This window comes from Pseudomonas sp. JS425, assembly GCF_018223845.1.
GTDB lineage: Bacteria > Pseudomonadota > Gammaproteobacteria > Pseudomonadales > Pseudomonadaceae > Aquipseudomonas > Aquipseudomonas asiatica.
Genome location: NZ_CP073661.1, coordinates 1393474 through 1450038 on the forward strand (window position 1 = coordinate 1393474; position 56565 = coordinate 1450038).

Below are 56565 nucleotides of genomic sequence, written 5' to 3' on the forward strand. Positions count from 1 at the left end.
GTCGTGCGAGCAGGCGGCAAGGCCGACGCTCAGGGCCAGCAGGGCGGGAATCATGACGTAGTTGCGCATAGTGTTCATCCTTTGATCGTGTGCGAAGACCGAGGTGGGCAGGGCAGGGCTCACTGAGCGCTGCGCAGGCCTTCCTCACGTACGTCCTGAACGCCCTGGCGGGCATCCTGCACGGCCTTCTGGGCCTTGGCCGCCTGGGCCTTGCGTTCGGCGAGGCGGGCGTCCCATTCGGCCTGTTCGGCCAGGCGCCTGGCGTCGTCGTACTTCTTGTCATGCATGGCGATCTCGGCCTGCTTGAACTTGTCCTGGGCCGCTTTCATTTCCACGGCGGCGAACTCGGTGCCGCCAGCGCTGACGGCCGAGTTCACGGCGGACTGGGTGACTGCATACTGCTCGGTGGGCGGGTTGCCCGCACAGCCGGCCAGGACCAGGCTGCTGCCCAAGGCCAGCGCTGCCAGCTTGAACCCGCGCACATGAGTGGATGAGGGTTTGTAGATGCGGGTGTTCTTGGTGGTCAGTTCCATTGGATCACTCCTGTTTACGACGTTGTCCGTAGCAGTCCATCGCTCGTTCCCTGACACGTGCACGCGCTTCAGCTCAACGGTGCACAACGGCAGGTGTGCAGGGTTTTAGCGTGATGGCTATTGGCTGTGACTGACGCGTTTTTCGGATAGTTCAGAAAAAATCATCTTGAGCGGATAACTATTTCTGACTAATCGGTCAGTGCGATTCGCCTGGAACTTTCGCGGGGCGTAGCGGTATTCCGGGCCTTTGCCAGGCCCGGAGCGGGGGCGGCCGGTTACTTCTCGCTGTCGGCTGCTGGGTTGCTCAGGGCGTGCAGATGCTGTCGCGACAGTGACAGAAAGCGCGGAGTAGGGCCGATGTCCTCGTACAGCGGGTCGCCTTCCTCGTCGGTGGCAATGACCTGGCGGCCTTGCACATAGGGGAAGCTGGCTTCCAGTTCCTCGAGGGCTGCCGCGACGAGCTCACCGAGCAGTTCCTCGGCGGTGCGCTTGGGGTACATGTCGATCAGCGCGGCCAGGCGCGCTTCGGACTCAAGGTCCAGATGCAGGACATGGCCCGTGGGGCTGAGGGTGCCGGCGGCATTCTGTTCCCAGTGCTGGGCGAGTTCACGGATTTTCATGCTGACCTCTGTTGACGCCTGAAAGGGCTGCAATGCATGGGAGTGTCGTGCTTTCACTTTAGTTTGCTTTGGCCGATCACGGCTTGCCATCGGCGCCTGGCTGTGGGCACTCTTGGAGCGAATACCGAGCCCCCCTGTGGGAGCGGGTTCACCCGCGAACACCGGCGCAGCCGGTGCCAGGCACCGCGCTGGATGCTTCGCGGGTGAACCCGCTCCCACAGGGGATCGCGTAAGGGCTGAAAAAGGGATGCAATGCGCCAGAGCCGCGCCGGAGAGAGGGCCAATGACCGATATCGATGTGCGTTTGCGTGAAGATGTCCATGTGTTGGGTGAACTGCTTGGCGATACCATTCGCCTGCAGCATGGCGAGGCGTTCCTGCAGAAGATCGAAGACATCCGTCACAGTGCCAAGGCCGACCGCCGTAGCGCCGGCGAGCAACTGAGCTCGACCCTGGCGGACCTGGCCGATGAAGACTTGCTGCCCGTGGCCAGGGCCTTCAACCAGTTCCTCAACCTGGCCAACATGGCCGAGCAGTACCAGTTGATCCGCCGCCGCGACGCCGACCACCCCGAGCCGTTCGAGGCCCGGGTGCTGCCCGAGTTGCTGGCGCGCCTGAAGCAGGCCGGGCACAGCAATGATGCCCTGGCCCGGCAATTGGCCAAGCTCGACATCCAGCTGGTGCTCACTGCGCACCCCACCGAAGTGGCCCGCCGCACCCTGATCCAGAAGTACGACGCCATCGCCGGCCAACTGGCTGCCCAGGACCACCGCGACCTGACCCCGGGGGAGCGCCAGCAGGTGCGCGAGCGCCTTCGCCGGCTGATCGCCGAGGCCTGGCACACCGAAGAAATCCGCCGCACCCGACCGACGCCGGTAGATGAAGCCAAGTGGGGCTTTGCGGTAATCGAGCATTCGCTGTGGCACGCCATTCCCAGCCACTTGCGCAAGGTCGACAAGGCCCTGCTGGAGGCTACCGGCCTGCGCCTGCCGCTGGAAGCGGCGCCGATCCGCTTCGCCTCGTGGATGGGCGGTGACCGTGATGGCAACCCCAACGTGACCGCAGCGGTCACCCGCGAAGTCCTGCTGCTGGCGCGCTGGATGGCTGCCGACCTGTTCCTGCGCGACATCGATGCGCTGGCTTCCGAGTTGTCCATGCAGCAGGCGGACGATGCGCTGCGTGAGCAGGTCGGCGACAGTGCCGAACCCTACCGCTCCCTGCTCAAGCAACTGCGCGATCGCCTGCGAGCAACGCGCGCGTGGGCGCATTCGGCATTGACCAGCAGCCAGCCGGCCAGCGCCGAGGTGCTGGTGGACAACCGCGACCTGATCGCGCCGCTGGAGCTGTGCTACCAGTCCCTGCACGCCTGCGGCATGGGTGTGATCGCCGAAGGCCCGTTGCTCGACTGCCTGCGCCGCGCCGTGACCTTTGGCCTGTTCCTGGGCCGCCTGGACGTGCGCCAGGACGCCGCTCGCCACCGTGATGCGTTGAGCGAGATTACCGACTACCTGGGCTTGGGGCGTTATGCCGACTGGGATGAAGAGCAGCGCATCGAGTTCCTCCAGGCCGAGCTGAAAAACCGCCGGCCACTGCTGCCCGCGCACTTCAAGCCGCAGGCCGATACCGCCGAGGTACTGGCCACCTGCCGGGAAATTGCCGCTGCGCCGGCCGCCTCGCTGGGCTCTTACGTCATCTCGATGGCCGGTGCTGCCTCGGATGTGCTGGCGGTGCAGTTGCTGCTCAAGGAGGCCGGCCTGACTCGGCCCATGCGCGTGGTGCCGCTGTTCGAGACCCTGGCCGACCTCGACAATGCCGGCCCGGTGATGCAGCGCCTGCTCGGCCTGCCAGGCTACCGTGCGAACCTGCGCGGCCCGCAGGAAGTGATGATCGGCTATTCCGACTCGGCCAAGGACGCTGGTACCACGGCTGCGGCCTGGGCGCAGTACCGGGCCCAGGAAAACCTGGTGCGTATCTGCGCCGAGCACCAGGTCGAATTGCTGCTGTTCCACGGCCGTGGCGGCACGGTAGGCCGCGGCGGCGGCCCGGCCCACGCAGCGATCCTGTCGCAGCCACCAGGGTCGGTGGCGGGGCGCTTCCGCACCACCGAGCAGGGCGAGATGATCCGCTTCAAGTTCGGTTTGCCGGGCATCGCCGAGCAGAACCTGAACCTGTATCTGGCTGCGGTGCTGGAGGCCACCTTGTTGCCACCGCCACCACCGCAGCCGGCCTGGCGCGAGGTGATGGACCAACTGGCCGCCGATGGCGTCAAGGCCTACCGCGGCGTGGTGCGGGAGAACCCCGATTTTGTAGAGTATTTCCGCCAGTCCACCCCGGAGCAGGAACTGGGGCGCCTGCCGCTGGGCAGCCGACCGGCCAAGCGCCGCGCCGGTGGCATCGAAAGCCTGCGGGCCATCCCGTGGATTTTCGGCTGGACCCAGACCCGCCTGATGCTGCCAGCCTGGCTTGGTTGGGAAACGGCATTGAACAATGCACTGGCGCGTGGCCAGGGTGAACTGCTGGCGCAGATGCGCGAGCAATGGCCGTTCTTCCGCACCCGCATCGACATGCTCGAGATGGTGCTGGCCAAGGCCGATGCGCAGATCGCCGAGGCCTACGACGAACGTCTAGTGCAACCTCACCTGCTGCCTTTGGGTGCGCACCTGCGCGACCTATTGTCGCAGTCGTGCCAGGTGGTACTGGGCCTTACCGGGCAGCCGGTGCTACTGGCGCACAGCCCCGAGACGCTGGAATTCATCAGCCTGCGCAATACCTACCTGGACCCGTTGCACCGCCTGCAGGCCGAGTTGCTGGCCCGCTCGCGCAGCCGCGAAGCCGCTCTGGACAGCCCGTTGGAGCAGGCCTTGCTGGTGACTGTGGCGGGTATCGCAGCCGGCCTGCGCAATACCGGCTGAAGGTAGGCCCGGGGCGCACAGGGCAGGTGCCGTGCGGGGGATGCAAGTGGGCGAAGAGGGTGGTTGCGCCGGGCGCAACCGCCTGCCAGGCCAGCCGTAGGTGGCGCAATCCTGCAACTTTGGGACGCTTGTCTGGCTGCCGGGCGCTGTGTATCTTGAGCAGCCTTCTGACCGATTTATGGTCATACCCGATTTTCCGGACTTGGCCCTGGTTGCCGAATCCATTGAATTTCATAACAAAATTTGAGGAGCACGAGATGCGCGTAATTCTGCTGGGAGCTCCCGGGGCCGGTAAAGGTACTCAGGCAAAGTTCATCACCGAAAAGTTCGGTATCCCCCAGATTTCCACCGGTGACATGCTGCGTGCCGCCGTCAAGGCTGGTACCCCGCTGGGCCTGGAACTGAAGAAAGTCATGGATGCCGGCCAGCTGGTCTCCGACGAGTTGATCATCAGCTTGGTCAAGGAGCGCATCGCCCAGCCTGATTGCGCCAAGGGCTGCCTGTTCGACGGCTTCCCACGCACCATCCCGCAAGCCGAAGCCATGGTCGCTGCCGGTGTCGACATCGACGCCGTGGTCGAAATCGCCGTGGACGACGAAGAAATCGTCGGCCGCATGGCTGGCCGCCGCGTGCACCTGGCTTCGGGCCGCACCTACCACATTCAGTACAACCCGCCGAAAGTGGAAGGCAAGGACGACGAGACGGGTGAAGACCTGATCCAGCGTGATGACGACAAGGAAGAGACCGTTCGCCATCGCCTGTCGGTTTACCACAGCCAGACCAAGCCGCTGGTGGACTTCTACCAGAAGCTGTCGGCCGCCAATGCCGGCAAGCCGAAGTACAGCCACATCGAAGGCGTCGGCTCGGTCGAAGCCATCACCGCCAAGGTCCTGGCAGCCCTGAGCTGATCCAGCACCCGACGCACCTCGACAACGGCCCGCTTGCGGGCCGTTGTCGTTTGTGGGTCGCGCTCCCACAGAGACCGCGTCAAAGGGCCGTACAGCTGCCCCTTCGGGACACAACGCCGCCGCTGCTCTATACTGCCGCTCTTTTCCCCCTTGTACCTGGATACCCGTTCGATGACCACCCTCCTGGCCCTGGATACCGCCACCGAAGCCTGTTCCGTCGCACTGCTGCATGACGGCAAGGTAACCAGCCATTACGAGGTGATCCCGCGCATGCATGCCCAGAAGCTGCTGCCGATGATCAAGCAGCTGCTGGCCGAGTCCGGCGTGACGCTGAATGCGCTGGATGCCATCGCCTTTGGCCGTGGCCCGGGCGCTTTCACCGGCGTGCGCATTGCCATCGGGGTGGTCCAGGGCCTGGCCTTCGCACTGGAACGCCCGGTTTTGCCGGTGTCCAACCTGGCCGCACTGGCCCAGGGCGCGCTGCGCGAACACGGTGTACAGCAAGTGGCGGCCGCCATTGACGCGCGCATGGATGAAGTGTATTGGGGCTGCTATCAGGCCGCCGAAGGTGAAATGCGCCTGGTCGGCCAGGAGGCAGTGCTGCCGCCCGAGCAGGTGGCGCTGCCGGCGGGCAGCGCTGGCGAGTGGTTCGGTGCCGGTACCGGTTGGGGCTATGCCGAGCGCCTGGCGGTGCAGGTGGCCGCCAGCAATGCCAGTGCCTTGCCCAACGCCCTGGACATCCTTAGCCTGGCCAGCTTTGCCTGGGCACGCGGCGAGGCGATCGTTGCCGAACAGGCGCAACCGGTCTACCTGCGCGATAATGTAGCGACACCCAAGAAGCGCTGAGTGTTGTTCGTCGGTTATCGCCGATGACACTAAAACCTTTTGCGCGATCTGTGGTCCAGTTATCACTCGAGCATTAGCGATGGAACCCTGATGCTGCTAAATTGCCATCATTGGTTCTGAGTGCTCATGCCATGCGTATCGACGGTTTCTCATCGCAGTCCTATCCGATCAAGCGCACCCCGCGCAAGGCAGCGGTACGTGACGAGGCCATCGATGATGCCGAGGTGATCGAGGAGGTCGAAACTGCCTCTCAGGAAGCCACCGCCCGCCGTCGCAGCGATGGCCTGCCAGCCCGCCAGCAGGACATGATTTTCCCCCGCGCCCGTGACCGCCGCACCGCTACCGCATTGGCCAGCTACCTGAGCACTGCCGGTTTTACCGACTGGGACATGGAAGTACTGGGGCTCGACCTGTACATTTAGTGGATGAGTCCATCACCACTGCCTTATTTTCTCGGTTGCCCGTCATGGAGCGAAAACGCCTGGCGCGACTACCTGTATCCCGCCGACGCCAACAGCGGTGAAATGCTCGGCTACTACAGCCAGGTGTTCAACGCCGTCGAGGGCAATACCACTTTCTACGCACGTCCCGCACCCGGCACCATTGCGCGCTGGGCGCAGATCATGCCCGAACACTTTCGCTTCACTGCCAAGTTCCCCCGGGACATCAGCCATGAAGGCGACCTGCGTGATCAGCTGGAACCGGCCTTTGACTTCACCCGCCTGATGGCCCCGCTGGGCCAGCGCGTAGCGCCGTACTGGCTACAGTTGCCGGCCCAGTTCAGCCCCGCACGGCTGGGCGAGCTTTGCCACTTCCTTGACGAAGTCGGAGTGCCGGTGGCCGTGGAGGTGCGCAACCAGGCTTTCTTCGCCAAGGGTGAAGAAGAGCGGTTGCTAAACCGCCTGCTGCATGAGCGTGGCGTGGAACGTATCTGCCTGGACCCGCGCGCCTTGTTCAGCTGCACCTCTCGTGAACCTGCCGTGCTGCATGCGCAGGCGAAGAAGCCCAAGGTACCGCCACGCCCGGCAGCCTTCAGCCAGCACCCGCAGGTGCGCTTCATCGGCCACCCGCAGCTGGAGGCCAACGAGGCCTTTCTTACCCCCTGGGTGGACAAGGTCGCCGCCTGGATCGAGGAAGGCCGCAACCCCTACATCTTCCTGCATACCTCGGACAATCGCCTGGCCGCGGCACTGGCCCAGCGCTTTCATCAACGCCTGATGCAGCGCCTGCCGGGCCTTGCCGCGTTGCCGGAATTGCCGCGCACCCCCGAGGTCGAACAATTGGGGCTACTCTGACCTTCCCCTGACTGCCGGAGGTTGAACCATGGATGTGCAAACCCTGCGAGCCGAAGCCTTCAAGGCCCTGCACGAGCGCGACAGCGCCTTCGTCATCCCCAACCCGTGGGATGCCGGCTCGGCCAAGTTGCTGGCCAGCCTGGGCTTCGAGGCGCTGGCCACCACCAGTGCAGGCCTGGCTTTCAGCCTGGGCCGTCCGGACGCCGAAGGCGCCTTGAGCCTGGACGATACCCTTGATAATGCCGGGGAGATCGTCGATGCCACCCCGCTGCCGGTGGCTGCCGACTTGGAGAACGGCTTTGGTGACCTGCCCGAAGATTGTGCCCAGACCATCCTGCGCGCTGCCGAGGGTGGCCTGGTAGGCGGTTCCATCGAAGATGCCAGTGGCCGCAGTGAAGCGCCCATCTACGACTTCGGGCTGGCCGTGGAGCGCATTCGTGCAGCTGTGCAGGCAGCGCGTAGCCTGTCGTTCCCGTTCACCCTGTGCGCCCGGGCAGAGAACCTGCTGCACGGGCGCATGGACCTGGACGACACCATCCGGCGCTTGCAGGCCTATGCCGAGGCCGGTGCTGATGTGCTCTACGCGCCAGGGCTGCGTACTGTCGAGGAAATCCGCGCGGTGGTGCAGGCCGTCGCGCCACGGCCGGTGAATGTGCTGATGGGCATGGCGGGCGTGCCGCTGAGCGTCAACCAGTTGCAGGACCTGGGTGTACGCCGCATCAGCGTCGGCTCGTCGCTTGCCCGTGCCGCGTTGGGGGCCTTCCACCGTGCCGCGCTGGAGATTCGCGATGAGGGCACCTTCGGCTATGGGGAGCAGGCGCTGCCGTTCGCACAACTCAACGACCTGTTCCGCCGCTGATGAGGGCCGTGCTGGCGTTGCTGGCCAGCCTGTCGCTGCTTGCGGGGCTGGCCTGGCACCTGGGTTGGCGGCTGCCCGCCGCGTGGAACCCGTGGGCGCCGCTGGACGTGCGTCAGCCCCCCAACCTGCTGACCCCATACAAGTTGTCCCGCCTTCGCGATGACCCGACGCTGTGTCGCCTGGCACTTCAAACCAGCCAACTGCGCTACCGGGCACAAGCCGACAGTTCGGCTACTGCCAACTGCCCATTGCGGAATGTATGGCGTATCGACGGTGGTCAGGCGCGGCTCGGCGGCAGCTTCCTGGCCAGTTGTCCGTTGGCAGTGGCGTATGCACTGTTCGAAAACCATGGCCTGCAGCCTGTGGCGCAACGGGTGTTGGGGCAGTCGGTGGCTCAGGTCGACCACCTGGGCAGTTTTGCCTGCCGCAATGTCTACCACCGCAAGCAGGGCCGGCTGAGCCAGCACGCCACGGCCGATGCCCTGGACATCAGTGGCTTTCGCCTGCGAGACGGCCAGCGCATCGTCCTTGCGCGGGACTGGCAGGCGGGCGGGCAGAAAGCGGAATTCCTTCGTCAGGTGCAGCGGGCGGCTTGTGACAGCTTCAGCACGGTACTTGGGCCGGACTACAACGCTGCACACCACAACCACTTTCATGTGGACATGGGCCGCTGGCAGATCTGTCGCTGAGCCTGGGCGCGTTCAGGCGTGGGCGCGCACGTTGTTAAGCACCACCGGGCGTGCCCAGTGAATGTCGAACTCCAGGTCGTTCTGTTGCTTGGCCAGGGTGGTGTCATCGAACGGTTCGGGCGCCGGGTCCAGCAGGTTGGTCTCGAACTCGGCGATCGGCAGGAACAGCGAGCGCGGAACAGGGCCGGGGCCGGGCTCGGCAATCGGGTGACCTTGGCTCATCACCACCGGGCGTAGCCAGCTGTTGCTGATATCGAGCTGGCGCTGCTGCTCGATCAGCTCGACTGCGCTGAACGGTTCGGGGGCGGGCGGCAGCAGGTTGGCTTCGAGTTCTGCCTTGGGCAGGAACAGTGGCTCGGGCGGTGCCACGATGGTGTCATGCACCGGGCAGGCACGCTGGGCGTCGATCAGGGCTAGCGCCCGGGCGCCGCCGATCGGCTCGCCACTGCTCTGGTCGTATTGCACGAACGACTGGCTGACGCTGTCTACGGGCTCTTCCTGCTGCTCGGCCATGGCCCGGGCAAAGAAATCCTGCCACAGGTGGCTGACGCCCCCGAGTGCCTGAGTGTTGTGCTGACTGTAGTTGCCGACAGGCGACAGGTAGGTCAAGCCGATGGGAAGAGTATCTGACATGGCAGTCGCGCGCGTTGTGCTCTGGCAGAATAGCGGGATATTGCCTGTATCGGCCGAAGTAGCCGATACATTAAGGGCTGGGTTTAATTTCTAGGTGTGAATGATGGAAGAGCAGGGCACAGGTATCCGGGTCGAGGCGCTGTCGGCTGAATTCGAGGCGCAAGCCGCTGCGTGGGCACAGCGCCTGGAGTTGCCGCTGCAGGACGATGCTGCCGGGTTTGCCGTACAGGTGGGCGTCGATGGCTTGCAGATCCAGCAATTGGGCCCGCAGGCACCGGGGCCGGTGCGGGTGGACTTTGTCGAAGGCCAGGCCGCGCACCGGCGCCTGTTCGGTGGTGGCAACGGGCAGATGATCGCCAAGGCGGTGGGCATTGCCCAGGGCGTGCGTCCGCAGGTGCTGGATGCCACTGCCGGGCTGGGCAAGGACGCGTTCGTGCTGGCCAGCCTGGGCTGCCAGATGACCCTGATCGAACGCCAGCCGCTGATTGCCGCGCTGCTGGAGGACGGCCTGGCGCGGGCCCGTGCGGATGAAGAGGTGGGGCCGATCGTGGGGCGCATGCGCCTGCTGACCGGCAACGCCATCGAGCGCATGCGCGCCTGGGAAGGCGAGGCGCCCCAGGTGATCTACCTCGACCCGATGTTCCCGCACCGGGACAAGAGTGCGCTGGTGAAGAAGGAAATGCGTGTGTTCCGCCCATTGGTCGGTGATGACCTGGATGCCCCGGCCCTGCTCGAAGCCGCCCTGGCGCTGGCCAGCCACCGGGTGGTGGTGAAGCGGCCGCGCAAGGCGCCGATCATTGACGGGCCCAAGCCGAGCCACAGCCTGGAGGGCAAGTCGAGCCGGTATGACATTTACCCGAAGAAGGCGCTGAAGGCCTGATTTGGCTATGCCTGTTCGGGCCTCTTCGCGGGTAAACCCGCTCCCACAGGTGCTGTACAAACTTCAAGATCACATCGACCCTGTGGGAGCGGGTTTACCCGCGAAGAGGCCCGCACAGGCAGCCTGATATCAGGGCTGGAATGCCCGCAAGAACACCCCAACCACCTCGCGCACATGCGCCTCGGCCTCATCCCCCTCCAGCGGCCCCGCGCACCCCAGCAGCAACCGGTAATCCGGTGCGCCCTTGACCAGGCAGAAGAAGTGCTCCGCCGCACGCAGGGGGTTGTCGATACGCAACAGGCCGCGCTCATGCGCCCCTCGCAACAGTGCCTCCATCCCCGCCAGCACGCGCTTGGGCCCGGCTTCGTAGAAGTACTCGCCAAAGCTCGGGTCCAGGCTGCCCTGGGCCATGATCAAGCGGCTGAGCTTGACTGCCTCATCGCTGCTGATCAGCGCCTGGAAACCACGGGCAATAGTCAGCAGCACCTCTTCCACCGGCACCCCCTCGGGGTACTCGAACAGCATGTCGGGCAACTGGATCTGGCAGGTTGCCATTACCGCCGAGCCGAAAAGCGTCTGCTTGTCGGTGAAGTGGCTGTATACGGTGAGCTTTGAAACACCTGCCGCCGCAGCGACCGCATCCATGCTGGTGTTGGCGTAGCCGAGGCTGAGGAAAAGGGCTTTGGCTGCTTCGAGAATTGCCTCGCGTTTGGCCAGGTCCTTGGGCCGGCCCGGGCCGATGGGTGCGTCGTTGGACATTGTGGTCTGCATCTGGTTGAAGAATCGCTCATCTTAACGGGTCAGGCGCCAGCCTTCGAGTTGAACCGTTCTGGCGTGTCAGGCGAACAGGGCTTCGGCCATATCCTGCAAAAACCAATGCATCCTACCTTCCCGGCGCCGGTTGCCTGACTTAATATACTCCCCAGTACAAATATTGAATGTACCCATCGCGAAAGGATTCATCATGTTGCGCCCTGCCTTGTTCATTGCTCTGTCTGCCGCTGCCGCGATGTTGCTGGCGGCGTGCGGCCAGGAAGCCGCCCCACCGGCTGCGCCGCGCCCGGCGCTGGTGGTGCAGCCGCAGCCGGCCGAAGCCGCTGCCGACAGTTACCCCGGCGAAGTGCGTGCACGCTTCGAGCCGGAACTGGCTTTCCGCATAGGCGGCAAGGTCAGCAAGCGCCTGGTCGAGGAGGGGCAGCGGGTAAAGGCCGAACAGCCGCTGGCCGAACTGGACCCGCAGGATGTGCGCCTGCAACTGGAGGCCAACCGTGCCCAGCTGGCAGCCGCCGAGGCCAACCTGTCGCTGGTGCGCGCCGAGCGCGATCGCTACCAGAAGCTGCTGGACCGGCAAATGGTCAGCCATTCCCAGTTCGATAACGCCGAAAATCTCTACCGTGCCGGCCTGGCCCGGCTGAAACAGGCCAAGGCCGAGTTCGACGTGGCTGGTAACCAGGCTGAATATGCTGTGCTGCGCGCCCCGCAGGCCGGGGTGATCGCCAAGCGCCAGGTGGAAGTGGGCCAGGTGGTCGGCGCAGGGCAGACCGTGTTCACCCTGGCCGCAGATGGCGAGCGGGAAGTCGCCATCGGCCTGCCGGAGCAGCAGTTCGCCCGCTTTGCCGTGGGCCAGCCGGTGAGCGTGGAGCTATGGTCGCACCCGCAGGAGCGCTTCCAGGGGCGTATCCGCGAGCTGTCACCGGCTGCCGACCCACGTTCGCGCACTTTCGCTGCCCGCATCGCCTTTACCTCGGCCGACACCCCGGCGGAGCTGGGCCAGAGCGCCCGGGTGTTCATCGCCCACGAAGGGCTGATCCCGTTGGCGGTGCCCCTGTCGGCAGTCACAGCGGAAAACGGCCAGGCCTACGTCTGGCGGGTCAACAAGGACAGCCGCCTGGAGCGGGCAGTGGTGCGCCTGGGGCCCTACGGCGCCGACAGCGTACCCGTGCTTGAAGGCCTCGCCCCCGGCGACTGGGTTGTCGCCGCGGGTGGCCATGTATTGCGCGAGGGCCAGGAGATACGCCCCGTGGACCGTACCAACCGCGTAGTGAACCTGACGGCCAAGGAGTAAGTCCCGATGGGTTTCAACCTTTCTGCCTGGGCGCTGCGCAACCGCCAGATCGTCCTGTTCCTGATGATCCTGCTGGCGGCCATTGGCGCCATGTCCTACACCAAGCTCGGCCAGAGTGAGGACCCGCCGTTCACCTTCAAGGCCATGGTCATTCGTACCCTGTGGCCCGGTGCCACCGCTGAGGAAGTGTCGCGTCAGGTCACCGAGCGCATCGAAAAAAAGCTGATGGAAACCGGCGAGTACGAGCGGATCGTCTCGTTCTCCCGCCCGGGCGAATCGCAGGTCACCTTCATGGCCCGCGACTCGCTGCATTCCAGGGACATCCCCGAGCTGTGGTACCAGATCCGCAAGAAGGTCGCGGACATCCGCCACACCTTGCCGCCGGAGATCCAGGGCCCGTTCTTCAATGACGAGTTCGGCACCACCTTCGGCAATATCTATGCACTGACCGGTGAGGGCTTCGACTACGCGGTGCTCAAGGACTATGCCGACCGTATCCAGATCCAGTTGCAGCGGGTCAAGGACGTGGGCAAGGTCGAGCTGATCGGGCTGCAGGACGAGAAAATCTGGATCGAGCTATCCAACGTCAAGCTGGCCACCCTCGGCGTGCCGCTGGAGGCCGTGCAGCAGGCCCTGCAGGAGCAGAATGCGGTCAGCACCGCCGGTTTCTTCGAAACGCCCAGCGAGCGCCTGCAACTGCGGGTGAGCGGGCGCTTCGACAGCGTCGAGCAGATCCGCCAGTTCCCCATCCGCATAGCTGAACGCACCTTCCGTATCGGCGATGTGGCCGAGGTGCACCGCGGCTTCAACGACCCGCCCGCACCGCGCATGCGTTTCATGGGCGAGGATGCCATTGGCCTGGCGGTTTCGATGAAGGACGGCGGCGACATCCTGGTGCTGGGCAAGGCATTGGAAAGCGAGTTCGAGCGCCTGGCACGCAGCCTGCCGGCCGGCATGGAACTGCGCAAGGTCTCGGACCAGCCGGCGGCGGTCAAGGCCGGCGTGGGCGAGTTTGTCCAGGTGCTGGTCGAGGCGCTGGTCATCGTGCTGTTGGTAAGTTTCTTCTCGTTGGGCTTGCGCACGGGGCTGGTGGTGGCGCTGGCCATCCCGTTGGTGCTGGCCATGACCTTCGCCGCCATGCACTACTTCGGTATCGGCCTGCACAAGATCTCCCTCGGCGCGCTGGTGCTGGCCTTGGGCTTGTTGGTCGATGATGCGATCATTGCCGTGGAGATGATGGCGATCAAGATGGAGCAGGGCTACGACCGCCTCAAGGCGGCCAGCTACGCCTGGAGCAGCACCGCGTTCCCGATGCTCACCGGCACCCTGATCACGGCGGCGGGTTTCCTGCCCATTGCCACGGCGGCCTCCAGTACGGGCGAATACACCCGTTCGATTTTCCAGGTGGTGACCATCGCCTTGCTGACCTCCTGGGTCGCCGCCGTGGTATTCGTGCCTTACCTGGGCGAGCGCCTGCTGCCGGACCTGGCCAAGCTGCATGCCTCCCGTCATGGCAAGGACGGCCACGCGCCAGACCCTTACGCCACACCGTTCTACCAGCGTGTACGGCGTGTGGTGGAGTGGTGCGTGCGGCGGCGCAAGACGGTGATCCTGCTGACCATTGCCGCCTTTGTAGGAAGTATCCTGCTGTTCCGTTTCGTGCCCCAGCAGTTCTTCCCGGCCTCAGGGCGCCCGGAGTTGATGGTCGACCTGAAACTGGCCGAGGGTGCCTCGCTGGCCAACACCGCCGAGCGGGTCAAGCAACTGGAGGCGTTGCTCAAGCAGCAGGAAGGTATCGACAATTATGTGGCCTACGTGGGCACCGGTTCGCCGCGTTTCTACCTGCCACTGGACCAGCAGCTGCCGGCGGCCAGCTTCGCCCAGTTCGTGGTACTGGCTAAGTCGATGGAGGACCGCGAGCGCCTGCGCAGCTGGCTGATCAGCACCATGGACCAGCAGTTCCCCGACCTGCGTGCCCGGGTCACCCGCCTGGAAAATGGCCCGCCCGTGGGGTACCCAGTGCAGTTCCGGGTGACTGGCGAGCACATCGAGAAGGCCCGTGCGCTGGCCCGTGAAGTGGCCGACAAGGTGCGCCAGAACCCGCATGTGGTGAATGTGCACCTGGACTGGGAAGAGCCGAGCAAGGCGGTGTTCCTCGAAATCGACCAGGACCGCGCCCGCGCCTTGGGCGTGAGCACCGCTCACCTGTCGAGCTTCCTGCAAAGCTCGCTGACCGGCACCACGGTCAGCCAGTATCGCGAGGACAACGAGTTGATCGAGATCCTGCTGCGCGGCACTCGGCAGGAACGCAGCGAGCTGGGCAACCTCGGCAGCCTGGCACTGCCGACCGACAATGGCCAGAGCGTGGCGTTGTCGCAGGTCGCGACTCTGGAGTACGGCTTCGAGGAGGGCATCATCTGGCACCGTAACCGCTTGCCGACGGTGACCGTGCGCGCCGATATCTACGACAAGGAGCAGCCGGCGACGCTGGTGAAGCAGATCGAGCCGACCCTGCATGACATCCGCGCCAAGCTGCCGGACGGCTATTTGCTGGAAGTGGGCGGCACGGTCGAGGACTCCGAGCGCGGGCAGAAGTCGGTGAATGCCGGCATGCCGCTGTTCGTGGTGGTGGTGCTGAGCTTGCTGATGATCCAGCTGCGCAGCTTCTCGCGCACGGTGATGGTGTTCCTCACTGCGCCGCTGGGGCTGATTGGCGTGACCTTGTTCTTGCTGGTATTCCGCCAGCCGTTCGGCTTTGTCGCCATGCTTGGCACCATTGCCCTGGCGGGGATGATCATGCGCAACTCGGTGATCCTGGTGGACCAGATCGAGCAGGACATCGCGGCGGGGCTGGATCGCTGGCAAGCGATCATCGAAGCCACGGTGAGGCGCTTCCGCCCGATCGTGCTGACTGCTCTGGCGGCGGTGCTGGCGATGATCCCGTTGTCGCGCAGTGTGTTCTACGGGCCGATGGCGGTGGCGATCATGGGCGGGTTGATCGTGGCCACCGTGCTTACCCTGCTGTTCTTGCCGGCGTTGTATGCGGCTTGGTTCAGGGTGAAGAAGGGCTGAAGGCCGCAGGGGAGGGCTTTGCCCTCGAATCGCCGGCAAGCCAGTTCCCACAGAACTGCACATAACTCGTTAGCAGGGACACTGTGGGAGCGGCTTTAGCCGCGAACACCGGCGCAGCCGGTGCCATACACCGCGTTGGATTCTTCGCGGCTAAAGCCGCTCCCACCTCGACCGCATTGTCCTCAAGCCATGCGCTATCTCTGTGGGAGCTGGCTTGCCGGCGATGGGCTGCAAAGCAGCCCCCAGGGGGCCCTCAGAGGGCGCCGAAGACCTTCTTGGCCAGGCTTGTAGCCGCTTCGGCCGGGTTCTGACGAATGCTCTGCTCCTGCTTGGCAATCATTTCAAACAGGCCATCCAGTGCCTTTTCAGTCACGTAGTTCTCGATGCTGGCGCTCTTGGCATCGACCACACCCAACGCCACTGCCTGCCCGGCAAAGTTGTTGTACTGCTGAGCCAGGCCAACCTTGTCGGTAGCCTGCTTGACGATCGGCAGGAACTTGGCGCGGATCTGCTCGCGGCTGCTCTTGTTCAGGTACTGGGTGGCCGAATCGTCACCGCCGGCGAGGATGCCCTTGGCATCGGTCACGCTCATGTTCTTCACGGCATCTACCAGAATCGCCTGGGCCTGCGGCACAGCAGCCTCGGCGGCCTTGTTCATGCTGGCTTCCAAGGCCTCGACCTGTTCACCCTTGCCGAACATCTTCATCGCCTTGGCGGCCTTGCCCAGGTTGCCAGGCAGTTCGATGCGCACGTCGGGGTTGTCGCTGAAGCCGCCGGGGGTGCTCAGCTGCTTGACGGCCAATTGTGCGCCTTGGGTCAGGGCATCCTTCAGGCCGCCAGTGGCGTCTTTCTGGGTCAGATCGCCCAGCGACAGGGCCAGGGCACTGGCCGACAGCAGCAGGCCGGCACACAGGGTGGTGAAGCGCAGGGAAGTGCGGATCATGAAGCTTTCCTTGTAAACAGATGAATACGGGTGTCAGCGGACCGGATCGACCTTGATCCGCACGGGCTGAGGGTCACTGCCGTCGAGCATGACACCGTGGTGCTCGGTGTTTATGAACAGCAGCTTGCCGTCCAGCTCGATGCGCGCGCTTACCGCATAGCGGTGGCCTGGCTTGACCTGGGCCGGGTCGTAGATGAGGTGGAATGGCAGCGGTACGTTGCCTTTGACCGGGCCAGCCTGGCGGGCCAGGGTAACCGCCGGGGCGTCCATCAGCGAGACGTCCTGCAGCTCCACGCTGAGGGTGGCGGCCGGTGGCAGGGCACTGCGTTGCAGGTAGAAGACTTCGCCATCCAGGCTGGCCTGGTTGGACGGGGTATGGCTGGAACAGGCTGCTAGCAAGGATGCGCAACACAGCATAAAGAGCTTTTTCATGGTATCTCCGAAGTCCTTGGCGTTGGCTTGTGGCCAACCCCAGGGACTTTAGCGGATTTCTTCTGGTGGGTCCTTGATGAAGATGCGACAAGGAGGGGGAGAGCAAGGCGAAGCGCAATATTCAGCTGCGGCGCGGCGGTCGCAGGCTGATTGCCTCCAGTTCGGTAACGCTTTGAAGGGTCAGGCCGCGCAGCGTTCTCGCGGCGTACGGGGTCATGGTATGTGGGTCGTAGTAGGCCACGCGCAGATGCAAGGGTTCGTCGTCATTGACTGTGTTGCCATCCAGGTACGTGGTAAGCGTCACAGGTCCCTGTGTCGGCCACAGGGCGGCACCGGCAATGTAGCTGGAGCTTCTGTTGCTGTAACCGTCTTCCTGGGTCCGATACAGGCCGAACGTCATCAGCGCCTGTGGCCTTAGCAACTCTTCGGGAATCTCGATGATGTTCTTCATCTCGATGATCGCGGGCGACAGGGGCTGCTGACTTTGCTCGCCAGGCTGGGCGGGTATCCTCAGGACCATGGGAGGGTTTGGCTCAGGCTGGTCGATTGCAAGTGGCATCGACAGGCTCAAGCTGTTTGGCTCTTCATTGACGCCAACACCATAACTGGCCACTAGCGTTGGTTCGGCACCTTTCGGCAGGCTATTGCGGTCCAGCAGCAAGTTGAAAGGCATTGCGACGCCAAGCGTCTGGCACCCCCAGGCGGCCAGGATGATCTTGTTCTCATCCGTGCCCAACTGTACGCGTACGCCAAGGTGCGGTGCGCCTTCAGCTGTATGGATGCACGACGGGACAAGCACGGTCCCGCGGATCTCGATGAAGTTGGCGGGTAGCATGTTGGTTTTCCTCGGTTCGGTCATGGGTACAGGCGCCAGTCACTCAGCGAGGTTGTCGCTGAACTGGCGACCGTTTTCGGTGGCAATCTGGTCGACAGTCACCCGTTGTGTACCCGATACCGTGGCTGGTTCTATCGAGTGACGGCTGGTGGTGATGTAGCGCAGTTGGCCGTCTATCTCGATGCGCGCGGCGAGGGCATAGCTGCGGCGTGGGTCGATGAGGCTGGTATCAAACGTCAGCGGCAGTTTGATCGGCATCAGGCCGCCACAGCGCAGACGCAACTCGGCAAGGCTGATGGAGCGCGCATCTGCCTTCGAAATATCGATCAGCTTCAATTCAACCAGGCCGGACGGTGCGAGCGTGTTATCGCCAGAGGAAACGATTTCAACGTCCAGCGTCTTCATTTGAGTCATGTTGGTGCTCCTTGAGAGGGATGTGCTGAAGTAGCACCGTGATCCTGATCCCTCCCAAGGGCTGAGAGCAGCCTGAAAAGCTACCGCTGTATAACCTCCGCAGGCTCATCGCGGTGCAATGCCACCTGGCGGATCGACAGGCGCAGCTCCGCGGACAGCACGCGCTTGGCCACGCCTTCGGCCAGCTCGCCGAGCTTGTTGCGATAACCGAGCTTGCCTTGGGCGTCAGCATGCAGCACGCCTTGCTCGACCAAGGTCTGGATGAAGTGGCGGAACAGGGTCTTGTCGAAGAATTCCGGGGCGTTCAGGCCGTGCAGGATCGACAGGCGCTGGGCCATCATCACGCACAGGTCTTCCAGCTCTTCGGCGCTGAGGCTGTTCTGCCCGCTGTTGAGCAACAGCGAGGTGGCCATGTAGAAACGCTGCAGGGTCTGGGTGATAGTGCGGGCGAGCAGGGTCAGCAACACGAACTGCCGCGAGCTGGGCGCCGGGCGAATGTAGATGGCGTTGTCCTGGCGCAGCAGCCCTTGCTCAACCAGTGCGGCCAGCCACTGGTCGATCACCGCATCCAGTTGTTCCGGCGTCCAGCGCAGGAACAGTTCGGCCTGCAGGTAGGGATACAGCGCGTGTACATACTGGCCCAGCAGTTCGCGGCTCATGCGCGAGCTGCTGAGGAAGAAGCTGGCCAGCAGCGCCGGCAGGGCGAAGATGTGCAGCACGTTGTTGCGGTAATAGGTCATCAGTACCGCGTTGCCTTCATCCAGGTACAGGATGCGGCCCAGGGCGTCCTTCTGCTCGGCCACCAGGTTCATCCCGCGCACATGCTCGATCAGCGCCTGGCCGTCGCCGTCGGGCAGGGTGGTGTGCGGCGAGTAGGGTACCTGGCGCAGCAAGGTCAGGTACAGGTCGAGCACGCGGGTCAGGGCGCGCTCGTCCAGGGCCAGGCGGCTGGTGGACAGCAGCGCCAGCGCCACCAGGTTGACCGGGTTGATAGCGGCCGCCTCGTTGAGGTGGCGGGCAACGGTTTCGCCCAGGCGGGTGGTGGTGGCGTTGAGCCAGGCCGGGCGGTACTGCGGGCCGTGGTCCTGTTCACGCCAGCCGGGTTGTTGCTGGTCGAGGAAACCGGCCAGGCGGATCGGCTCGCCAAAGTTCACGTACACCTGGCCAAATCGCTGCCTGAGCGCGCCGAACACCTTGAAGATATCGAAGATCGACTCTTTCTTCTTGCTGGCACCGCGCAGCTCGCCCAGGTAGGTGCGGCCTTCGAGCACGCGCTCGTAGCCGATGTAAACCGGCACGAAAACGATTGGCGTACGCGATGAACGCAGGAAGCTGCGCAGGGTAATGGCCAGCATCCCGGTGCGCGGCTGCAGCATGCGCCCGGTGCGCGAGCGCCCGCCTTCGACGAAGTACTCGACCGGAAAGCCCTTGGTGTACAGGGTGTGCAGGTACTCGTTGAACACCGCGGTGTACAGCGGGTTGCCCTTGAACGTGCGGCGCATGAAGAAGGCGCCGCCACGGCGTAGCAGGTTACCCACCAGCGGCATGTTGAGGTTGATGCCCGCGGCCACGTGCGGCGGCGTCAGGCCGTTGCGAAACAGCAGGTACGACAGCAGCAGGTAGTCGATGTGGCTGCGGTGGCACGGCACATAGATCACTTCGTGGCCGGGTGCGATGCCTTGCACCTGCTCGATGTGGTTGACCTTGATGCCGTCGTAGATCTTGTTCCAGAACCAGCTCAGCACCACTTCGAGGAAGCGGATCGCGGTGTAGGTGTAGTCCGAGGCAATCTCGTTGCCATAGCGCAGGGCCTGGGCTTCGGCCTTGGCCAGCGGCAGGTTTTCCCGCTGCGCCTCATCGACGATGGCCTGGCGCACCTGGGGCGCGTGGATCAGGCCTTTGACCAGGTTGCGCCGGTGCGAGATGTCCGGGCCGATGACTGCGGTCTTCAGGTTGCGAAAGTGCACGCGCATCAGGCGCTGGGCCATGCGTACGGTGCGTTCGTGGCTCTTGTTGTGCTGTACCAGTTCGCGAAGGTGAATGGGCGCGGAGAACTGCACCCGGGTCTTGCGCCCGAGGATCAGTACGGTCAGCAGCCGGCGCAGGCGCCCGGTAACCGCCCAGCTGTCGGCGAACAGCAACTTCCACGGGCTGGATTCACTTGCCGGGGTCTGCCCCCAGAACACACTGACCGGAATGATCTGCGCATCCTCTTCGGCATGCTGACTGATGGCGGCGACCAGGCGCTCCAAGGTGGGTGGGGCACCGCGCTTGTCATGGCGGCCGAGCCAGTCCGGGTCCGGGGTGAGGTAGAAGAATGCCGCAGGCTCCTGCAGCGGGCCAACCGCCACCGGCAGCACCGGGCGCGGCAGGCCCGCCTTGGTGCATTCATGGTCGAGCACGACCAGGTCGGTGAGCGCGGGCGAGGGCAAGGCATAGAATACCGGCCGGCTGCGGTCGAGCTTGAGGGTGAGGGAAGACTGGTTGATGGTCTCGGAGCGCACCCACAGGTACAACAGGCGACGCAGGGCGCCGAAGATCAGGCGGCGCAGGGGGGAACGGGTCATGGGGTGTGTGCCCTGGGGGTGGTTTTCAGGTGGGTATCCAGCCAATTAGTCTGCCGTATCCGCGCAAGTTCAGCAAAAATCGCCGAACGGCGCGACGTTCATCAAATTTTTTTGTTCTGTGTCATATACTCGGCCTGCCACTTGCAAGATATTTGCGCAAGCGGCGTCGACACAGGGAGGGACTCTGTGTCTGCAAGGCGATCTTCACAATAAAAATCCGGAGTAGTTCAGATGTCGTCTCGTGAGACTGGGAATGTAAAGTGGTTCAACGATGCCAAGGGTTATGGCTTCATTCAGCGCGAAGGTGGTGCGGATGTATTCGTCCACTATCGGGCGATCCGCGGTGAGGGGCATCGTACCCTGGTCGAAGGTCAGCGGGTGGAATACGCCTGCGTGCAGGGCCAGAAAGGCCTGCAAGCCGAGGACGTGGTAGGCCTCTGAGCCTCATGCGGTAAGGCTTGTTGTGGGAGCTGGCTTGCCGGCGATCACCGGCGAAGCCGGTGCCAGGCACCGTGTTGCCTGCATCGCCGGCAAGCCGGGCTCCCACAAAGAATGCAGTGCATTCAGGTGCGCCAGGTGATTTCCTCTTCACCGTCGGCGCTGATGCGGACCCAGCGGTCGGCATCTTCTTCCCCATCTTCCTCCACCCAGCCACCTGGCGCGCAGCGCACTTCCACGCCCAGTGCGGCAAATGCGGCGCGGGCGCAGGCAACGTCATCGGCCCACGGCGTCTGGTCGCTTTCCAGGTACAGGCTGTTCCATTTCCCTACAGCCTTGGGTAACCAGGTGACCGGAATGTTACCGGCCTGGCATTTGAAGGTATGGCCTTTCTGCTTCCATTCGCTGCATGGGCCGATTGCCTGGGCGAGCCACTCGGCAATCTGCTTGTGGTCGACGTCGGCGTCCTTCAGGTAGATCTCGATATCAGGTTGGCGCATAAGGGCTCCGGGTGTGCTCAGTCTTGGCGCACGAAATAGTCATAACGCATTGAAACCGTGACTTCGAACGGCTCGGGCTGGTCAATCACCCGGGCACGCTTTTCGGCACTGGCGCGCCAGCCGTGCGGGGTCATGGCCAGCAGGTCGGCGCGGGCCTTGGGCGCGGCCAGGCTCAGGCGGAACTCCAGGGTTTCGCTGTGGGCGTGGACCATGCCTTCGGGGACCAGGGCCAGGTGTTTGTCGTCGGCGTAAGGGCGTACTTCATCGTAGAGCACTTCGCGCAGCTCCATCAGGTGGCCGCTGGTGGGGCCGACCCGCATCAGGCCGCCGCCGGGACTGAGCAGGCGCTTGGCCTCGGCCCAGTCCAGCGGGCTGAACACGCTGGCGATGAACTGGCAGCTGGCGTCGGCCAGCGGCACGCGGGCCATGCTGGCGACCATCCAGGTAACCTCGGGCGCTCGGCGGCAAGCACGCTTGACCGCCTCACGGGAGATGTCCAGGGCGTAGCCGTCGGCGGCCGGCAGGGCCTGGGCGATCTGCGCGGTGTAGTAACCCTCGCCACAGCCGATGTCCAGCCAGGCTCCGGGCTGGCGTTCGGCGGCCAGCTCGGCCAGGCGGCGCGCCACCGGCGCGTAGTGGCCGGCGTCGAGGAAATCGCGGCGGGCTTCGACCATGGCCTGGTTGTCACCCGGGTCGCGGCTGTTCTTGTGCTGCACCGGCAGCAGGTTCAGGTAACCCTGGCGGGCCCGGTCGAAGCGGTGGCCGTCCGGGCACACCACACCGTTGTCGAGCCGGCTCAGTGGCGCCTGGCAAAGAGGGCAGGCGAGCATCAGGCGAGCAACCGGACCAGGGTCTGGTAATAGATTTCGGTCAGCAGGTCGAGATCGCTGGCCAGGATCCGCTCATCCACCTGGTGGATGGTGGCGTTGACCGGGCCGAGCTCGACCACCTGGGTGCCCATGGTGGCGATGAAGCGCCCATCGGAGGTACCGCCGCTGGTCGACGGCTGGGTGTCGCGGCCGGTGACGCCCTTGATGCTGGCCGAGACGGCGTCCAGCAATTCGCCCGGTTCGGTAAGGAATGGCAGGCCCGACAACGCCCAGTCGATCGACCAGTCCAGCTCATGCTTGTCGAGGATCGCCGACACCCGCGCCTGCAGGCCTTCGACGGTGGACTCGGTAGAGAAACGGAAGTTGAACAGGGCGGTCAGCTCGCCGGGGACCACGTTGGTGGCGCCGGTGCCGGAATTGAGGTTGGAGATCTGGAAACTGGTCGGCGGGAAGAACGCGTTGCCTTCGTCCCAGTGCTCGGCCGCCAGTTCCGCCAGGGCCGGAGCGGCCAGGTGGATCGGGTTGCGCGCCAGGTGCGGGTAGGCCACATGGCCCTGCTTGCCGCGCACGGTCAGCTTGGCGCCCAGCGAGCCACGGCGGCCATTCTTGACCACGTCACCCAGCAGGGTGGTGCTGGAGGGTTCACCGACGATGCACCAGTCCAGGCGCTCGTTGCGTGCTTTCAGGCGCTCGACCACGGCCTTGGTGCCATGGTGGGCCGGGCCTTCCTCGTCGCTGGTAATCAGGAACGCGACCTTGCCGCGGTGGTCCGGGTAGTCCTGCACGAAGCGCTCGCTGGCAATTACCATGGACGCCAGGCTGCCTTTCATGTCGGCGGCGCCACGACCGCAGAGCATGCCGTCGGCGTCGATCAGCGCTTCGAACGGCTCATGCTGCCATTGCTGCACCGGGCCGGTGGGTACCACGTCGGTGTGGCCGGCGAAGCACAGCACCGGGCCATCCTGGCTGCCGTGGGTGGCCCAGAAATTGTCGACGTCCTCGATGCGCATCGGCTCGAGCTGGAAGCCTACGGCGCCCAAGCGGTTCATCATCTGCGCCTGGCAGTCGGCGTCGACGGGGGTGACCGAGGGGCGGCGGATCAGGTCGCAGGCCAGTTGAAGGGTAGGCGAGAGCTCGGCAGGGGCCGTCATGGGGAACTCCGGGGCAAGGCAAGGCGGGGAAATCTGAGGGCGTTATCTTATATCAAACCGATGGGCCATTGGGGCCGCTTTGCGGCCCTATCGCGACACAAGGCCGCTCCCACAGGATCACCACAGCCCATCAGGCGTGTGCAATACCTGTGGGAACGGCCTTGTGTCGCGAAAGGGGCGCAAAGCGGCCCCAGGATCTCAGGCCTGCTGCGCCTCGGCGGCCTTTTCCCCAGGCTTGGGCAGCGAAGATAGGAACGCCATCACCAGCGCCGCCACATAAGGCAACGATTGCACCAGCAACATCGCCACCCAGAAGCGCATGTCCGAGCTCGGCAGCCCCTGTACCAGGTAGATGCCCAGCGCTGCGCCCCACAGCAGCAACATGATGAACAGCTCTTCCCGCGCCTCGGAAATCGCCACCAGCAGCCCGTGGCTGTCGGCGTTCTTCGGTGTGCGGAAGAACGGCATGCTGCTGGTGAAGAACCCGTACAGCACCGCCTTGGCGATGGTATGCGACAGTGCCAGCCCGGCCAGCGCCGCAGCAAAGGCATCTTTCAGGTTCACCCCTACCGCGCGGCGGTAGAGGAAGATGATCTTGCCGACCTTGAAGAAGAACAGTGCCAGCGGCGGAATGGCAAAGATCATCAGCGGCGGGTCGACCCGGTGCGGCACGATGATCATCGCCGCCGACCACAGCAGCGCGCCGATGGTGAAGAAGATGTTCATGCCATCGGCGATCCACGGCAGCCAGCCGGCCAGGAAGTGGTAGCGCTGGCCGCGGGTCAGCTCGCTGCCCTTGCCGCGCAGCAGGGCGCTGGCGTGGTGCTTGATGATCTGGATGGCGCCGTAGGCCCAGCGGAAGCGTTGCTTCTTGAAGTCGATGAAGGTGTCGGGCATCAGGCCCTTGCCGTAGCTGTTGTGGGCATAGGCGGCCGACAGGCCCTTTTCGAATACCCGCAAGCCCAGTTCGGCGTCCTCGCAGATGCACCACTCGGCCCAGCCCAACTCTTCCAGCACGCTGCGGCGGGTCATGGTCATGGTACCGTGCTGGATGATCGCGTCACGGTCGTTGCGGGTGACCATGCCGATGTGGAAGAAGCCCTTGTACTCGCTGTAACACAGCTTCTTGAAGGCGCTTTCGTGCTGGTCGCGGTAGTCCTGCGGCGACTGCACCACGGCAATCTTCGGGTCGGCGAAGTGCGGCACCATGTGCTTGAGCCAGTTGCGGTCGACGCAGTAGTCCGAGTCGATCACCGCGATCACTTCGGCGTCCTTGGCGGTATGCGGGATCAGGTAGTTCAATGCGCCGCCCTTGAAACCGGCCAGGGGCGCGACGTGGAAGAACCTGAAGCGCTCGCCGAGCTTCTCGCAATGGGCCTTGAGCGGCTCCCACACGGCCGGGTCCTTGGTGTTGTTGTCGATCACCAGCACTTCGTAGTCGGGGTAGTCCAGCGCGGCCAGGGCATCGAGGGTTTGTTTGACCATCTCCGGCGGCTCGTTGTAGCACGGCACATGCACCGATACCTTGGGCCGGTAGGCGCTATCGGCCTGCACCGGCAGGAATTCGCGCCGGCGCTTGTGTATCCATACTGCCTCGGCCAGTTCGTGGGCCTCGGTCAGCAGCACGATGAACACGCCCAGCGCGCCGAGGGCAAGCAGCACGCCTACGGTCAGGCTGAACCAGGTGCTGTATTGCTGGCTGTAGTCGTAGGCGATCCATACCAGCACCGACCCGCACAGGAAGGTGATGAAGGTCAGGAAGGTGCGGCCGCGCTGGCGCAGGGCCGAACCGTCGATGAACAGTACCATCAAGGCGATCATCGCCAGCACTACCGAGGCCACCGCCAGGGCGCGCCATTGCGGTATTGCCACCACCGGGCCGTCAAAGTTGAATTTTTGCTGGCGTTCGGCGTTGTACACGCCCCAGTAGGCGCCCACCGAGCCTTCGTCGCTGGCCTTCCACGGCTGGTCGTAGGCTTCGATGACGAAGTAATTGTAACCACGGCGGTTGAGGGTGTTGACCAGGGTACGCAGGTAGATGGCCTGGTCAGCCTGGGTGGCATCGGCGCCGCCGCGCATGCGGCCGTTGCTCGGCCAGCCGACTTCCGACAGCAGCAGGGGTTTGCGCGGGAACTGGTGCTTCAGCTCGCGGGCACGGTCGAGCACGAACTCGACCGAATCCTTCATAGGCACGAACTCCCAGTACGGCAGGATGTGCGCGGCAATCAGGTCGACGTGCTTGGCCAGCTGCGGGTTTTCCTTCCAGATGTGCCATTGCTCACTGGTGGTCACCGGCACCTTGACCGCTGCGCGTACCCGGTCCAGGTACTTGATCAGGTTTTCCGGGGTGACTTCTTCGCGGAACAGCGCCTCGTTGCCCACCACCACCCGCACCACGCTGCGCGAGGTGTTGGCCAGCTGGATGGCCGTGGCGATTTCGCGTTCGTTGCGCTCCAGGTCCGGGCTGATCCAGATGCCCAGCGTCACCCGCAGGCCGAATTCCTCGGCCAGGCGCGGGATATCCGCCTGGGTGCCCTCCACGGTGTAGATCCGGATGCTGTCGGTCAGTTTGCTCAACTGTTCCAGGTCCTGGCGCATCTCGTCGTCACTGGGGTACTGGCCCTTCTGCGGGCTTTCGCCCAGGCGGAACGGTGAATACGAGAAGCCAGAGATCTGCTCTGGCCAGGCGGGGGCGGAGACCGGGCGGTTGATCAGTGCCCAGAACCCGGTGAACAACGCGGCGATGGCCAGGACCACGACCAGGTTCAGGCCGAATTTACGTGAAGACATTGTCGTCCATATGTGTCGAAGTGATAGGACATTAAAGCAGGGTTGGTAGTCTCTTTCCTAACGATGCAGGCCATGGGCCCGCTGGCATATAATGCGCGCCGGTTTTTTGGGGTATGAACATGAGCACAGAAGATCCACGCTTCGCCGGCGTTGCCCGGCTGTATGGCGACCAGGGGTTGCACCGTCTGGGCCAGGCCCATGTGGCCGTGGTCGGCATTGGCGGAGTAGGCTCGTGGGCGGCGGAAGCGCTGGCACGCAGTGGCGTGGGCGAGATCACCCTGTTCGACCTTGACGATGTGTGCGTCAGCAACACCAACCGCCAGGCCCATGCTTTGGAAGGGCAGGTGGGGCGGCCCAAGGTCGAGGTCATGGCCGAGCGCCTGCGGGCGATCAACCCGGGGTGTACGGTGCATGCTGTCGCTGACTTCGTCACCCGCGACACCATGGTCGAGTACATCACCGAGAACCTCGACTGTGTGATCGACTGCATCGACAGCGTCATGGCCAAGGCGGCGCTGATTGCCTGGTGCCGGCGGCGCAAGATCGCCATCGTCACCACGGGGGGCGCCGGTGGGCAGATCGACCCGACACAGATCCAGATCGCCGACCTGAACAAGACCTTCAACGACCCGCTGGCCTCGCGGGTGCGTTCCACCCTGCGCCGCGACTATAACTTCTCGCGCAATGTCAGCCGCAACTATGGCGTGCCATGCGTGTTCTCCAGTGAACAGCTGCGCTACCCCAAGGGCGATGGCAGCGTTTGCCTGCAGAAAAGCTTCGTGGGCGAGGGCGTGCGGCTGGACTGCTCGGGTGGCTTTGGCGCGGTGATGATGGTGACCGCGACCTTTGGCATGGTGGCAGCGAGCAAGGCGGTGGAAAAACTGGTAGCGGGGGCGCGGCGGCCTTCGGAGCGGGTCAAGCCTGAATAGACCGCGTGGGCTTCTTCGCGGGCTTGCCCGCTTGTATGGTTAGACTTGAAGGGGTGGTGGGACTAAATGCCCGATTCTGACTGTTCACAGCAGTACAGACCGTGGGAGACATCGCCCCACCCCTTCCACCAAAGCGCCGATAAAGAATGCATCGTTTGCAAGCGACGATAGAAACAAGCCAGCGCCTCTTGGTGAAACCCCTTCAAGCCGAAAAACCATAACGTGAGGAGCGGCCCATGGCAATGCAGGTAGGTAAGTTGATCGTGGGTGCGGATGTCGCGAAAGCTGAGCTGGTTATCCACCACGATGATCGCGACGAGATCATCAGGCTCAAAAACTCCAAACTCGAGATCAGAAGGTGGCTCAAGCAACAACCCCTCAACACCGCTATCGCTGTTGAGGCGACCAACGTCTATCACTTGGACCTGGTTGAATTGGCCCACAGCCTAGGCTTCGAGGTCTATGTCATCGATGGTTTTCAATTGAGCAACTACCGGAAGAGTGTTGGGGGACGGGTTAAAACCGACCCCTCCGATGCTCGGTTGCTGTCCCGTTTTTTAAAAAATGAAGGCGAGGACCTTCGCCCTTGGAGCCCGCCTCCCGCTGTCTACGGCAAGCTTCAGAGCCTCTTGCGACGCAGAGCCGCCTTGGTGACTGCTCGTACTGCAATGACTCAGAGCTGGGCTAACGAAAGCCTTTTGAAAGCCGCCTTCGAAACTTTTGTGAAGTCGATAGATCGGCTGGATCAGTTGATTCAAAAGAAGATTAAAGAAGTACTGCGAGACGCTGGGCTGCAGGAACAAGTCGCTCGCTGCCAGGCAGTAGAGGGCATTGGTTTTCTCACCGCCGCAGCATTGGTGATGGCTTTTACAAGGGGCGAGTTCAAAAGCAGTGACTCGTACATTGCATTCCTAGGAATGGATTTACGAGTCAGTGATTCCGGACAGAAGAATGGGCGACGTCGCCTCACCAAGCGAGGTTGTTCAGAAATTCGTCGCTTATTGCACAACGCTGCGATGGCGGCCAGCAGATCGGCAGCCTGGAAAGGGCTTTACGAACAGCATCGGAGCAGTGGTAAAGCAACAACCCAAGCGTTGGTAATCCTGGCAAGAAAGCTCGCGCGGGTGGCATTCGCCCTGATGAAAAATCAGGACGAATACGTCACTAAAGGCGCGAAACTGGCTTGCTGAAAACCATAGAATCTCCCACAGGTACTGCATCTCTCTCAAGATAGGTGAAGGTCCTGTGGGAGCGGGCGAGCCCGCGAAGAAGCCAGCACCGATTCAACGGTTGGACGCCAGCTCCGCCATCCGCTGCAACACCGCATGCAGCCCATTGCTGCGCGATGGCGAAAGCTGGCGCTCCAGGCCCAGCTGAGTAAACCACTCACGCAGATCGAGCCCGGCAAGTTCTTCACTGGCCAACCCCTGCACCCGCACCAGCAACAACGCCAGCAGCCCGCGCAACAGGCGTGCATCGCTGCTGGCCTTGAACCGCCACAAACCCTCGGCCTGCTCGGCCACCAGCCATACCAGGCTTTCGCAACCATGCACCCGGTTGGCCTCGGTCTTTTCAGTATCAGCCAGCGGTTCCAGCCGATCGCCCCACTGCATCAGCAGCCGCGCACGCTGTTCCCAACCCTTGCCCTGCTCGAAAGCTTCCAGCGCCTGGCGCGCCTGATCGGGCAAGGTCATCGCAACAGCTCCAGGCCTTGATCCAACGCCTCGAAGAAACGCTGCAAGTCATCGCTGTCGTTATACAGCCCCAATGACACGCGGATCGCGCCCTCCAGGCCCAAGCCCTTCAGCAGCGGCATCGCACAGTGGTGCCCGGCACGCACGGCAATGCCTTGCTCGGTCAGCAGGTGGGCGATGTCGGCGTTGTGCACGCCTTCGATGACGAAACTGGCAAGGGCCGCCTGTGGCGTCCCCAGGATGCGCACGCCATCGCGGTCTGCCAGGCCGCGCAGCAAGTGCTGGTGCAGGCTGGTTTCATGGGCTACGAGTGCCTGGGCATCGAGGCTGGCCAGGTAGTCCAGGGTCGCACCCAGGCCGATCACCCCGGCGATCGGTGGCGTGCCAGCCTCGAACCCCAGCGGCGCCGGGCGGAAGCTGGCGCTGTGGTACTCGGCCAGTTGCACCATCTCGCCGCCGAACTGCCAATGGTGCAGCAGCTCCAGCGCCTGGCTGCGGCCGTACAGCACGCCCACGCCTTCCGGGCCGTACAGCTTGTGACTGGAGAACACATAGAAGTCGCAGCCAAGCTGCTGCACATCATGGCGGCCATGCACCACGCCCTGGGCACCGTCGACCACTGTCAGCGCGCCTTGCGCACGGGCATGGGCCAGCAGTGCCGGTAACGGTTGCCAGGTGCCCAGCACGTTGGACAGCTGGCTCACCGCCAGCACCCGGGTGCGCGGGCCGATCAGTTGCAGCGCCTGGTCCAGGTCGATGCGGCCATGGGCATCCAGCGGCAGCACCACCAGACGCAGGTTGCGCCGGCGCGCCAGCTGTTGCCAGGGCAGCAGGTTGGCATGGTGCTCCAGGGCACTGACGGCAATTTCGTCACCGGCCTCGAAGCGGTGTTCCAGGCCATAGGCCAGCAGGTTCAGCGCCGAAGTGGCACCGTGGGTGAAGATGATCTGCCGCGAGTCTGGCGCATTGAGCCAGGCGGCAACCTTGTCGCGGCTGGTTTCGAAGGCCTGTGTGGCCAGTGCGCCGGGCAAGTGCTGGGCACGGTGCACGTTGGCTGCGCCATGGCCGTAGTAATGGCTCAGGGCATCGAGCAGGGCTTGCGGCTTCTGGGTGGTGGCGGCGCTGTCCAGGTAGGTCTGGTGCTGCCGTTGCAGGGCGGCGATGGCGGGAAAATCGGCACGCCAGGGGGAGGGCTGAAACATGGTCGCGGGGCCTGGAATGAAAATCGGGTCTGGCGTGGTGCCAGACCCGATCTTAACATTTCAAACGCTGAGAATCCGCTGTTCGCGAGCAAGCTCGCTCCGGCAGCGGTTGAAGGGGTCTCAGTTGTGCGCGTGCAGCGCCTCGTTCAGCTCGATGGCCGACTTGTGGGTCTTGCACTCCACCGCGCCGTTCAGCGAGTTGCGGCGGAACAGCAGGTCGGTCTGGCCGGCCAGGTCGCGGGCCTTGACCACTTTGACCAGCTGGTTGTTCTCGTCCAGTAGGTTCACCTTGGTACCGGCGGTGATGTACAGGCCGGCTTCGACAGTGTTGCGGTCGCCCAGCGGAATGCCGATACCGGCGTTGGCGCCGATCAGGCAGCCTTCGCCAACCTTGATGACGATGTTGCCGCCACCGGACAGGGTGCCCATGGTCGAGCAGCCGCCGCCCAGGTCCGAGCCCTTGCCGACGAATACGCCAGCGGAAACGCGGCCTTCGATCATGCCCGGGCCTTCGGTGCCAGCGTTAAAGTTGACGAAGCCTTCGTGCATGATGGTGGTGCCTTCGCCGATGTAGGCGCCCAGGCGCACGCGGGCGGTGTCGGCGATACGCACGCCGGCCGGGACCACGTAGTCGGTCATTTTCGGGAACTTGTCCACCGAGAACACTTCCAGCAGCTCGCCCTTCAGGCGCGCTTCCAGTTGCAGTTCGGCGAGTTCGGCCAGATCGACCGCGCCCTGGTTGGTCCAGGCCACGTTAGGCAGCAGCGGGAAGATGCCAGCCAGGCTCACGCCGTGCGGCTTGACCAGGCGGTGCGACAGCAGGTGCAGCTTGAGGTAGGCCTCTGGGGTCGAGGTCAGCGCGGCGTCTTCGGCCAGCAGGGTGGCGACCAGCGGCTTGTGGCTTTCGGCCAGGCGGGTCAGCAGGGCGGCTTGGGTGGCATTCACACCTTTCACGGCTTCGGCCAGTTGCGCGGCCTGGGCGTTGCTGAAGGCGATGGCCTGGTTGCCACCTTGGTATCCGAGAACAGGGGCTACTGCAGCGACCAGTTCGGCGCTCGGGTTGAGCAGCGGTTGTGCGTAGAACACTTCCAGCCAGGCGCCCTGGCGGTTCTGGGAGCCGACACCGAAGGCCAGGCTGAACAGGGTATTGGACATGTGATTACCTCGTGCGAAATAGGGTAGGGGCTCAGGCCAGGGCAGCGGCGTACAGGTCGGGCTTGAAGCCGACCAGGGTGCGCGCGCCAAGGTCGAGCACCGGGCGCTTGATCATCGACGGCTGGGCCAGCATCAGCTCGACGGCCTTGGCTTGGTCGAGGTCGGCCTTGCTGGCGTCGTCCAGCTTGCGGAAGGTGGTGCCGGCACGGTTGAGGATGACTTCCCAGCCGTGTTCCTCGCACCAGCGGTTCAGGCTGTCACGGTCGATGCCTTGGGCCTTGTAATCGTGGAATTCGTAGGCGATGGCCTGGTCTTCGAGCCAGGTACTTGCCTTTTTCATGGTGTCACAGGCTTTAATGCCGTAGAGCGTGTAGGTCATTGTGTGCATTGGGGTCACAGGCTGCCCCAATCTCTCCGTTTTCCGATTTCAGTCGCGGGATTATGCGGGAACGATCCTGTGAGCGCCACGGGTGTGCATGTCTTGGGTCTTGCAGTGTGTCGGAGACCGAGCGCCGCCCGCGCGGCGCTCGGTCTCCGACACACTGCAAGGCTCAAGGCATGCATCTGCTGGGCGATAAGGGGTCGAACCTGCGCCACCGACAAACCGAAGTATCATCATGTTACATATTCATCCGCCACCTGCGACTATCGTGCAGCGGCCCCGAATCGCCCACCGCCGCTAACATATTGTTTCAATGGCGATGTTTCGCCCTGTTGTCGTTTCTGGTTCACAAAGGAAGCTTTCCCGGATGCAGTCCGCCTACACCGTCCTCATCCTGCTGACGCTGGTCAGCGTGTCGAAGCTGGTCGGCCGCATGATTCCGCTGCCCTTGCCGCTGGTACAGATCGCCGCCGGTGCCTTGCTCGCTTGGCCGACGCTGGGCTTGCATGTGGCACTGGACCCCGAGCTGTTCCTGTTCCTGTTCCTGCCGCCGTTGCTGTTCGCCGACGGCTGGCGCATTCCCAAGCGCGAGTTGTGGCGCATTCGTGGGCCGGTGGTGGCGCTGGCCGTGGGGCTGGTGCTGTTTACCGTGGTCGGGGCCGGTTACTTCATTCACTGGCTGCTGCCGAGCATCCCGCTGCCCGTGGCCTTCGCCTTGGCCGCAGTGTTGTCGCCAACCGACGCCGTGGCGGTTTCGGCCATTACCCAGGACCGCCTGCCCACCCCGCTGATGCACATGCTCCAGGGCGAGGCCCTGATGAACGATGCCTCGGGCCTGGTGACCTTCAAGTTCGCCCTGGCGGCGGCGATCACCGGGGTGTTTTCGCTGACCGACGCAAGCTTCAGCTTCGTACTGGTCGCCCTGGGTGGCCTGGCGGTGGGCGTGGCCCTGAGCTGGCTGATCGGCCGCCTGCGTGCCTGGATGATCGCCCGCGGCTGGGACGACCCGGCCACCCACGTGGTGTTCATGTTGCTGCTGCCGTTCGCTGCCTACGTGCTGGCCGAGCGCCTGGGCGTGTCGGGCATCCTTTCGGCGGTAGCGGCTGGCATGATGCAGAGCTGGCTCGACCTGCTGCCACGGCAGACCAGCACGCGCCTGCTCAACCGCAGTGTGTGGTCGCTGCTGGAGTTCGCTTTCAACGGCCTGATCTTCCTGCTGCTGGGCCTGCAGTTACCGGACATCATCAAGGCCGTGGTCAGCCATGAACCCACCGTATGGCCGACCCTGGCCTGGCGCTGCCTGGACGTGGTGGCGATCTTTGTGGCGCTGATCTTGCTGCGGTTCATCTGGGTCCAGAGCATCTGGCGCTCGATCGGTGTGGTACGCCGCTGGCGCGGCAAGCCGGCGCTGGTGCTGATGCCCACGGCGCGCTCCTGCTGGCTGCTGACCCTGGGTGGTGTGCGCGGTGCGGTTACCCTGGCCGGTGTGATGTCGATCCCGTTGCTTATGGGAGCAGGCAAGGCCTTCCCGGAGCGTGACTTGCTGATCTTCATTGCGGCCGGTGTGATCCTGTTGTCATTGATCAGCGCTTGTATCACGCTGCCGCTGTTGCTGCGCGGGGTGACCAAGAGCCCGGACGAGCGCTTGCACCAGGAAGTGCAGGAGGCCTGGCGACGGACGGCCGAGGCGGCGATCCATGCGCTGGAGGCAGAGGAAGTGATCGACAGCAATGCGCCGCAGGATGCCGCGCAGGCGACCCTGGCGACCGAGTTGAAGGCGCGCTTGATGGCGGAATACCGCGATGAGCTGGACAGCTACAATGACAGCGCCGAGGCCAAGGCCCTGGCTGAGCAGATGGACTTGCTGGAGCGGCGTTTGCGCCTGCGGGCGCTGCGGGCCCAGCGGCTGGAGCTGTATGAACTGCATCGCCAGCATCTGGTGGGGGATGAAGTGGTGAGGCAGGTGCTGGGTGAGCTGGATATGAGTGAAGCAAACCTGGGGTCAGTCAGGTAGACCGCAGGGGGCCGCTTTGCGGCCCTGTGGGAGCGGGTTTACCCGCGAATCAGGCGACGCGGTGCATGGCACCGGCTGTGCCGGTGTTCGCGGGTAAACCCGCTCCTACAGGTACTGCACAACACTCGAGGGCTGTACGGCGCCTGTCGAATCAGCGGTTCTGCAGGAATTCGCGAATCCGCTCCGCCGCTTCGATGCACTCGGCCAGCGGTGCAACCAGTGCCATGCGCACACGCCCGGCACCCGGGTTCACGCCATCCACTTCACGCGACAGGTACGACCCCGGTACCACCGTCACATGCTGGGCCTCGAACAGGTCGCGGGTGAACTCGGCATCGCTGCCGGGCACCTTGGCCCACAGGTAGAAGCTGCCATCCGGGCGCTGCACATCCAGCACCGGCTGCAGGATATCAAGCACGGCGTCGTACTTGGCGCGGTACTGGTCGCGGTTCTCACGCACATGCGCCTCGTCCTGCCAGGCAGCGATACTGGCCAGCTGGGTTTGTACCGGCATGGCGCAGCCGTGGTAGGTACGGTACAGCAGGAACGGCTTGATGATCTCGGCGTCACCGGCGACGAAGCCCGAGCGCAGGCCCGGCAGGTTGGAGCGCTTGGACAGGCTGTGGAATACCACGCAGCGCTTGAAGTCGCTGCGGCCCAGTTCCGCACAGGCAGTCAGCAGGCCTGGTGGTGGGGCGTCCTCGTCGAAGTACAGCTCGCTGTAGCACTCGTCGGCGGCAATCACGAAGTCGTGCTCGTCGGCCAGGGCAATCAGCTTCTTCAGGGTGTCCATCGGCACCAGTGCGCCGGTGGGGTTGCCCGGCGAGCACAGGAACAGGATCTGGCAACGCTTCCACACTTCAGCCGGCACGGCGTCGAAGTCGGGGTTGAAACCGTTGCTTTCCAGGCACGGCAGGTAGTGCGGGGTGGCACCGGCCAGCAGCGCTGCGCCTTCGTAGATCTGGTAGAACGGGTTGGGGCTGACCACCAGGCCGTCATCGGCGCGGTTGACCACGGCCTGGGTGAAGGCGAACAGCGCTTCACGGGTGCCGTTGACCGGCAGGATGTGGCGGTCGGCATCCAGCCAGCCGGCCGGTACGCCGAAGCGCCGCTCGCACCACTGGCCGATGGCCTGGCGCAGGGCGGGCAGGCCGATGGTGCTCGGGTACACCGCCAGCTTGTCGAGGTTGTCGGCCATGGCCTGGGCGACGAACGCCGGCGATTCGTGCTTCGGCTCACCGATCGACAGGGCGATGGCGCGCTTGTCCGCCGCAGGTGCAACGCTGCCCAGCAGGGCGCGGAGTTTCTCGAACGGGTAGGGCTGAAGCTGGGTCAAGGCATGGTTCATCGGCGCAAGGTCTCGTCAATCGTCTAATCGTTAAAAGGTCACGCGGGTAGGGCTGGCATCGCTGGCCTGGCCGGCCTGCAGCTGCTGGACGATGGCTTCCTGCAGTCGGCTGCACAGTTGCGGGTCGGACAGCGGCTGGTTGTCGGCATCGGTGATGAAGAACACGTCTTCCACCCGCTCGCCGAGGGTGGCGATCTTGGCGTTCTGCAGCGACAGGTCGAACTCCAGGAAGATCCGCCCCAGCCGGGCCAGCAGGCCAGGGCGGTCAGGTGCGGTGATTTCGAGGATGGTCACCGGCCGCTGGGCATCGTTGAGGATGGTCACCTGTGGCGGGAAGTCGAAGTGCTTGAGCTGGCGCGGTACCCGGCGCTGGATGATGGTCGGGTAGTCCTCGGGGTTGCGCAGCGCTTCGGTCAGGCCGTCGCGAATCTGCTTGACCCGCTGCGGGTTGTCGCCGATCGAGCCGCCGTCGTTGTCCAGCACGATGTAGGTATCGAGGGTGAACTGGCTGCTCGAGGTGATGATCCGCGCGTCATGAATGTTCAGGTTCAACTGCGACATCGCCGCCACGGTCACGGCGAAGAAGTCGTGCTGGTCGGGGGCATAGATGAAGATCTGCGTGCCACCCTCGAACTCGCGCTGGGTGGTTTCCTTGATCAGCACCAGCGGCCCGCCATCGGCCGGCTGCTGGAGGATCGCGTCACTGTGCCAGGCCACGTCGGCGGCGGTGTGCTTGAGGAAGTAGTCATCGCCCAGCTGCGACCACAGCTGCTCGACGTCGTCCGGGTCGGTGCCTTCGCGCACCAGGATATCCAGCGCTGCCGATTGGGTCTGGCGAATCTGCTCCTCGCGGTCCAGCGGGTTTTCCAGGCCTCGGCGCAGGGCGCGTTTGGTCTCGGTGTACAGCTGGCGCAGCAGGCTGGCCCGCCACGAGTTCCACAGGCTGGGGTTGGTGGCGTTGATATCGGCCACGGTCAGCACGTACAGGTAGTCCAGGCGTGTCTCGTCGCCCACGTGCAGGGCAAAATCGTTGATTACCTGAGGGTCGGACAGGTCCTTGCGCTGGGCGGTGGTCGACATCACCAGGTGGTTCAGCACCAGCCAGACGATCAGCCGGCTGTCCCAGGCCGGCAACTGGTGGCGCTCGCAGAACTTCTGCGCATCCACCGCACCCAGCTCGGAATGGTCGCCCTGGCGGCCCTTGCCGATGTCGTGATACAGGCCGGCCAGGTAGATCAGCTCGGGCTTGGGCAGGCGGCCCATGAGCTTGCTGGCCAGCGGGAATTTCTCGGACACCGGGGTGTATTGCAACTTGCGCAGGTGCTTGATGAGGTTGAGGGTGTGCGCATCGACCGTATAGATGTGGAACAGGTCGTGCTGCATCTGCCCGACGATCAGGCCGAACTCCGGCAGATAGCGGCCAAGGATGCCGTAGCGGTTCATCCGCCGCAGGTTGCGGTGGATACCGATTTCACACTTGAACAGCTCGATGAACAGGCTGGTGTTGCGGATATCGGTGCGGAAAGTGTCGTCGATCAGATGCCGGTGTTCGCGCAGCAGCCGCACCGTATCGGCGCGTACGCCCTTGATCTCGGGATGCTGAGCCATCAGCACGAAGATTTCCAGCATGGCGAACGGTGTGCGCCTGAACACGTTCGGCCTGACTGCCTCTATATAGCCATCATGCAGGCGGAAGCGCGCATTCAGCGGCTGGGTGGTGCCGCTGTCGTCATCGGCGAGGATGACCTCCTCGAAGTGCTGGATGATCAGGTCGCACAGCTGGCTGATGCTCATCACCACCCGATAGTACTGCTGCATGAACTGCTCGATCGCCCGCTTGGGGTTGTCGTCGCTGTAGCCCAGCAGCGCGGCGATGCTGCGCTGGTGGTCGAACAGCAGGCGGTCCTCGGCGCGCCCGGCCAGCATATGCAAGGCGTAGCGCACCTTCCACAGGAAGTCCTGGGACGAGGCCAGCAGCTCGTTCTCGCTTTCCAGCAGGAAACCTTCGCCGGCCAAGGCGTGCAGGTTGAGTGTGCCGTACTGGCGGCGGGCCACCCACAGCACTGTCTGGATGTCGCGCAGGCCACCGGGTGAACCTTTCACGTTGGGTTCGAGGTTGTACTCGGTATCGTTGTACTTGTGGTGGCGGGCCTTGAGTTCGGCGCGCTTGGCCAGGAAGAAGTCCTTGCTCGGCCACATGTGCGCAGTGCTGGTCACCTCAAGCATGCGTTGGCGCAGCGCCTCGGGGCCGGCAATGGTGCGGCTTTCCATCAGGTTGGTGATGACCGTCAGGTCGGCGCGGGCCTGCTCGGCGCACTCGTCGACGGTGCGCACGCTCTGGCCCACTTCCAGGCCGATGTCCCACAGCAGGGTGAGAAACCTCTCTATGGCGTCGCGGTACTGCTCGTGTTCGGCAGCACCCAGCAGGATCAGCAGGTCGATGTCCGAATGCGGGTGCAGCTCGCCGCGCCCGTAGCCACCCACCGCGACCAGGGCGATGCCGCTCTGGTCGCCCCAGTCGAACTGGTTCCAGGCCTGTTGCAGGATGTTGTCGACGAGCCAGGCGCGGGCCTCGATCAGTGGGCGGATTTCGCTGCCACTGCGGAAACGCTTGTCGAGCACCTCGCCGGCCTGGCGGATGGCTTTCTTGAAGGCGGCGATGGGGCTCGCCTTGAGGGCCAGTTCCGCCTGGAACTGGCCGCGGTCGAACAGCTCGGGGTCCACCTGGGGCATCGCGTCACGTTCCTGTCGTGGGGGTGGCCTGTGGGAGTGCGGTCAGGCCGAGGTGCGCGGGATGGTGTCGTCCTTGCGCAGGGTGAAGATCTCGTAGCCGGTTGCGGTCACCACCAGGGTGTGCTCCCACTGGGCCGAGAGCTTGCGGTCCTTGGTGATGGCGGTCCAGCCGTCGCCCAGCACCTTGGTGTCGGCCTTGCCCTGGTTGATCATCGGCTCGATGGTGAAGGTCATGCCTTCCTTCAGCTCCATGCCGGTGCCGGCGCGGCCGTAGTGCAGGATCTGCGGCTCTTCGTGGAACACCTTGCCGATGCCGTGGCCGCAGAACTCGCGCACCACCGAGAAGCCGTTCTTTTCAGCGTGCTTCTGGATCACTTCGCCGATGTCGCCCAGGCGGCAGCCCGGCTTGACCAGTTCGATGGCCTTGTACATGCACTCCTGGGTGACCTTGGACAGGCGCTCGGCCCATACCGGCACGGTGCCGACGTGGAACATGCGGCTGGTGTCGCCGTGGTAGCCGTCCTTGATCACGGTGACGTCGATGTTCAGCGTGTCACCGTCCTTGAGCGGCTTGTCGTTGGGGATGCCGTGGCAGACCACATGGTTGATCGAGGTGCAGATCGACTTCGGGTAGCCCTTGTAGTTGAGCGGTGCCGGGATGGCCTGCTGGACGTTGACGATGTAGTCGTGACACAGGCGGTCCAGCTCTTCGGTGGTGACACCGGGCTTGACGTGTTCCTCGATCATTTCCAGCACCTCGGCGGCCAGGCGGCCAGCGATGCGCATCTTCTCGATGTCTTCTGCGGTCTTGATGGTGACGGTCATTACAGGCTCTCTACAGCGCCGTGCACGGCGCGAACAAACGGGAAAGGCCGGATTCTAGCAGAGCAGGGCGCCGATCGGTCGGGATAAAGGCGGCAATGCTGCTGTCTACAGCTGGCATTCTGGCGCGAAAGCCGGGGTGCTGCAAAAACCGCTGACGGACGCAACAGTATCCGGGTTCCGTTCGGTCGCGGTCTGTGGTATAAAATGCGCCGCTTTCGGGGACGACCCCGTCAGCACTTAACCCACACACGTGTCGACACGATGACCTGGGTGCCCCGAGTTGCAGAATTCGCGGGTTGGTCATTGGGATACGTGGAGGCCCAACCCGACTTATCAAGGAACTATCATGTCCCAAGTCAACATGCGCGATATGCTGAAGGCCGGTGTGCACTTCGGCCACCAGACCCGTTACTGGAACCCGAAAATGGGCAAGTACATTTTCGGCGCGCGTAACAAGATCCACATCGTCAACCTGGAAAAAACCCTGCCAATGTTCAACGACGCTCTGTCGTTCGTAGAGCGCCTGGCTCAGGGCAAGAACAAGATCCTGTTCGTCGGCACCAAGCGTTCCGCCGGCAAGATCGTCGCCGAGCAAGCTGCTCGTTGCGGTTCGCCGTACGTTGACCACCGTTGGTTGGGCGGCATGCTGACCAACTACAAGACCATCCGCGCTTCGATCAAGCGTCTGCGCGACCTGGAAACCCAGGCCGAAGACGGCACTTTCGCCAAGCTGACCAAGAAAGAAGCCCTGATGCGCTCCCGCGACCTGGAAAAACTGGATCGCAGCCTGGGCGGCATCAAGGACATGGGTGGTCTGCCAGACGCTCTGTTCGTTATCGACGTTGATCACGAGCGCATCGCGATCACCGAAGCCAACAAGCTGGGCATCCCGGTAATCGGCGTTGTCGATACCAACAGCAGCCCGGAAGGTGTTGACTACATCATCCCAGGTAACGATGACGCCATCCGCGCTATCGAGCTGTACATGACTTCGATGGCTGACGCAGTCATCCGCGGCCGCAACAACGTTGCCGGCGGCACCGAAGTTTACGCTGAAGAAGCGGCTGCACCTGCTGCCGAGTAATTAGACGCTAGCGTCGACTTGGCACGCAAAAAGGGGGCTCTGCCCCCTTTTTGCCACCTTGAAATCCTGCTGTCAGCATCGGCCCCGCATCATGGGCCCGCTGAGATAAACACAGTGGATTTGCAGAATTGAACGCCCGTGACGAACGGGTGGAATGGTTGAAAAACTTTCCAAGAGGATTTTGAAATGGCAGCAATTACTGCAGCGCTGGTCAAAGAACTGCGCGAGCGTACCGGCGAAGGCATGATGGATTGCAAGAAGGCCCTGGAAAAGGCCGGCGGCGACATCGAAAAAGCCATTGACGACATGCGTGCCTCGGGCGCCATCAAGGCCGCCAAAAAGGCTGGCAACGTCGCTGCTGAAGGCGCTATCGCCGTCAAGACCGACGGTAAATCCGCCGTCCTGCTGGAAGTGAACTCGCAGACCGACTTCCTGGCCCTGCAAGACGACTTCAAGAACTTCGTTGCCGACAGCATCGAAGAAGCCTTCGCCCAGAAGCTGACCGACGCTGCTCCGCTGATCGCTTCGCGTGAAGCTGCTCGTGAAGCCCTGGTTGCCAAGTGCGGCGAGAACGTCAACATCCGTCGCCTGGTGCGCGTTGAAGGTGACGTTGTCGGTGCCTACCTGCACGGCAACAAGATCGGCGCTGCCGTTGTCCTGAAAGGCGGCGACGTCGATCTGGCCAAGAACATCGCCATGCACGTTGCAGCTTCGAACCCTGAGTTCCTGCTGCCGTCGGAAGTATCGGCCGAAGCCATCGAGCGCGAGAAGGGCGTCTTCCTGCAGCTGAACGCTGACAAGATCGCCGGCAAGCCGGAAAACATCGTCGAGAACATGATCAAAGGTCGTATCTCGAAGTTCCTGGCCGAAGCCTCGCTGGTCGAGCAAGCCTTCGTCATGAACCCGGAAGTCAAGGTTGGCGAGCTGGCCAAGAAAGCCGGTGCTGAAATCGTTTCCTTCACCTACTTCAAAGTAGGCGAAGGCATCGAGAAGCCAGTCGACGACTTCGCTGCTGAAGTTGCCGCTCAGGTAGCTGCTGCCAAGCAGTAAGACAGCCCCGTCTGTCGCCCCGAAGAGGCTGCCCGCTCACGCGCGCAGCCTCTTTGTCAAAACGGCGAAGGGTTTATAAGGCCCGTCGCCGCTGGCACCGAAGCGGTGCCACGCTACAGTTAGCAGGCTGCAAACAGCCCGCACGAATTTTCTAAAAGTACGCCGCAGGAGAGACTCGCAATGGCCCAGCAGGTGAGTGGTCGCCAACCTCGCTATAAACGCATTTTGCTCAAACTTAGCGGCGAGGCCCTGATGGGCTCGGAAGACTTCGGGATCGACCCGAAAGTGCTGGATCGCATGGCCCTCGAAGTTGGCCAGCTGGTAGGGATCGGTGTCCAGGTCGGCCTGGTGATCGGTGGTGGCAACCTGTTCCGCGGTGCCGCGCTCAGCGCAGCCGGCATGGACCGCGTCACCGGTGACCACATGGGCATGCTGGCCACCGTGATGAACGGCCTGGCCATGCGCGATGCGCTGGAGCGCTCGAACATCCCGGCCCTGGTAATGTCGGCCATTTCCATGGTCGGTGTCACCGATCATTACGATCGTCGCAAAGCTATTCGCCACCTCAACTCCGGGGATGTGGTAATTTTCTCCGCCGGTACCGGCAACCCGTTCTTCACCACCGACTCCGCCGCCTGCCTGCGCGCCATCGAAATCGATGCCGACGTGGTGTTGAAGGCGACCAAGGTCGATGGTGTGTACACTGCCGATCCATTCAAGGACCCGCATGCCGAGAAGTTCGATCACCTGACCTACGACGAGGTCCTGGATCGCAAGCTGGGTGTAATGGACCTGACCGCAATCTGCCTGTGCCGTGACCACAAGATGCCATTGCGGGTATTCAACATGAACAAGCCTGGCGCCCTGCTGAACATTGTGGTGGGTGGCGCTGAAGGTACTCTGATCGAGGAAGGCCAAGCATGATCAACGACATCAAGAAAGACGCGCAGGAGCGCATGACCAAGTCCCTCGAGGCCCTGGCTCGCAACCTCGCGGCAATCCGCACCGGTCGCGCCCACCCAAGCATCCTGGACAGCGTCAAGGTCACTGCCTGGGGTAGCGAGATGCCGCTGAACCAGGTGGCCGCGATCACCGTCGAAGATGCCCGCACCCTGAAGATCGTCGCGCACGACAAAAACCTTAGTGCTGCCATCGAAAAGGCCATCCTCACCTCCGACCTGGGCCTGAACCCGTCCAGCGCCGGCACCACCATCCGTGTGCCGATGCCGGCCCTGACCGAGGAAACCCGCAAGGGCTACACCAAGCAGGCCAGCGGCGTTGCCGAGGATGCCAAGGTGGCTGTGCGCAACGTGCGCCGTGACGCTCTGGCCGACCTGAAGAAGCTGACCAAGGACAAGGAAATCAGCGAAGACGAAGAACGTCGCGCCGCTGACGAGATCCAGAAGCTGACCGACAAGTACGTTGCCGAAGTCGATGCCGCCTTCAAAGCCAAGGAAAAGGACCTGATGGCCGTCTAAGGCCGGGGTTTTTTAATGGAAAAGACCAAGCCAGCGGCACCGTCCTCGGTGCCGCGTCATGTCGCGATCATCATGGATGGCAACAACCGCTGGGCGAAAAAACGCCTGTTGCCCGGTGTTGCCGGGCACAAGGCGGGTGTCGACGCCGTTCGCGCGGTCATCGAAGTCTGTGCCGAATCCGGGGTCGAGGTGCTGACCCTGTTCGCCTTCTCCAGCGAGAACTGGCAGCGTCCCGCCGAAGAGGTCGGTGCGCTGATGGAACTGTTCTTCTCGGCCCTGCGCCGCGAGGCCAAACGCCTCAACGAGAACAACATCAGCCTGCGTATCATCGGTGACCGTTCGCGCTTCCATCCCGAGCTGCAGGCCGCCATGCGCGAGGCCGAGGCGCTGACCGCCGGCAACAACCGCTTCATCCTGCAGATCGCGGCCAACTACGGTGGCCAGTGGGACATCGCCCAGGCCGCCCAGCGGCTGGCGCGGGAAGTGCAAGCCGGGCACCTGCGCCCGGAAGACATCACCCCGGGCCTGCTGCAGACCTGCCTGGCAACCGGCGAGCTGCCGCTGCCGGACCTGTGCATCCGCACCGGTGGCGAGCACCGCATCAGCAACTTCCTATTGTGGCAGCTGGCCTACGCCGAGCTGTACTTCTCCGACCTGTACTGGCCGGACTTCAAACACGAGGCCATGCGCACCGCCCTGGCCGATTTCGCTTCGCGCCAGCGCCGCTTCGGTAAGACCAGCGAGCAGGTCGAGGCTGGAGCTCGTGCTTAATGCTTAAACAACGCATCATTACCGCGCTGATCCTGCTGCCGATCGCGCTGGGTGGCTTCTTCCTGCTCAACGGTGGGGACTTCGCCCTGTTCATCGGCTTCGTGGTGACCCTCGGCGCCTGGGAGTGGGCGCGTCTGGCCGGGCTCATGGCCCAGCCGCTGCGCATCGCCTATGCCGTGGTCGTCGCCGGAGCGCTGATGCTGCTGTACATCCTTCCGGAGCTGGCGCCCTGGGTGCTGGGCGCTGCGGTGATCTGGTGGGGGTTGGCCACCTGGCTGGTGCTTACCTATCCACGTAGTAGCGAGCTGTGGGCCAGTGCAGCCTGCCGGTTGCTGATCGGCCTGCTGGTTTTGCTGCCGGCCTGGCAGGGTCTGGTGCTGCTCAAGCACTGGCCGCTGGGTAACTGGCTGATCCTGTCGGTCATGGTGCTGGTGTGGGCTGCCGATATTGGCGCGTACTTCTCTGGCCGTGCCTTCGGCAAGCGCAAGCTGGCGCCTCAGGTCAGCCCTGGCAAGAGCTGGGAAGGCGTGTATGGCGGCCTGGCGGTCAGCCTGGTGATTACCCTGGTGGTCGGAATCAGTCGCGACTGGGGCTTCGGCCAGATTCTGCTGGGCCTGCTGAGTGCAGCCCTGGTGGTCATGTCTTCGGTGGTCGGTGACCTGACCGAAAGCATGTTCAAGCGCCGTTCCGGCATCAAGGACAGCAGCAACCTGTTGCCTGGCCATGGTGGGGTACTCGATCGTATCGACAGCCTGACTGCGGCGATCCCGATTTTCGCCGTGCTGCTATGGGCCGCCGAATGGGGTGTGATGTGAGCCGTCCGCAGCGTATTACCGTGCTCGGGGCCACCGGCTCCATCGGCCTGAGCACGCTGGATGTCATCGCGCGCCATCCCGACCGTTATCAGGTGTTCGCCCTGAGTGGCTATTCGCGTATCGACGAATTGCTTGCGCTGTGCGTGCGCCATCGGCCGACATTCGCCGTGGTACCGAATGCCGAGGCGGCCGCGCGACTGCGCGAAAGCCTGGTTGCGGCAGGTTGCGCCACCGAGGTGCTGGAAGGCGAGGTCGGGTTGTGCCAGGTGGCTTCTGCGTCGGAAGTGGACGCGGTGATGGCGGCCATCGTCGGCGCCGCCGGCCTGCGCCCCACCCTGGCGGCGGTCGAGGCGGGCAAGAAGGTGTTGCTGGCCAACAAGGAGGCGCTGGTGATGTCCGGCGCGCTGTTCATGGAGGCGGTGCGGCGCAGTGGTGCCGTGCTGCTGCCGATCGACAGCGAGCACAATGCGATCTTCCAGTGCATGCCCGGCGACTACGCGCGCGGACTGAGTGCCGTCGGCGTGCGCCGGATCCTGCTCACCGCATCCGGTGGCCCGTTCCGCGAGACCCCCGTCGAGGCGCTGCTGGACGTCACCCCGGAACAGGCCTGCGCGCACCCCAACTGGTCCATGGGGCGCAAGATTTCCGTGGATTCGGCCAGCATGATGAACAAGGGCCTGGAGCTGATCGAGGCCTGCTGGTTGTTCGATGCTGCACCGGCCAAGGTCGAGGTGGTGGTGCACCCGCAGAGCGTGATCCACTCCCTGGTGGATTATGTGGACGGTTCGGTGCTGGCGCAGTTGGGTAACCCGGACATGCGCACACCCATCGCCAACGCCCTGGCCTGGCCCGAGCGGATCGATTCCGGGGTGGCGCCGCTGGACCTGTTCGCCATCGCCCGTCTGGACTTCCAGGCGCCCGACGAACAGCGCTTCCCTTGCCTGCGCCTGGCGCGGCAGGCTGCCGAGGCCGGCAACAGCGCACCGGCCGTGCTCAATGCGGCAAATGAGGTCGCAGTCGAGGCATTTCTCCAGCGGCGTATCCGCTTCCCGGAGATCGCGGGTATGATCGAACAGGTGCTCGATCAGGAGCCCGTCGTACCGCTGCCGTCGCTGGACGCGGTGTTCGCCGCCGACCAGCGTGCCCGGGAGCTTTCCCGTGAGTGGCTGAGGCGTCACGGTCGCTGATGCAGGCCCGCCACGGTTCACGAGGGGGCTGGGCATGATGCCAGCCCGCTGAACATCATTCGGAGATGGATATGACAGCGCTCTACATGATTATCGGCACCCTCGTAGCCTTGGGTGTGCTGGTCACTTTCCATGAATTCGGCCACTTCTGGGTGGCACGCCGCTGCGGTGTCAAGGTGCTGCGCTTCTCGGTGGGCTTCGGCACGCCGCTGCTGCGCTGGCATGACCGCCATGGCACCGAGTTCGTGATCGCGGCGATCCCGCTGGGTGGCTACGTCAAGATGCTCGACGAGCGCGAGGGGGACGTGCCGCCGGCGCTGATCGAGCAGTCGTTCAACCGCAAGACCGTACGCCAGCGCATCGCGATCGTCGCGGCGGGCCCGGTTGCCAACTTCCTGCTGGCCATCCTGTTCTTCTGGGTGCTGGCGATGCTGGGTACCCAGCAGATCCGCCCGGTGATCGGCGCGGTCGATGCGGGCAGCCTGGCAGCATCGGCAGGCCTGACCGCAGGTCAGGAAATCGTCTCCATCGATGGCAAGCCGACCAATGGTTGGTCTGCGGTCAACCTGCAACTGGTTCGCCGCCTGGGCGAGAGCGGCACCTTGCAGGTTGGCGTGCGTGAAGAGGGCGCCAGCGCCGAGCGCCAGCTGCAGGTGAAGCTGGACAGCTGGCTCAAGGGCGCCGACGAGCCGGACCCGATCCAGTCCCTTGGGCTGCACCCTTGGCGCCCGGCGATCTTGCCGGTGTTGGCCGAGATCGATCCGAAGGGGCCGGCTGCCGCTGCGGGCCTGAAAACCGGTGACAAGCTGCTGGCGCTCGATGGCGTGGCGGTGAGCGAATGGCAGCAGGTGGTCGATGCCGTGCGGGCCCGCCCGCAAGCCAAGGTTCTGGTGCGTGTCGAGCGCGATGATGCTGTGCTGGACGTCCCGGTCACCCTGGCGCGCAAGGGCGAGGGCAAGGCGGCCGGCGGCTATCTGGGCGCCGGGGTAAAAGGTGGCGAATGGCCTGCCAACATGCTCCGCGAAGTCAGCTACGGCCCGCTGGATGCGGTGGGTGAGGGCTTGTCACGCACCTGGAACATGAGCGTCCTGACCCTTGAATCGCTGAAGAAAATGCTGTTCGGGGAGCTCTCGGTAAAAAACTTGAGCGGACCGATAACCATTGCTAAAGTGGCGGGCGCTTCAGCCCAGTCCGGCGTGGGGGATTTCCTGAATTTCCTGGCCTACCTGAGCATAAGCCTGGGGGTTCTTAACCTGCTGCCTATCCCGGTTCTGGATGGGGGGCATTTGCTGTTTTACCTGGTCGAGTGGGTGCGCGGTCGTCCGCTGTCGGATCGGGTGCAAGGTTGGGGGGTCCAGATCGGTATCAGTTTGGTCATAGGGGTGATGTTGCTCGCCCTGATCAACGATCTGGGTCGACTATAAAGCTTCGCTCAATTGCGAAACCTGCCGTCTTGTCGCGGCGGGCTGTTTATTGCCAGTTGGAATAAAAGGACTTCATGAAACGTCTGCTGCTAACTGCGGTCATGTCCGCACTGATGATCGCTGAAGTTCACGCCGAGTCCTTCACCATCTCCGATATCCGCGTCAACGGCCTGCAGCGGGTTTCCGCCGGCAGTGTCTTCGGTGCCTTGCCGCTGAACGTCGGCGACCAGGCCGATGACCGCCGACTGGTGGAGTCGACCCGTTCCCTGTTCAAGACCGGCTTCTTCCAGGACATTCAGCTGAACCGCGATGGCAATGTCCTGATCATCAACGTGGTCGAACGCCCGTCGGTGTCGAGCATCGAGATCGAAGGCAACAAGGCGATCAGCACCGAAGACCTGATGAAAGGCCTGAAGCAATCCGGCCTGGCCGAAGGCGAGATCTTCCAGCGTGCCACCCTCGAAGGTGTGCGTAACGAACTGCAGCGCCAATACGTGGCCCAGGGCCGCTATTCGGCCGAGGTCGACGCCGAGGTGGTGCCGCAGCCGCGCAACCGCGTGGCGCTGAAGATCAAGATCAACGAAGGCACCGTCGCCGCCATCCAGCACATCAACATCGTTGGCAACAACGTGTTCGACGACGAGACCCTGGCGCAGCTGTTCGAGCTGAAGACCACCAACTGGCTGTCGTTCTTCAAGAACGACGACAAGTACGCCCGCGAAAAGCTCTCCGGTGACCTGGAGCGCCTGCGTTCCTACTACCTGGACCGCGGCTACATCAACATGGACATCGCCTCCACCCAGGTGTCCATCACGCCGGACAAGAAACACGTCTACATCACCGTCAACATCAACGAAGGCGAGAAGTACACCGTCCGTGACGTGAAGCTGTCCGGTGACCTGAAGGTGCCGGAAGACCAGGTCAAGTCGCTGCTGCTGGTGCAGCCTGGCCAGGTGTTCTCGCGCAAGGTGATGACCAGCACCTCCGAGCTGATCACCCGCCGCCTGGGTAACGAAGGCTACACCTTCGCCAACGTCAACGGCGTGCCGCAGCCGAACGATGAAGACCACACCGTCGACATCATGTTCGTGGTCGACCCGGGCAAGCGTGCCTACGTCAACCGCATCAACTACCGCGGCAACACCAAGACCGAAGACGAAGTGCTGCGTCGCGAAATGCGCCAGATGGAAGGCGGCTGGGCCTCGACCTACCTGATCGACCAGTCCAAGACCCGCCTGGAACGCCTGGGCTTCTTCAAGGAAGTGAACGTCGAGACCCCGCCGGTGCCGGGCACCGACGACCAGGTCGACGTCAACTACAGCGTCGAGGAACAGGCCTCCGGCTCGATCACCGCCAGCGTCGGTTTCGCCCAGAGCGCCGGCCTGATCCTCGGTGGTTCGATCAGCCAGAGCAACTTCCTCGGTACTGGTAACAAGGTATCCATCGGCCTGACCCGTTCGGAATACCAGACCCGCTACAACTTCGGCTTCGTTGACCCCTACTTCACTGCCGATGGCGTGAGCCTGGGTTACAACGCCTTCTACCGCAGCACCGACTACGACGACCTCGACGTCGACGTGGCCAGCTACGCGGTGGACAGCTACGGTGCAGGCGTCAGCCTCGGCTACCCGATCAGCGAGACCTCGCGCCTGACCTATGGCCTGAGCGTGCAGCAGGACAAGATCAAGACCGGCAAGTACACCGTTGACGAGATCTTCGATTTCCTCGAAGAGGAAGGCGACAGCTTCCTGAACTTCAAGGCCTCGATCGGCTGGTCGGAGTCGACCCTGAACAAAGGCGTGCTGGCGACCCGTGGTCACTCGCAAAGCCTGACCCTGGAATCCACCATTCCGGGCAGCGACCTGTCGTTCTTCAAGCTCGACTACCGCGGCCAGCTGTTCAAGCCGATTACCAACGACTACACCCTGCGCCTGCACACCGAACTGGGCTATGGTGATGGTTACGGCAGCACCTCCGGCCTGCCGTTCTACGAGAACTACTTCGCGGGTGGCTTCAACTCCGTCCGTGGCTTCAAGGACAGCAGCCTGGGCCCACGCAGTACCCCAAGCCGCGGCGAGGCCAACGGTGGCAAGCCAGGCACCATTGCCGACCCGGACCAGGATCCGTTGCCGTTTGGTGGCAACGTGCTGGTACAAGGTGGTGTGGAGCTGCTGTTCCCGCTGCCATTCGTCAAGGATCAGCGTTCGCTGCGCACGTCCGTGTTCTGGGATGTGGGTAACGTGTTCGACACCAATTGCGGCAACCAGCCTGATTGCGAGAAGGTCGGTTTCTCGGGTATGGCCAGCTCGGTCGGCCTGGGCGTGACCTGGATCACCGCACTGGGCCCGCTGAGCTTCAGCCTGGCAATGCCGGTGAAGAAGCCGGACGATGCCGACACCCAGGTGTTCCAATTCTCTCTGGGCCAGACCTTCTGAGGTCGGCCCTCGCTTAATGACAACGGTTTATCCAGGAGTGCATCGTGCGTAAGTTGACCCAACTGGCCGTAGTGGCCGCGGCGCTTGTCGCCACCCCGGCTTTCGCCGAAATGAAGGTTGCCGTCCTGAACTATCAGATGGCCCTGCTGGAGTCGGACGCCGCCAAGAAATACGCGGTGGATGCCGAGAAGAAGTTCGGCCCGCAACTGACCAAGCTGAAAAGCCTGGAAAGCAGCGCCAAGGGCATCCAGGACCGTCTGATCAAGGGCGGCGACAAGATGCAGCAGCAGGAGCGCGAGCGCCTGGAACTCGAGTTCAAGCAGAAGGCCCGTGACTTCCAGTTCCAGTCCAAGGAACTGAACGAAGCCAAGGCCGTTGCTGACCGCGACATGCTCAAGCAGCTGAAGCCGAAGTTGGATGGCGCTGTCGAGGAAGTGATCAAGAAAGGTGGTTACGACCTGGTCCTCGAGCGTGGCGCGGTCATCGATGTCAAGCCTCAGTACGACATCACCCGCCAGGTCATCGAGCGCATGAACCAAGCCCGTTGATATGACCGTGACCATGACGCTAGGCCAGTTGGCCGAGGCCCTCGGCGCCACTCTCAAGGGCCCCGAGGCGCTGCAGATTACCGGGCTGGCCACCTTGCAGGAGGCTGGCCCAGGTCAGTTGAGCTTCCTCGCCAACCCGCAGTACCGCAAGTTCCTGGATAGCAGCCAGGCGGCTGCGGTGCTGCTGAAGGCGGCGGACGCCGAAGGCTTTGCCGGCAATGCGCTGATCGTCGCCGACCCGTATCTGGCCTATGCGCGCATCTCCCACCTGTTCGACCCCAAACCCAAGGCTGTGGCGGGTATTCATCCCAGCGCCGTGGTGGCCGAGGACGCGCAGGTGGACGCCAGTGCCAGCATCGGGCCGTTCGCGGTCATCGAAAGCGGTGCGCGCATCGCGGCCAATGTCAGTGTGGGAGCACACTGTGTGGTCGGTGCCCGTTGCGTGATCGGTGAGGGCGGCTGGCTGGCCCCGAGGGTCACCCTGTACCATGATGTGACCATCGGCAAGCGTGTGGTCATCCAGTCAGGTGCCGTGATTGGCGGTGAAGGCTTCGGTTTTGCCAACGAGAAGGGCATGTGGCGCAAAATTGCCCAGATCGGTGGTGTTACCATCGGCGACGACGTGGAAATCGGTGTCAACACTGCGGTCGATCGCGGGGCACTGTCGGATACTCGCATCGCTGATGGGGTCAAGCTCGACAACCAGATCCAGATCGCCCACAACGTTCAGATCGGTGAGCATACGGCCATGGCTGCATGCGTCGGGATTTCCGGCAGCACGCGCATCGGCAAGCATTGCACCATTGCCGGAGGTGTCGGCATGGTGGGTCATATCGATGTCTGTGATAACGTTTTCGTGTCCGGGATGACCATGGTGACCCGTTCGATCACCGAACCGGGTGCCTATTCTTCCGGCACTGCCATGCAGCCACTGGCTGAATGGCGCAAGAGCGCCGCGCGTATCCGCCACCTGGACGACATGGCCAAGCGTCTCCAGCAGCTGGAAAAACGCGTCGATACCGTGACCTCAGGTGGCCAGCCGACATCAGAAGGCTGATACCATTCCCTGAGCAAGAGTGAACAGTCGCTAGCTGGCTCCTCTTTGGACTGCAAAAGGAGCGTGTGGTCAGCACCTGCGCTCCCTATTCTTATTACAGGCTTCCCCCCCGAAATGATGGACATCAACGAGATTCGCGAATACCTGCCTCACCGTTACCCGTTCCTGTTGGTGGACCGCGTGACGGAGCTGGACTACGAGGCCCAGAGCATTCGTGCCTACAAGAATGTCAGCATCAACGAGCCGTTCTTCAACGGCCATTTCCCGGCGCACCCGATCATGCCGGGCGTCCTGATCATCGAAGCCATGGCACAGGCCGCGGGTATCCTCGGTTTCAAGATGCTCGACGCCAAACCGGCCGATGGCACCCTGTACTACTTCGTCGGCTCCGACAAGCTGCGTTTCCGTCAGCCGGTACTGCCAGGTGACCAGTTGGTGCTGGAAGCCAAGTTCCTCAGCCGCAAGAGCATGATCTGGAAATTCGAGTGCCGCGCCCTGGTCGACGGCAAGCCGGTTTGCTCGGCAGAAATCACCTGCGCGGAACGCTCCCTATGAATTCGATTGATCCTCGGGCCATTATCGACCCGTCGGCCAGGCTGGCCGATGGTGTCGAGGTCGGCCCCTGGTCGATCGTTGGCCCTGATGTGGAAGTCGGGGAGGGCACCGTTATCGGCCCGCATGTTGTGCTCAAAGGGCCGACCCGCATCGGCAAGCACAACCGAATCTTTCAGTTTTCCTCGATCGGCGAAGACACCCCGGACCTCAAGTACAAGGGTGAGCCGACGCGCCTGGTGATCGGTGACCACAATGTGATCCGCGAAGGGGTGACCATCCACCGCGGTACCGTCCAGGACCGTTCTGAAACCACCGTCGGTGACCATAACCTGATCATGGCCTATGCCCACATCGGCCACGACAGCGTCATCGGCAACCACTGCATCCTGGTCAACAACACGGCCTTGGCCGGCCATGTGCACGTGGGGGATTGGGCGATCCTGTCCGGCTACACCCTGGTGCACCAGTACTGCCATATCGGTGCCCACGCGTTTTCCGGCATGGGCACGGCGATCGGCAAGGATGTCCCGGCCTTCGTCACCGTGTTCGGCAGCCCGGCCGAAGCCCGCAGCATGAACTTCGAAGGCATGCGCCGCCGGGGTTTCAGCGACGAGGTGATCCATGTGCTGCGCCGTTGCTACAAGATCGTCTATCGCCAGGGCCTGACCGTCGAAGACGCGCTCAAGGAGCTGGACGAACTGGCTGCGAAGCACCCTGAGGTCGATCTGTTCCGCCAGTCGATCGTGAACTCCGCCCGCGGCATCACCCGCTGACATGGCCCAGCTTTGCGTAGCCTTGGTCGCAGGTGAGGCCAGCGGCGATATTCTCGGTTCAGGCTTGATGCGTGCCATCAAGGCACGCCACCCCGATGTACGGTTCATCGGCGTTGGTGGTCCCTTGATGGAAGCCGAAGGCCTGCAATCCTATTTCCCCATGGAGCGCCTGGCCGTCATGGGCCTGGTCGAAGTGCTGGGGCGCCTGCGCGAGCTGCTCAAGCGGCGCAAGCTGCTGATCGAGACCCTGATCGGTGAAAAACCCGATGTGTTCATCGGCATCGATGCCCCCGACTTCACCCTCAACATCGAACTGAAACTGCGTCAGGCCGGGATCAAGACCGTGCACTACGTCAGCCCGTCGGTATGGGCCTGGCGGCAGAAGCGTGTGCTGAAGATTCGCGAAGGCTGCGACCTGATGCTGACGCTGTTGCCATTCGAGGCGCGGTTCTATGAAGAGCAGGGCGTGCCAGTGCGCTTCGTTGGCCACCCGTTGGCCGATACCATCCCGCTAGAAGCCGACCGTCCTGCGGCGCGTGCCGCGCTGGGCTTGGGCGAAGGGCCGGTAGTGGCGTTGATGCCGGGCAGCCGGGGCGGCGAAGTAGGGCGCCTGGGGGCACTGTTCCTGGATGCTGCCGAAAGGCTGCGCCAGCAGGTACCGGGCGTGCGTTTCGTACTGCCCTGTGCCAATGCCGCGCGGCGCGCCCAGATCGAGCAGATGCTCGAAGGGCGTAAGCTGCCGCTGACCCTGCTCGATGGCCAGTCGCACCAGGCCCTGGCGGCCTGTGACGCGGTGCTGATCGCCTCGGGTACTGCCACCCTCGAAGCGCTGCTGTACAAGCGGCCGATGGTTGTGGCCTATCGCCTGGCGCCCCTGACCTACTGGATCCTCAAACGCCTGGTAAAGAGCCCCTACGTTTCGTTGCCGAACCTGCTGGCCCAGCGTGCGCTGGTACCCGAGCTGCTGCAGGATGACGCCACCAGCGAAGCACTGGCCAATACCCTGGCGCCGCTGGTAGCCGATGGCAGCCGGCAGACCGAAAGTTTCGACGAAATTCACCGCACCCTTCGCCGTGACGCCTCCAACCAGGCGGCCGAGGCGGTACTGGCCTTGCTCAAGGACCGCTGACATGCAAATTGGACTGGACTTCAACCTGGTCGAAGACCTGGTCGCCGGCGTCGACGAAGTGGGCCGTGGCCCGCTGTGCGGCGCGGTGGTGACCGCAGCGGTGATCCTCGACCCGGCGCGCCCGATCCTCGGCCTGAACGATTCGAAGAAGCTCACCGAAGCCAAGCGCGAGGCGCTGTTCGACGAGATCTGCGAAAAGGCCCTGAGCTTCTGCATCGCCCGCGCCGAGGTCGAAGAAATCGACCGCCTGAACATCCTGCACGCGACCATGCTGGCCATGCAGCGCGCGGTGGAAGGCCTGCACATTACACCGAAGCTGGCCCTGATCGACGGTAACCGTTGCCCGAAACTGGCCGTACCGGCGTCGCCGGTAGTCAAGGGCGATAGCCAGGTGCCGGCCATCGCGGCGGCGTCGATCCTGGCCAAGGTGACCCGTGACCGGGAGATGAGCGCATTCGAGCTGATCTACCCGGGCTATGGCATTGGCGGGCACAAGGGCTACCCGACCCCGGTGCACCTCGAGGCGCTGGCACGGTTGGGGCCTACGCCCATTCATCGGCGCTCCTTTGCCCCGGTGCGGGCCGCGTGGGACGCACGTGAAGGCGTTACCGACTCCCTGATCTGACCTATTAGTTCGTTGCTGCAGATGTCACGCTATCCTCTGTGGGAGCGGCTTTAGCCGCGAACACCGGCGCAGCCGGTGCCATACACCGCGTTGGATTCTTCGCGGCGGTTCGACGCCTCGATGAACCCGCTCCCACAGTGGGGCGGTGCGCGCACATTCTTTATTCTCTGGCCGACACCGCAATCCCAAATCCTATCCCCATTTACGCTACAATCCCGCCCTTGTCGTTCAGCACTGCTACAGGATCTTCCATGTCGGTTCCCTTCGTTCACCTGCGCGTCCACTCCGAATTCTCGCTGGTCGACGGCCTGGTGCGGATCAAGCCGCTGGCCAAGGCGCTGGCCGGGATGAACATGCCGGCGGTGGCGATCACCGACCAGAGCAACATGTGCTCGCTGGTAAAGTTCTACAAGACTGCCATGGGCGCGGGCATCAAGCCGATCTGCGGCGCCGACCTGTGGCTGGCCGCTGCCGACCCGGAAGCACCGCTGTCGCGTATCTGCTTCCTGGCCATGAACCCCAAGGGGTACCGCAACCTCACCGAGCTGATCTCGCGCGGCTGGACCGAGGGCCAGCGCAACGGCCTGGTGATCCTTCAGCGTGAATGGATCGCCCCGGCCAGCGAGGGCTTGATCGCCCTGTCCGCAGGCAAGGAAGGTGACATCGGCATGGCCTTGCTGGCGGGGCGGCAAGATGAAGCCGAGGCCCTGCTGCAGGACTGGATGGCGATGTTCCCCGAGCGCTTCTATGTCGAGGTGCAGCGCACCAACCGCGCCCGCGACGAGGAATATGTGCACGCCGCCGTGGCCTTGGCCGACAGGTTCTGCGCTCCGCTGGTGGCAACCAACGATGTGCGTTTCATCAAGCAATCGGACTTCGATGCTCACGAAACCCGCGTATGCATCGGTGAGGGCTGGACCCTCGACGATCCGCGCCGGCCAAGGATGTACAGCGACCAGCAGTACCTGAAGTCGGCCGAAGAAATGACCGAACTGTTCAGCGACCTGCCCGACGCCATTGCCAACACCGTCGAGATTGCCAAGCGTTGCAACATCCAGGTGCAGTTGGGCAAGTACTTCCTGCCCGACTTCCCCACGCCCAATGGCATGGGCATCGATGACTACCTGCGGCATGTGTCCCACGAAGGCCTGGAAGAGCGCCTGGCAGTGCTGTGGCCGAAAGAGACCACGCCCAACTACGAAGAGAAGCGCCAGGTTTACCTGGACCGCCTGAAGTTCGAACTGGACATCATCATCCAGATGGGCTTCCCCGGTTACTTCCTGATCGTGATGGACTTCATCAAGTGGGCCAAGAACAACGGTGTGCCTGTCGGCCCGGGCCGGGGGTCGGGTGCTGGCTCGCTGGTGGCCTATGTACTGAAGATCACCGACCTCGACCCGCTGGCCTACGACCTGCTGTTCGAGCGCTTCCTCAACCCTGAACGTATTTCCATGCCCGACTTCGACGTCGACTTCTGCATGGATGGCCGTGACCGGGTGATCGACTATGTGGCCGAAGCCTATGGCCGCAACGCGGTCAGCCAGATCATCACCTTCGGTACCATGGCGGCGAAGGCGGTGGTGCGGGACGTGGCGCGGGTACAGGGCAAGTCATACGGTCTAGCCGACCGCCTGTCGAAGATGATCCCGTTCGAAGTGGGCATGACCCTGGAAAAGGCCTACGAGCAGGAAGAGATCCTGCGCGACTTCCTCAAGGGTGACGAAGACGCCCGCGAAATCTGGGACATGGCCCTGAAGCTCGAGGGCGTGACACGCGGTACCGGCAAGCACGCCGGTGGTGTGGTCATCGCCCCGACCAAGCTCACCGACTTCTCGCCGATCGCCTGTGATGAAGAGGGCGGCGGCCTGGTAACCCAGTTCGACAAGGATGACGTCGAGGCCGCCGGCCTGGTGAAGTTCGACTTCCTCGGCCTGCGGACCCTGACCATCATCAAGTGGGCGATGGAGATCATCAACCGCGAGCAGGCCAAGAAGAACCTGCCCGATGTAAACATCGACTTCATCCCGCTGGACGACCGCAAGACCTACGAGCTGTTGCAGAAGGCCGAAACCACGGCGGTGTTCCAGCTTGAATCGCGGGGCATGAAAGAGCTGATCAAGAAGCTCAAGCCCGACTGCCTGGAAGACCTTATCGCACTGGTGGCGTTGTTCCGCCCAGGCCCGCTGCAGTCGGGCATGGTGGACGACTTCATCAACCGCAAGCACGGCCGCGCCGAGCTCGCCTACCCCCATCCGGACTACCAGTACGAAGGCCTGAAGCCGGTGCTGGCACCGACCTACGGCATCATCCTGTACCAGGAACAGGTGATGCAGATCGCCCAGGTGATGGCTGGCTATACCCTCGGCGGCGCCGACATGCTGCGCCGTGCGATGGGTAAGAAGAAGCCCGAGGAGATGGCCAAGCAGCGCGGTGGTTTCATCGAAGGTTGTGCCAACAACAATATCGATGCAGACCTGGCTGGTAACATCTTCGACCTGGTGGAAAAGTTCGCCGGTTACGGCTTCAACAAATCCCACTCCGCCGCCTATGGCCTGGTGTCGTACCAGACCGCGTGGCTGAAAACCCACCACCCGGCGCCGTTCATGGCTGCGGTGTTGTCGGCGGATATGCACAACACCGACAAGGTGGTGGTGCTGGTCGAGGAAGTGCGCAGCATGAAGCTGCGCCTCGACGCGCCCGACGTGAACTTCTCCGACTTCAAGTTCACCGTCAACAATGACGGGCGCATCGTCTACGGCCTGGGCGCCATCAAGGGCGTCGGCGAGGGCCCGGTGGAGGCGATCGTCGAGGCCCGCGCCCAGGGTGGCCCATTCAAGGACCTGTTCGACTTCTGTGAGCGCATCGACCTCAAACGGGTCAACAAGCGCACCCTCGACGCGCTGATCCGCAGTGGTGCGCTGGACCGCCTGGGCCCACACTTCCATGACGAGATCAAGGCCTACCACGCCAACATCGACATCAACCGTGCAACTCTGCTCTCGGCGCTGGGCGAGGCAATCAAGGCTGCCGAGCAGGCCGCCCACACCGCTGACAGTGGGCACGTCGACCTGTTCGGCGGCATGTTCGAAGAGGCGGATGCCGACGTCTATGCCAACCACCGCAAGGTGCGCGAACTGACCC

The 56565-nt window shown here is 63.5% G+C and carries 51 protein-coding genes (2 of these 51 cut by a window edge); 30 read left to right on the plus strand and 21 right to left on the minus strand.

What is annotated here, in order from left to right:
- The 3 genes from KDB76_RS06360 to KDB76_RS06370 all read right to left on the minus strand — a co-directional run.
- Positions 1 to 69: the 5' portion of an OmpA family protein gene (locus KDB76_RS06360; RefSeq protein WP_038408796.1), read on the minus strand. 723 nt of this gene lie to the left of the window's left edge; only the first 69 of its 792 coding nucleotides appear in the window; its start codon is at positions 67 to 69; the stop codon falls past the left edge of the window.
- A 50-nt stretch (positions 70 to 119) separates the two neighbouring features.
- Entirely contained in the window at positions 120 to 533 is a 414-nt protein-coding gene (locus KDB76_RS06365; protein ID WP_003258911.1) for a DUF4398 domain-containing protein, read from the minus strand.
- A gap of 275 nt (positions 534 to 808) precedes the next feature.
- Positions 809 to 1153 (minus strand): type 1 pili tip component, encoded by a 345-nt coding sequence (locus KDB76_RS06370; RefSeq protein ID WP_013971223.1) that lies wholly within the window; start codon positions 1151 to 1153, stop codon positions 809 to 811.
- A gap of 283 nt (positions 1154 to 1436) precedes the next feature.
- Here KDB76_RS06370 and ppc point away from each other — a divergent pair, with 283 nt between their 5' ends.
- The 7 genes from ppc (at position 1437) to KDB76_RS06405 (ending at position 8661) form a co-directional block, all read left to right on the plus strand.
- Positions 1437 to 4064 (plus strand): phosphoenolpyruvate carboxylase, encoded by a 2628-nt coding sequence (gene ppc / locus KDB76_RS06375; RefSeq protein ID WP_023662498.1) that lies wholly within the window; start codon positions 1437 to 1439, stop codon positions 4062 to 4064.
- A 257-nt stretch (positions 4065 to 4321) separates the two neighbouring features.
- Positions 4322 to 4972 (plus strand): adenylate kinase, encoded by a 651-nt coding sequence (gene adk, locus KDB76_RS06380; RefSeq protein WP_003259830.1) that lies wholly within the window; start codon positions 4322 to 4324, stop codon positions 4970 to 4972.
- A 171-nt stretch (positions 4973 to 5143) separates the two neighbouring features.
- The gene (gene tsaB / locus KDB76_RS06385; RefSeq protein WP_024086388.1) at positions 5144 to 5818 is read left to right on the plus strand and encodes a tRNA (adenosine(37)-N6)-threonylcarbamoyltransferase complex dimerization subunit type 1 TsaB; all 675 of its coding nucleotides are present in this window, start codon (positions 5144 to 5146) and stop codon (positions 5816 to 5818) included.
- Positions 5819 to 5949: 131 nt separating this feature from the next.
- Complete coding sequence (locus tag KDB76_RS06390; protein ID WP_038408798.1) at positions 5950 to 6240, plus strand: hypothetical protein; 291 nt, start codon at positions 5950 to 5952, stop codon at positions 6238 to 6240.
- Positions 6241 to 6243: 3 nt separating this feature from the next.
- The gene (locus tag KDB76_RS06395) at positions 6244 to 7113 is read left to right on the plus strand and encodes a DUF72 domain-containing protein (RefSeq protein WP_013971227.1); all 870 of its coding nucleotides are present in this window, start codon (positions 6244 to 6246) and stop codon (positions 7111 to 7113) included.
- A 28-nt stretch (positions 7114 to 7141) separates the two neighbouring features.
- On the plus strand, positions 7142 to 7972 hold the full coding sequence (locus KDB76_RS06400; protein WP_013971228.1) for an isocitrate lyase/phosphoenolpyruvate mutase family protein: 831 nt from the start codon (positions 7142 to 7144) through the stop codon (positions 7970 to 7972).
- Entirely contained in the window at positions 7972 to 8661 is a 690-nt protein-coding gene (locus KDB76_RS06405) for an extensin family protein (protein WP_013971229.1), read from the plus strand. Before KDB76_RS06400 ends, KDB76_RS06405 begins: the two co-directional genes overlap by 1 nt.
- A gap of 12 nt (positions 8662 to 8673) precedes the next feature.
- On the opposite strand, the gene KDB76_RS06410 is transcribed toward KDB76_RS06405, so the two are convergent.
- Complete coding sequence (locus KDB76_RS06410) at positions 8674 to 9294, minus strand: hypothetical protein (protein ID WP_023662151.1); 621 nt, start codon at positions 9292 to 9294, stop codon at positions 8674 to 8676.
- A gap of 103 nt (positions 9295 to 9397) precedes the next feature.
- Between KDB76_RS06410 and KDB76_RS06415 the strand changes: the two genes are divergently transcribed.
- Positions 9398 to 10174, plus strand: a complete 777-nt coding sequence (locus KDB76_RS06415) for a class I SAM-dependent methyltransferase (RefSeq protein WP_024086389.1) — start codon at positions 9398 to 9400, stop codon at positions 10172 to 10174.
- Between the two features lie 129 nt (positions 10175 to 10303).
- Here KDB76_RS06415 and KDB76_RS06420 read toward each other — a convergent pair whose 3' ends face one another.
- Positions 10304 to 10945 (minus strand): TetR/AcrR family transcriptional regulator, encoded by a 642-nt coding sequence (locus KDB76_RS06420; protein WP_013971232.1) that lies wholly within the window; start codon positions 10943 to 10945, stop codon positions 10304 to 10306.
- A gap of 193 nt (positions 10946 to 11138) precedes the next feature.
- Here KDB76_RS06420 and KDB76_RS06425 point away from each other — a divergent pair, with 193 nt between their 5' ends.
- On the plus strand, positions 11139 to 12239 hold the full coding sequence (locus tag KDB76_RS06425) for an efflux RND transporter periplasmic adaptor subunit (protein ID WP_024086391.1): 1101 nt from the start codon (positions 11139 to 11141) through the stop codon (positions 12237 to 12239).
- Between the two features lie 6 nt (positions 12240 to 12245).
- Positions 12246 to 15311, plus strand: coding sequence for an efflux RND transporter permease subunit (locus KDB76_RS06430; RefSeq protein WP_013971234.1), 3066 nt, complete (start codon positions 12246 to 12248; stop codon positions 15309 to 15311).
- A 253-nt stretch (positions 15312 to 15564) separates the two neighbouring features.
- Here KDB76_RS06430 and KDB76_RS06435 read toward each other — a convergent pair whose 3' ends face one another.
- From KDB76_RS06435 to plsB, 5 genes are all read right to left on the minus strand, one after another.
- A complete protein-coding gene (locus KDB76_RS06435) occupies positions 15565 to 16254 on the minus strand; it encodes a DUF4197 domain-containing protein (RefSeq protein WP_013971235.1) in 690 nt (229 codons plus the stop codon).
- A gap of 33 nt (positions 16255 to 16287) precedes the next feature.
- Entirely contained in the window at positions 16288 to 16686 is a 399-nt protein-coding gene (locus KDB76_RS06440; protein WP_015269180.1) for a YbaY family lipoprotein, read from the minus strand.
- Between the two features lie 121 nt (positions 16687 to 16807).
- Positions 16808 to 17521: a hypothetical protein gene (locus tag KDB76_RS06445; protein ID WP_235208028.1), complete on the minus strand. Its 714-nt coding sequence runs from the start codon at positions 17519 to 17521 to the stop codon at positions 16808 to 16810.
- A 39-nt stretch (positions 17522 to 17560) separates the two neighbouring features.
- Positions 17561 to 17935, minus strand: a complete 375-nt coding sequence (locus KDB76_RS06450; protein ID WP_013971237.1) for a YbaY family lipoprotein — start codon at positions 17933 to 17935, stop codon at positions 17561 to 17563.
- Between the two features lie 80 nt (positions 17936 to 18015).
- Positions 18016 to 20502 (minus strand): glycerol-3-phosphate 1-O-acyltransferase PlsB, encoded by a 2487-nt coding sequence (plsB, locus tag KDB76_RS06455; RefSeq protein WP_038408802.1) that lies wholly within the window; start codon positions 20500 to 20502, stop codon positions 18016 to 18018.
- Positions 20503 to 20733: 231 nt separating this feature from the next.
- Between plsB and KDB76_RS06460 the strand changes: the two genes are divergently transcribed.
- Positions 20734 to 20943 (plus strand): cold-shock protein, encoded by a 210-nt coding sequence (locus KDB76_RS06460; RefSeq protein WP_003252255.1) that lies wholly within the window; start codon positions 20734 to 20736, stop codon positions 20941 to 20943.
- A 122-nt stretch (positions 20944 to 21065) separates the two neighbouring features.
- Here KDB76_RS06460 and KDB76_RS06465 read toward each other — a convergent pair whose 3' ends face one another.
- The 4 genes from KDB76_RS06465 to KDB76_RS06480 form a co-directional block, all read right to left on the minus strand.
- Entirely contained in the window at positions 21066 to 21440 is a 375-nt protein-coding gene (locus KDB76_RS06465; RefSeq protein WP_003257701.1) for a hypothetical protein, read from the minus strand.
- A gap of 17 nt (positions 21441 to 21457) precedes the next feature.
- Positions 21458 to 22270 (minus strand): putative RNA methyltransferase, encoded by an 813-nt coding sequence (locus KDB76_RS06470; RefSeq protein ID WP_038408804.1) that lies wholly within the window; start codon positions 22268 to 22270, stop codon positions 21458 to 21460.
- Complete coding sequence (gene dapE, locus KDB76_RS06475) at positions 22270 to 23421, minus strand: succinyl-diaminopimelate desuccinylase (protein WP_013971240.1); 1152 nt, start codon at positions 23419 to 23421, stop codon at positions 22270 to 22272. The genes KDB76_RS06470 and dapE overlap by 1 nt, the downstream gene beginning before the upstream one ends.
- A 198-nt stretch (positions 23422 to 23619) precedes the next feature.
- On the minus strand, positions 23620 to 26211 hold the full coding sequence (locus KDB76_RS06480) for a glycosyltransferase (RefSeq protein WP_013971241.1): 2592 nt from the start codon (positions 26209 to 26211) through the stop codon (positions 23620 to 23622).
- Positions 26212 to 26330: 119 nt separating this feature from the next.
- Here KDB76_RS06480 and tcdA point away from each other — a divergent pair, with 119 nt between their 5' ends.
- Together tcdA and KDB76_RS06490 are read left to right on the plus strand one after the other, a co-directional pair.
- Positions 26331 to 27140 carry a tRNA cyclic N6-threonylcarbamoyladenosine(37) synthase TcdA gene (tcdA, locus tag KDB76_RS06485; protein WP_161795758.1) on the plus strand — a complete coding sequence of 270 codons (810 nt, stop codon included), beginning with the start codon at positions 26331 to 26333 and terminating at the stop codon, positions 27138 to 27140.
- A gap of 236 nt (positions 27141 to 27376) precedes the next feature.
- The gene (locus tag KDB76_RS06490; protein WP_013970314.1) at positions 27377 to 28330 is read left to right on the plus strand and encodes an IS110 family transposase; all 954 of its coding nucleotides are present in this window, start codon (positions 27377 to 27379) and stop codon (positions 28328 to 28330) included.
- A gap of 93 nt (positions 28331 to 28423) precedes the next feature.
- Here KDB76_RS06490 and KDB76_RS06495 read toward each other — a convergent pair whose 3' ends face one another.
- The 4 genes from KDB76_RS06495 to KDB76_RS06510 form a co-directional block, all read right to left on the minus strand.
- Positions 28424 to 28834, minus strand: a complete 411-nt coding sequence (locus tag KDB76_RS06495) for a SufE family protein (RefSeq protein ID WP_013971243.1) — start codon at positions 28832 to 28834, stop codon at positions 28424 to 28426.
- Complete coding sequence (locus KDB76_RS06500) at positions 28831 to 30036, minus strand: cysteine desulfurase (RefSeq protein ID WP_013971244.1); 1206 nt, start codon at positions 30034 to 30036, stop codon at positions 28831 to 28833. Before KDB76_RS06500 ends, KDB76_RS06495 begins: the two co-directional genes overlap by 4 nt.
- Before the next feature lie 120 nt (positions 30037 to 30156).
- A complete protein-coding gene (gene dapD, locus KDB76_RS06505) occupies positions 30157 to 31191 on the minus strand; it encodes a 2,3,4,5-tetrahydropyridine-2,6-dicarboxylate N-succinyltransferase (protein WP_038408806.1) in 1035 nt (344 codons plus the stop codon).
- A 31-nt stretch (positions 31192 to 31222) separates the two neighbouring features.
- Entirely contained in the window at positions 31223 to 31570 is a 348-nt protein-coding gene (locus KDB76_RS06510) for an ArsC family reductase (RefSeq protein ID WP_038408808.1), read from the minus strand.
- 370 nt (positions 31571 to 31940) lie between these two features.
- On the opposite strand from KDB76_RS06510, the gene KDB76_RS06515 reads away from it, so the two are divergent.
- A complete protein-coding gene (locus KDB76_RS06515; RefSeq protein ID WP_038408810.1) occupies positions 31941 to 33587 on the plus strand; it encodes a Na+/H+ antiporter in 1647 nt (548 codons plus the stop codon).
- A gap of 151 nt (positions 33588 to 33738) precedes the next feature.
- On the opposite strand, the gene dapC is transcribed toward KDB76_RS06515, so the two are convergent.
- Genes dapC through map form a run of 3 tightly spaced genes read right to left on the minus strand, consistent with a single transcriptional unit; the run spans position 33739 to position 38493 of the window.
- A complete protein-coding gene (gene dapC / locus KDB76_RS06520; protein ID WP_013971248.1) occupies positions 33739 to 34935 on the minus strand; it encodes a succinyldiaminopimelate transaminase in 1197 nt (398 codons plus the stop codon).
- A gap of 30 nt (positions 34936 to 34965) precedes the next feature.
- Positions 34966 to 37668, minus strand: coding sequence for a [protein-PII] uridylyltransferase (locus KDB76_RS06525; protein ID WP_023662319.1), 2703 nt, complete (start codon positions 37666 to 37668; stop codon positions 34966 to 34968).
- Between the two features lie 42 nt (positions 37669 to 37710).
- Positions 37711 to 38493 (minus strand): type I methionyl aminopeptidase, encoded by a 783-nt coding sequence (map, locus tag KDB76_RS06530; protein WP_004375406.1) that lies wholly within the window; start codon positions 38491 to 38493, stop codon positions 37711 to 37713.
- 346 nt (positions 38494 to 38839) lie between these two features.
- On the opposite strand from map, the gene rpsB reads away from it, so the two are divergent.
- From rpsB to dnaE, 16 genes are all read left to right on the plus strand, one after another.
- Complete coding sequence (rpsB, locus tag KDB76_RS06535; protein WP_003252287.1) at positions 38840 to 39577, plus strand: 30S ribosomal protein S2; 738 nt, start codon at positions 38840 to 38842, stop codon at positions 39575 to 39577.
- 186 nt (positions 39578 to 39763) lie between these two features.
- Positions 39764 to 40627, plus strand: a complete 864-nt coding sequence (gene tsf, locus KDB76_RS06540) for a translation elongation factor Ts (protein ID WP_013971250.1) — start codon at positions 39764 to 39766, stop codon at positions 40625 to 40627.
- 180 nt (positions 40628 to 40807) lie between these two features.
- Positions 40808 to 41551, plus strand: coding sequence for a UMP kinase (gene pyrH / locus KDB76_RS06545; RefSeq protein ID WP_003252294.1), 744 nt, complete (start codon positions 40808 to 40810; stop codon positions 41549 to 41551).
- A complete protein-coding gene (gene frr, locus KDB76_RS06550; protein ID WP_013971251.1) occupies positions 41548 to 42105 on the plus strand; it encodes a ribosome recycling factor in 558 nt (185 codons plus the stop codon). Before pyrH ends, frr begins: the two co-directional genes overlap by 4 nt.
- A 15-nt stretch (positions 42106 to 42120) precedes the next feature.
- Positions 42121 to 42876, plus strand: coding sequence for a polyprenyl diphosphate synthase (gene uppS / locus KDB76_RS06555; protein WP_013971252.1), 756 nt, complete (start codon positions 42121 to 42123; stop codon positions 42874 to 42876).
- On the plus strand, positions 42876 to 43691 hold the full coding sequence (locus KDB76_RS06560) for a phosphatidate cytidylyltransferase (RefSeq protein WP_013971253.1): 816 nt from the start codon (positions 42876 to 42878) through the stop codon (positions 43689 to 43691). The genes uppS and KDB76_RS06560 overlap by 1 nt, the downstream gene beginning before the upstream one ends.
- Positions 43688 to 44878, plus strand: a complete 1191-nt coding sequence (ispC, locus tag KDB76_RS06565; protein WP_013971254.1) for a 1-deoxy-D-xylulose-5-phosphate reductoisomerase — start codon at positions 43688 to 43690, stop codon at positions 44876 to 44878. Before KDB76_RS06560 ends, ispC begins: the two co-directional genes overlap by 4 nt.
- A gap of 71 nt (positions 44879 to 44949) precedes the next feature.
- The gene (gene rseP / locus KDB76_RS06570) at positions 44950 to 46302 is read left to right on the plus strand and encodes an RIP metalloprotease RseP (RefSeq protein WP_038408813.1); all 1353 of its coding nucleotides are present in this window, start codon (positions 44950 to 44952) and stop codon (positions 46300 to 46302) included.
- A 74-nt stretch (positions 46303 to 46376) separates the two neighbouring features.
- Complete coding sequence (bamA, locus tag KDB76_RS06575) at positions 46377 to 48737, plus strand: outer membrane protein assembly factor BamA (protein ID WP_013971256.1); 2361 nt, start codon at positions 46377 to 46379, stop codon at positions 48735 to 48737.
- Positions 48738 to 48781: 44 nt separating this feature from the next.
- Complete coding sequence (locus tag KDB76_RS06580; protein WP_015269197.1) at positions 48782 to 49285, plus strand: OmpH family outer membrane protein; 504 nt, start codon at positions 48782 to 48784, stop codon at positions 49283 to 49285.
- Position 49286: 1 nt separating this feature from the next.
- Positions 49287 to 50342 (plus strand): UDP-3-O-(3-hydroxymyristoyl)glucosamine N-acyltransferase, encoded by a 1056-nt coding sequence (gene lpxD, locus KDB76_RS06585; RefSeq protein ID WP_038408815.1) that lies wholly within the window; start codon positions 49287 to 49289, stop codon positions 50340 to 50342.
- 114 nt (positions 50343 to 50456) lie between these two features.
- Positions 50457 to 50897, plus strand: a complete 441-nt coding sequence (gene fabZ, locus KDB76_RS06590) for a 3-hydroxyacyl-ACP dehydratase FabZ (RefSeq protein WP_004375427.1) — start codon at positions 50457 to 50459, stop codon at positions 50895 to 50897.
- Positions 50894 to 51670, plus strand: a complete 777-nt coding sequence (lpxA, locus tag KDB76_RS06595) for an acyl-ACP--UDP-N-acetylglucosamine O-acyltransferase (RefSeq protein ID WP_013971259.1) — start codon at positions 50894 to 50896, stop codon at positions 51668 to 51670. The genes fabZ and lpxA overlap by 4 nt, the downstream gene beginning before the upstream one ends.
- 1 nt (position 51671) lies before the next feature.
- Positions 51672 to 52799, plus strand: coding sequence for a lipid-A-disaccharide synthase (lpxB, locus tag KDB76_RS06600; RefSeq protein WP_013971260.1), 1128 nt, complete (start codon positions 51672 to 51674; stop codon positions 52797 to 52799).
- 1 nt (position 52800) lies between these two features.
- Positions 52801 to 53424 (plus strand): ribonuclease HII, encoded by a 624-nt coding sequence (gene rnhB / locus KDB76_RS06605; RefSeq protein ID WP_013971261.1) that lies wholly within the window; start codon positions 52801 to 52803, stop codon positions 53422 to 53424.
- Between the two features lie 251 nt (positions 53425 to 53675).
- A protein-coding gene (gene dnaE / locus KDB76_RS06610) for a DNA polymerase III subunit alpha (RefSeq protein ID WP_038408817.1) crosses the window boundary here: on the plus strand, positions 53676 to 56565 show its 5' portion. The gene runs 635 nt beyond the window's last position; 2890 of the gene's 3525 nt are visible here — the first part of the coding sequence; the start codon lies at positions 53676 to 53678; the stop codon falls past the right edge of the window.

Bases quoted from the DNA above. Each gene is read 5' to 3' on its own strand.
- KDB76_RS06420 (WP_013971232.1), bottom strand. From the start codon at position 10,945: ATGCAGACCACAATGTCCAACGACGCACCCATCGGCCCGGGCCGGCCC.
- lpxA (WP_013971259.1), top strand. From the start codon at position 50,894: ATGAATTCGATTGATCCTCGGGCCATTATCGACCCGTCGGCCAGGCTG.
- KDB76_RS06435 (WP_013971235.1), bottom strand. From the start codon at position 16,254: ATGATCCGCACTTCCCTGCGCTTCACCACCCTGTGTGCCGGCCTGCTG.
- KDB76_RS06480 (WP_013971241.1), bottom strand. From the start codon at position 26,211: ATGTCTTCACGTAAATTCGGCCTGAACCTGGTCGTGGTCCTGGCCATC.
- ppc (WP_023662498.1), top strand. From the start codon at position 1,437: ATGACCGATATCGATGTGCGTTTGCGTGAAGATGTCCATGTGTTGGGT.
- pyrH (WP_003252294.1), top strand. From the start codon at position 40,808: ATGGCCCAGCAGGTGAGTGGTCGCCAACCTCGCTATAAACGCATTTTG.
- KDB76_RS06400 (WP_013971228.1), top strand. From the start codon at position 7,142: ATGGATGTGCAAACCCTGCGAGCCGAAGCCTTCAAGGCCCTGCACGAG.
- KDB76_RS06500 (WP_013971244.1), bottom strand. From the start codon at position 30,036: ATGTTTCAGCCCTCCCCCTGGCGTGCCGATTTTCCCGCCATCGCCGCC.
- dapC (WP_013971248.1), bottom strand. From the start codon at position 34,935: ATGAACCATGCCTTGACCCAGCTTCAGCCCTACCCGTTCGAGAAACTC.
- frr (WP_013971251.1), top strand. From the start codon at position 41,548: ATGATCAACGACATCAAGAAAGACGCGCAGGAGCGCATGACCAAGTCC.
- tsf (WP_013971250.1), top strand. From the start codon at position 39,764: ATGGCAGCAATTACTGCAGCGCTGGTCAAAGAACTGCGCGAGCGTACC.
- tcdA (WP_161795758.1), top strand. From the start codon at position 26,331: ATGAGCACAGAAGATCCACGCTTCGCCGGCGTTGCCCGGCTGTATGGC.
- KDB76_RS06410 (WP_023662151.1), bottom strand. From the start codon at position 9,294: ATGTCAGATACTCTTCCCATCGGCTTGACCTACCTGTCGCCTGTCGGC.
- KDB76_RS06560 (WP_013971253.1), top strand. From the start codon at position 42,876: ATGCTTAAACAACGCATCATTACCGCGCTGATCCTGCTGCCGATCGCG.
- dapE (WP_013971240.1), bottom strand. From the start codon at position 23,421: ATGACGGCCCCTGCCGAGCTCTCGCCTACCCTTCAACTGGCCTGCGAC.
- KDB76_RS06440 (WP_015269180.1), bottom strand. From the start codon at position 16,686: ATGAAAAAGCTCTTTATGCTGTGTTGCGCATCCTTGCTAGCAGCCTGT.
- lpxB (WP_013971260.1), top strand. From the start codon at position 51,672: ATGGCCCAGCTTTGCGTAGCCTTGGTCGCAGGTGAGGCCAGCGGCGAT.
- KDB76_RS06370 (WP_013971223.1), bottom strand. From the start codon at position 1,153: ATGAAAATCCGTGAACTCGCCCAGCACTGGGAACAGAATGCCGCCGGC.
- KDB76_RS06390 (WP_038408798.1), top strand. From the start codon at position 5,950: ATGCGTATCGACGGTTTCTCATCGCAGTCCTATCCGATCAAGCGCACC.
- bamA (WP_013971256.1), top strand. From the start codon at position 46,377: ATGAAACGTCTGCTGCTAACTGCGGTCATGTCCGCACTGATGATCGCT.
- dapD (WP_038408806.1), bottom strand. From the start codon at position 31,191: ATGTCCAATACCCTGTTCAGCCTGGCCTTCGGTGTCGGCTCCCAGAAC.
- KDB76_RS06430 (WP_013971234.1), top strand. From the start codon at position 12,246: ATGGGTTTCAACCTTTCTGCCTGGGCGCTGCGCAACCGCCAGATCGTC.
- KDB76_RS06470 (WP_038408804.1), bottom strand. From the start codon at position 22,270: ATGCTCGCCTGCCCTCTTTGCCAGGCGCCACTGAGCCGGCTCGACAAC.
- fabZ (WP_004375427.1), top strand. From the start codon at position 50,457: ATGATGGACATCAACGAGATTCGCGAATACCTGCCTCACCGTTACCCG.
- KDB76_RS06465 (WP_003257701.1), bottom strand. From the start codon at position 21,440: ATGCGCCAACCTGATATCGAGATCTACCTGAAGGACGCCGACGTCGAC.
- KDB76_RS06525 (WP_023662319.1), bottom strand. From the start codon at position 37,668: ATGCCCCAGGTGGACCCCGAGCTGTTCGACCGCGGCCAGTTCCAGGCG.
- KDB76_RS06495 (WP_013971243.1), bottom strand. From the start codon at position 28,834: ATGACCTTGCCCGATCAGGCGCGCCAGGCGCTGGAAGCTTTCGAGCAG.
- KDB76_RS06515 (WP_038408810.1), top strand. From the start codon at position 31,941: ATGCAGTCCGCCTACACCGTCCTCATCCTGCTGACGCTGGTCAGCGTG.
- KDB76_RS06450 (WP_013971237.1), bottom strand. From the start codon at position 17,935: ATGACTCAAATGAAGACGCTGGACGTTGAAATCGTTTCCTCTGGCGAT.
- KDB76_RS06460 (WP_003252255.1), top strand. From the start codon at position 20,734: ATGTCGTCTCGTGAGACTGGGAATGTAAAGTGGTTCAACGATGCCAAG.
- uppS (WP_013971252.1), top strand. From the start codon at position 42,121: ATGGAAAAGACCAAGCCAGCGGCACCGTCCTCGGTGCCGCGTCATGTC.
- KDB76_RS06395 (WP_013971227.1), top strand. From the start codon at position 6,244: ATGAGTCCATCACCACTGCCTTATTTTCTCGGTTGCCCGTCATGGAGC.
- KDB76_RS06510 (WP_038408808.1), bottom strand. From the start codon at position 31,570: ATGACCTACACGCTCTACGGCATTAAAGCCTGTGACACCATGAAAAAG.
- rnhB (WP_013971261.1), top strand. From the start codon at position 52,801: ATGCAAATTGGACTGGACTTCAACCTGGTCGAAGACCTGGTCGCCGGC.
- KDB76_RS06490 (WP_013970314.1), top strand. From the start codon at position 27,377: ATGGCAATGCAGGTAGGTAAGTTGATCGTGGGTGCGGATGTCGCGAAA.
- map (WP_004375406.1), bottom strand. From the start codon at position 38,493: ATGACCGTCACCATCAAGACCGCAGAAGACATCGAGAAGATGCGCATC.
- KDB76_RS06445 (WP_235208028.1), bottom strand. From the start codon at position 17,521: ATGCTACCCGCCAACTTCATCGAGATCCGCGGGACCGTGCTTGTCCCG.
- plsB (WP_038408802.1), bottom strand. From the start codon at position 20,502: ATGACCCGTTCCCCCCTGCGCCGCCTGATCTTCGGCGCCCTGCGTCGC.
- tsaB (WP_024086388.1), top strand. From the start codon at position 5,144: ATGACCACCCTCCTGGCCCTGGATACCGCCACCGAAGCCTGTTCCGTC.
- rseP (WP_038408813.1), top strand. From the start codon at position 44,950: ATGACAGCGCTCTACATGATTATCGGCACCCTCGTAGCCTTGGGTGTG.
- KDB76_RS06405 (WP_013971229.1), top strand. From the start codon at position 7,972: ATGAGGGCCGTGCTGGCGTTGCTGGCCAGCCTGTCGCTGCTTGCGGGG.
- KDB76_RS06415 (WP_024086389.1), top strand. From the start codon at position 9,398: ATGGAAGAGCAGGGCACAGGTATCCGGGTCGAGGCGCTGTCGGCTGAA.
- KDB76_RS06365 (WP_003258911.1), bottom strand. From the start codon at position 533: ATGGAACTGACCACCAAGAACACCCGCATCTACAAACCCTCATCCACT.
- adk (WP_003259830.1), top strand. From the start codon at position 4,322: ATGCGCGTAATTCTGCTGGGAGCTCCCGGGGCCGGTAAAGGTACTCAG.
- lpxD (WP_038408815.1), top strand. From the start codon at position 49,287: ATGACCGTGACCATGACGCTAGGCCAGTTGGCCGAGGCCCTCGGCGCC.
- KDB76_RS06425 (WP_024086391.1), top strand. From the start codon at position 11,139: ATGTTGCGCCCTGCCTTGTTCATTGCTCTGTCTGCCGCTGCCGCGATG.
- rpsB (WP_003252287.1), top strand. From the start codon at position 38,840: ATGTCCCAAGTCAACATGCGCGATATGCTGAAGGCCGGTGTGCACTTC.